Genomic DNA, 41,542 nt, shown 5'->3' on the forward strand with positions numbered 1-41,542 from the left:
CTATTTTAGTAAACATTAAAAGGGACGAGAAGTTTATCTTGAGCGGAGCCGAAAGGAGTCCCGTCTTCCACCCAAAACACAAAGCTTCTTAGAAATAAGTAGCTTTTTTTGTGTCTCTATTTTTCCGCTACAAAATTTTAAAAATATTGTAAGAATAACAAAATAAAATTAAAAGGTGTATAATTTTAGAGTTAGGAGGTTACCCCACCAAAAAAGGCGCGGTCGGGCTTTGCGTTGCAATCTTTTTATGCTGATTTTTTTTCAGAGTCTATATATTATTGAAAACACCTGTAATCATTTAAAAGAGCTATTGAAATATGTAGAAACATAAAAAGGATTTCCACTGCAATCCCTAACCCAAGCCTACTAGTATTTTTTAAATCTAGTAATGTAATTAGACCAATGCTTTTTTTAGGTTCTAGAAAAGTAGTATTAAAAAGAATTTAACACCTGTAAAACTTCGTTTCGTTTTCTTACGGACACAGGAATATTAGAGTTGTCTGTAAGCATTAAATAGCCTCCATCAGATTTAATAAATTCTTTAATGTATTTTATGTTTATTAAATGACTTTGATGTACTCTTAAAAACCCTACTTCTTTTAATAAATCTGCATAATATTTTAAGGTTTTAGAAACCAGTATTTTTTGATTATTTTCTAAGAAGAAAGTAGTATAATTATTGTCAGATTTACAACGTATAATTTCTTGAATGTTTACAACTAAAATTTTATCAGCAGTATGCAAAGATATTTTTGTTGGTTTTGTGTTTGGTGCTTTTACAGTTTGTTGCAAAACGTTTATTTGTTCTTTATCTGGCTGAATTTGATGTTGTACTTTTTCTATAGCTACTCTTAAATCTTCTTCTGAATAGGGTTTTAAAATATAATCTATGGCAGCAAACTTAAAAGCTTTTATAGCATACGCGTCACTGGCTGTAACAAATATTATTTTTGATTTTAAATCCGGAAAAATTTCTAAAACATCAAAACCAGTTCCATCTCCTAACATAATGTCTAAAAATAAAATATCTGGTTCTTTTTTGCGTAACAATTTTGCCGCTTCCACAACAGATGCTGCAGTTCCTATAATTTCAATTTCTGTATGATAATTTACAATGTCATTTTGTAGCATTTCTAAAGCAGCAGGCATATCATCTACTAAAATTGCGGAAAGTTTTTTCATATTATAATTTTTCTTCTAGTTCAAAAATGGTAATTTCTGGTCTTACATTGCATCTAACTTGGTGTAAAAACCCCAAAGCTCTATTTATATAAAGTGTTCTGCCGTTAGTTAAGTTTATTTTTCCAGAAGTATATTTATTATTTTTTACAGGAAGTATTGGCGGAGTTAAAAATGGTGGTTTTACTTGACCGCCATGTGTATGTCCAGATAAAATCCAACTATTATAATGATACCAAACATCTAAATCACACACATCCGGATTATGGCATAAAACAAGATTAGCTTTGTGGCTATCTACTTGAGACATTATTTTTTGAGGATGAAAGTTTAATCCCCAAAAATCATCCAAACCAATAATATTTAATCCTTCAATTGAGGTTTCATTATTACTTAAAATGGTAACACCAGATTTTTCTAAAATACCAGTAATTTCATCGGCCACATTTTGTTCTACCCAATTTTTTCCATAATCATGATTTCCTAAAACACCCACGGTTCCTAAATTTCCCTTCACAATATATTTACAAACTTTTTTTAGTTGTTTAAACTGTTGTTCATCTTCATAGGAAACATAATCACCTGTATATACCACAAAATCTGGTTGTAGTAATTGTGCTTTTTTAAACGAATCTATGATGTATTGGTGGTCCATTCTATTTCCTACATGAATATCGCTAATTTGCATTAATTTTTTACCAATTAAATTTTTGGGCAAATTTTTAATGGGCATTTTTATATGAGTAAATTCTAACCAATATGGTTCTATTTGCCAAGCATACATACTACCAATAAAACAGGCTCCTAAAGCGCCAATAGTAGATTTTCTTATAAATTGTCTTCTTTTCATATTTTAAAAATCAGTTTTTAGAGGGATTTTAAACCAAATTTTTGTGCCTAAAATAGTGTTTTCTTTTATAATTTCTTCCACAGAAAAAGCACTATATTTAGATAAATTTTGAATTCTTTCTTTTGTAACTTCAAAAGCTACAGAGGTATGATTTGTTGTTGTTTTTTGTTTTTTAGATTGATGAATTCCAATACCATTATCCAAAATTATACATTCAATAAATTGATGTTTTATTTCAAAATCAATTTCTATTTTACCGTCGGTAGCGTTTGGTGAAATGCCGTGTTTTATACTGTTTTCTATAAAAGGTTGTAATAACATTGGCGGAATCAAAATTTCTTCAGCATCTATATTCTTCAGCGTTGTTTTTATGGTATATGTAAATGTTTTTGCACTTAATTTTTGTTCTAAATCTAAATAGTTTTTTAGGGTTTCTATTTCATCATGTAAACTAATTTCTTCTAATCTAGAATTGTTTAAGATACTTCTTAAAAGAATAGAAAATTGTGAAATTGTGGTATTTAATTCTCTCGTTTTACCAGCATTTCCTAATGCTTTTATACCGTTTAAAACATTAAAAATAAAATGCGGATTCATTTGTAGTTGCAATGCTTTTTGTTCTAAACCTAATAAGTGATTTTTGAATTTTAATTTGTCTAATTTTTGTTGATTTCTCTTGTTTATTTTTTTTATATAAAGATCAAGTAAACCGCTTGTAATAAAGAGTATCAAGGAAAAGCACAAAATATAAAACCATGTTTTTTTATAAATTGGCATTTCAATTACAAATGAAAAATGCTTTAAATTACTAGTTACTTTTCCTTTTTTAGATTGCACTATAAACGTGTAGCTGCCAGCTTGTAAATTGGCAAATTCTATAGTGTTTTTTGAGCTCCAAGGAGAAAAATCGCCCATTAATTTGTACCTGTATTCAACTTGTTTTGGCTCTTGTAAATCTACCGTTTTATAGGTGAAAGAAATATTATTTTCAGTTGGTTTTAAAGTCAGTTTTTTAGTTGAGAAATTATTTATATTGGCATAATTTACAGCAATGTTTTCAATATAAATTGTAGGTTGCTTGTCTATGGAATTTGTAAAATTTAAGGCTTTGTACTTATACAAACCATCATTTTTAGTGCCAATCCAAATATAGTTTTGGGAGTCTTTAAAAACCGTAGTAATGTTATTAGAAATTGCCGTATTATACTTATTTATTTTTTGTTTAAAAGAAAAATCATCAACATTATAAACTTCAATACCATTGTTGTTTGTAATTAACCACAACTCATTATCTAACTTTTTTACCGTCTTAATATGTTCATTTGTAGAGATTATTGTTTTAATATTATTTCTGTGAATTGTTTTTACGTTTTTGTTATTAGCTGCACCAAGTAATAAATCATTTACTATAAGAAGTGTGCTAAAATTATCATCTAATATTTTAACAATATTTGTGGGATTATGAATTTTATCTAAAATCCATAATCCAGTATTTGTAGCAATATAAACTTCGTTTTTATAAGAAATAATGTCATTAATGATAGAGAAATCTATTTTAGAATGTAATGCTAAAGGTTGTAAGATTGTCTCTTTTAACTCAAAGATACCTTCTGTAGTTGCTAAATAAATAGCATCTTTAAGAGCAATTATTTTAGTAACTTTTTTAGTGCTCAATTTTATGGTTTTTCCATTTTTATGTAAAAAAACCTTGTTATCATAAGCACTAATTAGTGTGTTGTTTTTATGTAAAACTGCACTAACTTTTGATGTGTTTTTAATATCAGAAGTAATGAAATTTATACCATCAAACGCTACCAAACCGCTATCTGTTGCCAACCATAAGTAGCCAATTTTATCTTGTGTAATATCATTAATGGTTACATTTGGCAATCCATCTAAAATCGTAAATTTATGTAAGATGTTTTGTTGTGCAGTAACATCAACAGAAATAAGAACAAATAAGAGAAGTATGATTTTAGCAACTTTTTTCATTAAAACAAACTTACAAATTTAAACGTTGTTACGCCATTTTAAATTTTGCGTAACAACGTTTTTTTAATTACAATTTCTATTCCAAATGTTTATTTCATTGCGTATAAACGCTTGTTATTTGTGTCTGGTTCTATGTGTTTTAAATCTCCGTAAGGTTTAATTAAAGGCTTTAAAACACATAAAGCAGTAGTTTTTCCTTTAATGGTTAATTTGCTGTTTTTTACAGAGGAAGTCCATCTAAATTTTTCTGCAGGAATATGATATGAATCTAACATTAGTTTTAAATCATCTTGTAAATTTACCCATTCAATAATATCTTGATTATTGGTAAAAACTGGTATTTCATTATCAGAATTATGGAAATCAAACTCCCACAAAATAGGAACACTAAATTGAGTTGTATACGCTTCTCCAACATATCTTTCTTCGTTATTTTGTAATGTATCATACCAATTAATATCTTTTTCTGAAGGATATTTTCTTGCAATTTCTTTAGATAAATCTATTTTTCCTGGCGAGTTTGCAGTAGGATAGAACACATAAAAAGATTCTGCCAAGTAATAATTAGAGAATTTTCCGCCAAAAATTGTGGCATAAGAAGAAGCTACAACTTTAGGAGTATCTTCTGTACAAAATAACTCTTTTAAAGCTTTCATTAACGTTTCATTTTCCGAGAGACCAGTTGCATGAAAAATAATTTTTGAATCTTGATTTATTACATTTTGTAAAATAGGTAAAGTACCTTCTGTAGTATTTTTATGCAAAGCTTCTACAGAAACTTTTTCACCCAAAACAACAGTTTCTAAGTTTAAACCTTCAAAAGGGTTGCTGTTGTTTACAATATGAATTTCACCAAAAGGAAGTTGAGAAACGTTGGCATTTAACCAAAGAATAATTTCTTCTAAAGAATATTGTCCTTCTACAATTTCGTATTCTTTTTGTTGAAAATACTTTCTTGCATTTGCGTAAAAAACTTCATCACTTTGGTCTATTCCTGTTATAAATACTACGGGTTTTCTAATATATACTGCGTTGTAATTCTCTATGGAATCAAGGTTGTTTTCTGCAATTAATGAAGTTTGATTATCTTTTAGAACTTCTTTTTTATCACAATTGATAAAAGAACTTACAGCTAAAATAATACTTGCTGCGATTACTGATTTTTTTAATAAAGTGCTCATTTTTATACTTTTTAAGGATTAATAACACCGTAAAAGTAGTTGAGAAAATGAGGTAAATTTTGGCTGTTTTAGAATTCGTATGCTAAGAATTAGAATTCGTGTTTTAATAAATTTTGTTTTAGAAATAACCGGTTACAAAGTAAAGCAACAATATTAAAAAACTCAGAATTTATGAAATCCTGAGTTTTTTTAGAGCTGTTTTAGAACCTTGTTTGTTTGAATAAATATTCTTTAATAGTACAGTCTTTTTTTAATTGTAAAGCGTGGCCTTTATTTCTAAAATAAGAATTTTAGTTCTTAGTGTATTTTTTTATTAATAATCACTTAAAATATCATTAGGAAAATATTTTTAAGGCAAAATCCGTAACAGGTTATTTCTGTAAAAACTTTTTTCCCATAAAAAAAACGGGAATGACAACCAAACACCACAAATAATTTTTATTAAACTTATTTTTATTTATCATTAAGTGGTCATTAAAAATAACGGAGGCCGTATAATCATTATCTTGATTTAAGATAATCTTACTTGTTTTTTCATGTAAACGTACTGAAAAAATACTTTGATGGTGATGGTTTTCTTTAAATGCGTTTATCTTAATATTTAAGTTTTCAAATATTGTTGGCAATCCTTTTAGTACAAATTTTAAATCGGTTTGATGATTACCTAATTTTATTCCGCCTTCTTGAAGTGCTACAGCATTGCCATTAATATTTAAATGAAAGTTTTCTTTCAAATATTTTACAGCTAACTGTTTGTATTCAATTCCCGATACTTTATCAAACTCAATAGCATGATAATGCTTTTTTAAAGATTCATTTAATCCCGTTTGACTTAAACTTATATTTAAAATGCTTATATCTTCTTTGACTTCAAGATAATACATGGCAGATAATGGATTATGAGCATAGATAACTTTAAAAGAAGTTATTAGAAATAATACCAGAAAAACTAACTTTTTCATATTTATTGAAAAGAAAAATTACTATTTGCAGCAACTCCTTTTAAACATTTTGGAACGTTAGGAGCATCTGTATTACTTGCAACATAATGATAAACACCTTCAGGGAATTCTGTTGTTGCGGCTGTAATTCCTCCACAATCATCTAAACCAGATGGTTCTACTTCATAAGCATAAATAGGATATCCATCTTTTGCAAAACCAATTAATTTACTGTCAGAAACTTGTTCTACTAGTGTACAAGAAACATCTTTTATGTCATTTGCGTCTAATACTTGATTCATGGTTTCGGCAACAAAATGCCAGTGATAATATCCGGCAGGATCATGATGCCCACCACAAGGATCTAAAGAAGGTATATTTCCACCAGCTATTCCCTGCATACCTGGACCATCAACTACAGATGGTGGGTCTCCATTAATGGGCACACCATCTATAGAAACTCCAATTAATTCAACTGTATCAATAGTATTATTTGATGTTGCTAATACGGGTACTGCAGGTATTAAAAATGTTAATTGTAAGTCGTTATCCGGAGCTGCAGCTAAACAATAAGCGTAGTCTGAGTTTGTAGCTCCTGAAGCAAAATCATCAATATGAATATCTCCATTATCATCTACAATATCATAACCGTCTGCTTCCATAGCGTTAAACAAGTCTGCTTTCATTACTTGAAAACCAGGATTGGTTGCACCGTCATAAATACCTAAACCACCTATGTCATCTAAGGTTTCCGGACAATATGGACCATTATCTACAGGATTGCTAGAAAAAACTAACTTATAACAATCTCCAGAGCTTCCATTTTCTAATGTACAATCAACTTTTTCAAAAGAAATTAATGAGGATGTATTAAAGTAAGACTCTTTAATTAATTCTTCTGTACTTTCTTCATTTTCACCAGAAGTATCACTATTGTCATCACTACTACATGCAGATAGAAAAAGCACAAAAATAAAAGCCATAAAACCTATTATTTGCAGACGTTTTAAAATTATTTTAATTGTTTTCATAGTAATTTGTTATAAATTATTTTTACGTTTTTTTAATATCAAGTATAATGCACTTAAGGCAATCAATGCTACCAAAATAGATACTATAGAGGCTGAAAAAAGAGATTCATTTTTTCCTTCTAATACAAATTTATTGGTATCTGAAATTAATTTTAAAGTATGCTTGTTTTTATTATTTAAAATAAAATGTTCTTTTTTAAAACCTGATTTTAAAAGGAGTAAAGCACTTTGATTTTTGTGTATATCTTTAAATGTGCTATTTTTTACGAACACTTTTTTAATTTCTAAAGGAACTCCTATCACTTCAAAAACTACTTTAGTTTCATGTCCTAATTTTACAACTCCTTTACTTAATTCGATAGTTTGGGTATCATTAAAAATAATGGTTAAATTATTTTTAACATGCTCTAGAACCATTTGCTGAAACTCCTCTGGTGTTTTATAAGGAGTTTTAGCAAAATGTGTTTTTATTTCTTGTTGAAAAGCGGTTAAAGATGAACTGATTTGTAACACCCACGTTTTATTTTCTTTTTCAACCAACATTATGGTTGAAGCATTGGGATTATGGGCAAAACTTATTTTAGAAAACAGTAATATTATAATTATTAAATATTTTTTCATCTTTTAATCTACTGCGTAAGCTCCTTTTAAACCATCTATAAAATTATTATTCCCTGCGTCATCTACATGGTAATGATAACCTCTAGTTTCATCTGAATGTCCTCTTAAATCATCTAAATCTGTTGGAGAAACACCGTCAGCATCTTCTAATTCATAAATACCAAATCCGTCTAAAGCATAGCCTATTAATGATGAATGTCCGTCAGTTTGAGTAATAGTTTGTCTATTATCAATATTACTTGTTGCTGCATGATAATGGTAACCTTGGTGCACATTTATATGTCCTCCAGCATCATCAAAAGGAGCAATTGTGTAGGCTCCAAGAATATTATCTACAGGAGCAGGTGCTGAAAACTCAATTCCATTTAAAGCAATACCACGTGTTGATGGCGCTGTATTTCCAGGACCTCCAGGACCTGTTGAAAAATATGTAGGATTATCTTGAGATATTGGGGTAATTGGAATTAACCATGTTTGCGTTAAATCGGTTACATAAGACGGTAAACATTCTACACAAAAGTTTTCATATTCTTCTCCTACATCTGGGTTTGCTGCGTTTATACAATCATCTTCTGTTTCTGTCACATAAATATCGCCATTTGCATCATACATCATCCAAGTAGTGTCATTGTAAAAAGTTGCCAAATTTTTGATAAAAGCACCATCTACATCATATACTTCACCATCTTCTAGCCATATTCCTCCAGATTCAGCAGAATCACTAATGTTTGTAGGGCACCAAGGTCCTATTTGATGGTCTGTTGGGATACTACTTGTAACAATTTGGTAGCAGTCTGTTTCAGTTCCGTCAGATAAAGTACAAGGAACTGTTGTTATGGTTACAGAACCATCTGTTGTTGTAAAATAAGTGGCATTTACATCTACAATAGAGGTGTCATCAGTTTCATTGTTGGTGGTATCATCATCTTCACTACAAGCTACAAAACTTGAAATTAAAATTGAAAATACTAAAATAAGTGTGCTTTTAAAAAATCTGTTTTTCATGGGTATAAATTTAGTTCTAATGTATTAGATGTGGTTTTTTTAAAAAACTTGCACTTTTTATTTTTTTTTTAGAGATACATATTTCAATTCGAATTATTATAATTTATAAATACGGTATGAAAATGAATACTATTAAAGTATAAAACCTTTTATAGTTTGCTAATCGGTTTAAAATGAATGAAGAATAAAAAAAAATACTTGGTTAATATGAAAAGGAAAAGTTGGATTTTAAAGTGTTAAATGTGGACAAAAAAAAGACTCAAATAAGAAAAGGTTTTTCATGTATTTGAAATATTTAAATCTTTGACTATTACAAAGATAGGAGTCCCGATTGAAACGGCATCCTTTTTAGAGACTTTTAAATATGCGTGATTGCGAGTTTACGAAGCAATCTATTTCTAATTATAAGATTGCCACAGTTTACCAATAAGTAAACTTCGCAATGTCAACTATAAAAAGATACAATGGAAAGCGGGAAATAGCTTCTAATAAACCAATTTCTCTGCTAAATATGTTGCAGTATATGATTTTTTATTTTTAGCTAATTCTTCTGGAGTTCCTTGAAAAATAAGGTTTCCACCATTTTTTCCTCCGGCTAAACCTAGATCAATAATATAATCTGCACATTTAATGAGTTCTATATTATGCTCTATTACAATAATTGAATGCCCTTTGTTAATTAAGGCATTAAAGGAGGCTAATAATTTTTTAATATCATGAAAATGTAAACCCGTTGTAGGTTCATCAAAAATAAAAAGCGCTTTGTCTTTTGTGTTTCCTTTTACTAAAAAAGATGCTAGTTTTATTCGTTGTGCTTCTCCACCAGAAAGGGTAGAAGATGATTGTCCTAATTGCACATATCCTAAACCAACATCTTGCAAAGGTTTTAATTTACTGGAAATTTTTGGTACTAAGTTTTCAGAAAAAAAAGTAACAGCATCATCAATAGTTAGGTTAAGGATATCATCTATAGATTTACCTTCAAATTTAACCTCTAACACTTCTTTTTTAAAGCGTTTACCGTTGCAAACATCACATTCTAAATGCACATCTGCCATAAATTGCATTTCAATAGTAACTTCTCCTTCTCCTTTACAAACTTCACAACGTCCGCCTTCTACATTAAAAGAAAAGTGTTTGGGCTTGTAATTTCTGATAGTAGATAATTTCTGATTAGAAAACAAGGCTCTAATATCATCATAGGCTTTAATATAGGTTACAGGATTGGAACGAGATGAACGTCCGATAGGGTTTTGATCTATAAATTCTACATGTTTTAACGATTCGAAACTTCCTTTAATTGCTGTATGCTGACCTATTTTATCTCCATAACCTATTAATTTTTTTTGCATACTTGGGTACAAAATATTTTTTACCAAGGTACTTTTTCCAGAACCAGAAACGCCTGTGATAACAGACAAACAATTTAAAGGGAAGGTAACGTCTACGTTTTTTAAGTTGTTTTCTCGTGCTCCAATAATTTGAATGCTATTTTTAGAAGTTCTACGTTTTTTTGGAACTTCAATCTTTAATTCTTCGTTTAAATATTTTGCAGTTAAGGAATCTGATTTTAAGATTTCCTCAAAATTTCCTTCGGCAACTACATGTCCGCCATAAGTTCCTGCTTCTGGGCCAATATCAATAATATAATCGGCTTCTTTCATAATATCTTCATCATGTTCTACCACAACAACTGTGTTTCCTAAATTGCGTAAATCTTTTAAAACACCAATCAATCTTTCTGTATCTTTTGGGTGTAAACCAATACTGGGTTCATCTAAAATATACATAGAGCCAACCAAAGAACTTCCTAAAGAAGTTGCTAAATTAATACGTTGACTCTCGCCACCAGAAAGCGTGTTAGAAGTTCTGTTGATGGTTAAATATGATAATCCAACATCTGTTAAAAATTGTAAACGGTTGTTGATTTCGGTTAATAAACGTTTTCCTATTTTGGCTTCGTATTTGTCTAATTTTATGTTCTTAAAAAACACAGCCAATTCATCTAAGGGCAACGTTACTAAATCAGAAATTGTTTGTTTATTTATTTTTACAAAATTGGTTTCATGGCGTAAACGCTTACCGTTACAAGATGTACATTTTGTTTTTCCGCGATAGCGAGAAAGCATTACTCTGTTCTGAATTTTATAACTTTTTTCTTCTAAAACGGTAAAGAAATGATGGATTCCGTTAAAAGATTTGTTTCCGTTCCAAACCAGTTCTTTTTGTTTTTCTGTAAGTTGAAACCATGGCTTATGAATAGGAATATCAAATTGATACGCAACATCTATTAATTCTTCTTTATAGTGTATATAAGAAGGTGTTTTAAACGGAAAAATACAATCTTCCATAATAGACAAACCGGTGTTTGGAATCACCAAATCTTCATCAATGCCAATTACATTTCCGTAACCTTCGCAAGTAGGACAAGCACCATACGGATTGTTAAAACTAAACAAATGTGTATTGGGTTCTAGAAAAGACATTCCGTCTAAATCAAATTTATTACTAAATTCTGCTACTTTGTTGTCTGCTAAATTTTCTATAAAACAAACGCCTTTTCCTTCAAAAAAAGCAGTTTGAATAGCATCTGCCAATCGGTTGTAAAAATCTTCATCATCCTTGGTAATTATTCTATCAACTACTAAAAATAAGTCTTCATTTTTATATTCTTGCTGTGGAAAATCAGCAATTCTATATACTTTATCATTCCATTTTAAACGTGCATAGCCTTGTTGTTCTAAAACCTGTAAAACGGTTTTTAATTCGCGGTTTTCATCAATAATAATGGGTGCTAGCAGTAAAAGTTTGGTTTTATCACTAAACACTTTTATAAATTTAACAACATCAGTAACGGTATCTTTTTTTACTTCTTTGCCAGAAATAGGAGAGAATGTTTTACCAATTCTTGCGTATAATAGCTTTATATAGTCGTAAATTTCTGTGGATGTACCAACTGTAGAACGCGGATTTGTAGAATTTACTTTTTGCTCAATGGCTATTGCTGGTGCAATACCTTTTATATAATCTACTTTTGGTTTGTGTAATTTTCCTAAAAACTGACGCGCATAAGAACTCAAACTTTCTACATAGCGTCTTTGTCCTTCTGCATATAACGTATCAAACGCTAAAGAAGATTTACCTGAGCCAGAAAGCCCAGTAATTACAACTAGTTTGTTTCTAGGAATAACAACATCTATGTTTTTTAAATTATGGAGTTTTGCTCCTTTTATAATAATATTTTCTTTCGGATTTACTTTAGAAATATCAGTCTTCATTCATAAAAATATAAGGGTTAAAAATACCTATTTTTTAATGCATGTTAAAATAAATGTTAATCAAAATGTTAAAATAGTTGTCAAACTAAATTAAAATATAGATATTTGTTTTCCTTAAACATTTCAAAATTAGTCGCGTATAGATAAAAAAACTACTTTTTAAATTATTATTTTAATATAAATTAGAAGAGCACTTGTTCTTCAAAAGTAGTTATGGCGAGAAAAAACACAGTTCAGGACAGTATTTTAGTAAGTGATTATATTCTAGGAAAGGAAGCATCTTTAGAGGTTTTAATAAAAAGACATCAACAAAGATTGTTTAGTTTTATTTACAGTAAAGTTCAAGATAGAGATATTACAGAAGATATTTTTCAAGATACCTTTATTAAAGTTATTAGAACTTTAAAGAAAGGTAATTATAATGAAGAAGGTAAGTTTCTACCTTGGGTTATGAGAATTGCTCATAATTTAGTGATTGATTATTTTAGAAAATCGAACAGAATGCCATCTTTTAAAAATACAGATGAATTCGATATTTTTTCGGTTTTAAGCGATGGTAGCCTAAATGCCGAAAAACAAATTATACAAGAACAAATTTATAGGGATGTTAAAGAACTTGTAAATGAACTACCAGAAGAACAAAAAGTAGTATTAATTATGCGCATGTATAAAGATATGAGTTTTAAGGAAATTAGCGAAAATACAGGCGTAAGTATTAATACAGCTCTAGGAAGAATGAGATATGCTTTAATAAATATGAGAAAACTAATAGAGAAGCATAAAATTATTTTAGTAGATTAACAATAAAACTAAAAGGGTGTCGTTAGTTGTTTGTAACCAGTTTAATAAATTAACTATATGATGCAACTTTACTCAAAAAAGCCGTCTGATTTACAGATGCAACCAAAACAAGAAACAGTTCAATTTTTGATTAATTTTTCCAAATCGCTAACTTTTGTTAAAACCAAATCAAAAAATTTCATTGAATTGAATTTGAATTAAGAGTGGAAAAAGCTTCAACAGATGTTGAGGCTTTTTTTATGGCTAAAAACCAAAAATTCCTTCAAATATAATAAAATACAGTGTTTTTCCTTGTTGATAACCAGTATTTTACCTTACTAATTAGTTTTTATTGATACTATATTTGTACTGCAATTGTACATATAGAATTCTTATTATTTTAATTTAAAACTAATTATTATGTCTAAACAAACAGAAAAATTAACATCAATAAAAAGTGCGATAGAAATTGAAGGCGCCAGCTGGCAGGCTGGTAATTCTGATATTTTTGAATTGTCGCAAGAAGAACAAGATTTACTCTTAGGATATGTTCCGGGAGATGATGAACCTTCTTTAGAAGAAAAAGAAGAGGCTGCACAAGCAAATTTTCAAGATTATATGGCCATGTTAGCATCAAATACAGCATTTTCTGCACCTTCTAGTTATGATTTACGAAATGTAGGAGGTAAAAATTTTATTACTTCTGTAAAGAACCAAAGAAGTTGTGGTTCTTGTGTATCTTTTGGAACTATAGCAACCGTAGAAGGTACAATTAGAAAATTAAGAAATGATGCTAATTACGTAGTAGACTTCTCAGAGGCTCATTTGTTTTATTGTCATGCTAGGGCAGAAGGTAGAAGATGTAGCGGTAGTAAAGGAGGTTGGTGGGTACCACCAGCAATGGCCGCTTTTAAAGATAAAGGAGTTACAGATGAAGCACATTATCCTTATACACCAGGAGATCAAAATTGTACAGGATTAAAAACTGGATGGCAAAATAGTGTTAAGAAAATTAGCGGTTTTAAGAAATTAACGTCTATTAGTAAAATGAAAGATTGGTTGTCTACAAAAGGCCCTCTTACTGCTTGTTATTCTGTATATTCTGACTTTTATAGCTATAGAAGTGGTGTGTATAGAAAAACTGCTGGTGCTACCATAAAAGGTGGACATTGTGTTTGTATTGTTGGTTATAGTGACAGTGGTAGATATTGGATTTGTAAAAATAGTTGGGGAACAGGATTTGGAGAACAAGGATTCTTTAAAATTGGTTACGGACAATGTGGTATAGATAATGAAGTTTGGGGAGTTGAAGGCATTGTAGATTCTGGAAACTTAACAAAAAAAGTAACTGGTCTTTGGGCAAATTCTGCAACTAGAAATGCTTTTGTATATTTAAGTGGAGAAGGATGGAAAAAAATTAGCAATAAAAATGATACTAATTTTTATATCATGCTTACTTATTTAGCAACAGCCAAAGGAATGAATAGAACTGTAACTGTAAAAATGAATAACGGCGAAATTATTGAAGTTTATGCCTAATTATTAATCACTAAAAAACAAATAAAATGAAAGATGATAAAAAATGTAACTGTCCTGAAGAAAGCATGGAAGAATTAAATATTGAATCTTCTTCAGAATCTACACCGCAAGAAAGTTTGGAAAACACGGATTCTTTTAGTGAATCCTTTGGACCAGAATTATTACCACCCGATGAAGAAGAGGGGAATGAAACTGAAGGTTTTGGAGCCGGAGTCTGGCATCAAAATAAAAAAGTTACCTCTTTGTGGGCAAAAGATGAAACAAGAAATTCTTGGGCTGCAATTAGTGGAATGGGTTGGAAAAAATTAAACTCATCTAATAATTCTTCTTGTGTAGCTTTGTCTATACTTGCTGCACATGCTAAACAATATAATAGAAACACCAAAATTAATATTAATGGTGGACAAATTAAAGAAATATATGTTTGGTAGAAAAGAATATGTGATAACTTGGGCAGAAGTGCCCAAGTTTTTTTAACTTTAACTGAAAAATAAGAAATTATGGACGAATTTATTTTAATGAAAGAAGATCATGATAGTTTTATTCATGTGAATATTGGTGATTCTATAAAAATTTTACTCACAGAAAATGCAAACACAGGGTATACCTGGGATATGGAAGGAGAAGTACCTAAAGAGTTAAAGATGATATTTAACGATTATAAATTAACTCATAAAAAAACGTTAGGCGGTAGTGGAAAAAGAGTTGTTGAATTTATTGCCAAAGAACTTGGAGAGGTTAGCATTAAACTAAAATATTGGCAAGAATGGAATGGAGATGACTCTATTGATGATCGTTTTGCGGTAACTATATTAGTGGAAGATGAAGATGAGGATTAATATTGTTGTTTTTAATTAATTTAGTAAAATTACCAATTAACCCTTGCCATTATAGGAAAATGATCTGAATATTTTTCTGAATATGAATTATATTGATTAATGATTGCAGATTCATCTGTTAAAATGAAATCTATTCTCATGGGAAAAGGATAATTAAATGATTTACCAAAACCTTTTCCAGCTTCAATAAAAGCATCTTTTTTATCTTTAGATATTTGATTGTAAACCCAAGAATATGCGGTGTTATTAAAATCTCCTGCTACAATTTTTTTACTTTTCCATTGTTTTTCATGTTTTAAAAACAAAGTAGCTTGTTCTGCCTGTTGCTTAAACCTATCTTTTAAATTTTTTATGAGTTTCTCAGAGTCTCCTTGACCAAAGTTTTCTTTATTTGGCACAAGATGCAACGATTGTAAATGTACGTTATACACTCTTATGGTGTCTTTTTTTCTTAAAACATCAACAAAAATGATATTGTTAAAAGTTTTTTTTAAATCCAAAGATCCTTTGTTTACAATAGGGAATTTTGAATAAATAGCCATACCAAATGGATCACTTTTACTTTTAGTTTTTATAAAAGAATATGGATACGACAATAGATGTTTTTTTATATTATAATTTTCTTGAAGTAATAGAATATCGGGATTGTTCTTTTTAATAAGCGATTTTATTTTTTCTGGAATTTCTTTGGTCTCCGACCATTTAAAATGATTAAATAACCGAACATTATAACTCATTACTTTAACATCATCATTAAAAGAAGAATGCTTACCTGAAATTTTAAAAAGTGGCGATAAAAAAATCCAACCAATAATTAATATGATAGCCGATAAAAAGAAATGCTTCTCTAATTTAAAAGCCCAATAAATGGCAAAAATGATGTTTACAACAATTAAAATAGGAACTAAAAGACTTAAAACAGCAAAAACAGGAATGGATTTTGGTGAAACAAGCGGTAAAAAATAGGAGAATAATAATAATGTAACAATTATTATATTTAGGAAGTAAATTATTTTATTAATAAGAGACAAACTTTTCACAAACTTAGGGTTTTGTATTATTTTTTCCTTGTTTAAACAAAAAGTCTTTTTCTTCTTTTGTTAGTGTATCATAACCAGATTTACTTATCTTATCTAATATAGCATCAATTTTTTGTTGATTAAACCCTGTAGTTGGTTGTTTTTTAGTAGATCTATTTTCCGATTTATATACTGTATGTAAAGGTTTTCTTTTCTTTTTAAACAAATTAAAAAACGAATCTAAGAAATTTGTTTTATTATTACTAGCATAATTTACATATAAAAAACCAAACAAACTTCCGCCTAAATGAGCAAAATGACCACCACCATTGTTACCAATTAATCCCAAAAGATCTAAGCCCACCCAAATTGCAGCTAGGTACCACAATTTTACAAAACCAATAAAACGAATGTTTAATTGATAATTAGGAATATAGGTAGCAATACCAATAAAAATAGCAGATATACCAGCTGAAGCTCCCACCAAACTTGAAGAGCTTCCACTAAAAACTGGAAAGTAGTTTTGGCTTAATAAGTACAAGATTCCTCCAAAAAATGTTCCTAATAAATAAAAAGTTAAAAGCTCTTTCTTTTTGAAATATTCTAGAAATAAATTACCTAAAAAATAAAATGCGATAAGATTAAACAGAATGTGTAAAAAGCCATCATGCATAAAACCGTAGGTAATTATGGTCCATGGTTTGGTTATTAAAGAAGTATAATTATCATCTAAAGAAAACCATTGAACTATAAAATTAGTCTGTTCATTGTACAGTCCGTTTATAACGCCTAAAAGCAAGGTAATCACAAAGACAGCCAAATTTATGTAGATGAGTTGTTCTACAATTGTCCCTTTTTGAAAACGGTTTTTTAAATCTGTTATAAAATTCATTAGTGTATTTTAAATTGATTTTGTTTCCAATAGTACGCTAATAAAAATCCAATAAGTGCTCCACCAATATGTGCAAAATGAGCAATGTTACCCACAGAATACTTTGTCATACCAAAAAATAAGTCTCCTAAAATCATTACAGGAATAAAATATTTAGCAGCAATAGGAACAGGGAAAAATATTAATGCCAATTTTGCTTCTTTAAAATACAAACCAAAAGCAACTAAAACGCCATAAACTGCCCCAGATGCACCCACAGCTGGTGTGTTAAATAATGAGGTAATTTTATTAAATTGTTCTTGAGTAATATTTTCTACAACTCTACTATCATTTGTTTCACCTGATTCTAAAATTGATATAATTTCAGAATTATTTAAACCAGCGTTTATAAAATGTTCATAGATTCCATTAAACTGATAATAATTAACCATTGTGTAAATTAATCCAGCACCTATTCCTGCGGAAAAAAAGAAAAACAAGAATTTTTTTCTTCCCCACATTTTTTCTAATGGTGTACCAAATGCCCATAAACCGTACATATTAAATAAAATATGAGCAAAACTACCATGCATAAAAATATGGGTAAGATATTGCCAAAATCCGAAATGCTCATTTTTAGGAAAATGTAGCGCTAATACATTGGTTAAATCTAATTTTAAAAGTTGCGGAACAAAAAATAAAATTACATTTATTATAATTAGATGTTTTATAGCGTCTGTTATTCTATTCATTTTTTATTGATTAAAGATATAATCTATTTCGTTTAACGTTAGTGTTTTAAATGTTGGTTTTCCAAATGGAGAAATTGTAGATTCTTTACATGAAAATAAATTGTTCACTAAACTTTCTTGTTCTTTTTCTGATAATAAAGTACCTGTTTTTATACACAATGTTTTAGCAAAGGATTTTGCCATCACATCAAAATGACTAAAACTAGTGTCTGGTACTTCTAAAGTCATGTCATTTAACAATTCTTCTAAAATATTGGTTATTTTACTTTCGGTAACGGAAACTGGTATTCCTTTTATAGTAACACTATCTTTTGTGAAAAGATCAAAGGAAAATCCTGCATTTTCCAACTCTGTTTTTATGGTATAAATCATCTCTATCTCAGCCGATGTAAATGAAATTTTAACTGGAAATAGTAATTGCTGACTATTTGCTTCTTTAACGGTAATACTTTCTAAAAATTGCTCATATAAAATCCGTTGATGTGCTAAGGATTGATGAATTAATACGGCACCTGATTTTATGGAACTTAACACATATTTTCGTTGAATTTGAAAAGTTTTTTGAGTTTTGGTTTCCTGTTGATTTTCAAATAACTCTTGTTGTTTTTCTTCATCGGTTACAGCAACAGAAGTGTATAAAGATTCCCAACTCTGTGTGTTTTTCTCTCTTTTAAAAGGAAAATTGATTTCTTTTTGTTCGGTTTCCTTAAATGGATTAAAATCTGGATCAACAGAAATTTTAGGAGTTGTAGTAGATTTTGAGCTAAAATGATATGGTGTATCTAGGTTTGCATCTCTATTAAAATCTAAAACTGGCGCAACATTATATTGCCCTAAGCTATGTTTTACTGTTGCACGCAACATTGCATACAACGCTTTTTCATTATCAAATTTAATTTCTGTTTTTGTTGGATGTATGTTAATATCAATACTATCTGTTGGTACTGTTAAATATAAGAAATAGGAGGGATGAGAACCTTGTTCTAATAAACCATCAAAAGCATTTGTAACGGCGTGGTTTAAGTAACTACTTTTTATAAATCTATTGTTGACAAAAAAAAATTGTTCTCCTCTTTTTCTTTTAGAAAATGAAGGTTTAGAAACAAAGCCTTCAATAGTTAAAATATCTGTCTGCTCTTGAATTGGTACAAGTTTTTCATTCATTTTAGCACCAAAAACAGCCACTATACGTTTTCTAAGATTACTGCTTTTTAGATGATATACTTCATTATTATTATGATGTAATAAAAAAGAAATTGCTGGGTGTGCTAAAACAACTCGTTGAAATTCACCTATAATATGACGTGTTTCTACCGTATCAGATTTTAAAAAATTTCTTCTGGCAGGAATGTTATAAAACAGATTTTTTACAGCAATACTGGTTCCTTTTCCTGTTGATACAAATTCTTGAGAAGTAATTTTACTCCCTTCAATTTTTATACAAGTTCCTAATTCTTCAGAAGAGGGTTTTGTTTTTAATTCTACATGCGCAATAGCAGCAATAGAGGCTAAAGCTTCTCCTCTAAATCCTTTTGTGCTTAAGAGAAATAAATCTTCTGCTTTTTGTATTTTGGATGTTGCATGGCGTTCAAAAGACATTCTGGCATCTGTTGTACTCATGCCTTGGCCATCATCTATAACTTGTATTAAGGTTTTACCTGCGTCTTTTACTAATAATTTTATAGTACTAGCTCCTGCATCAATGGCATTTTCTAACAATTCTTTTACCACGGAAGCTGGGCGTTGCACTACTTCTCCTGCAGCAATTTGATTGGCTACATGATCTGGCAATAATTGAATAATATCGGGCATTAATTTCTTTTAAAGATAGACAAGTCAAAATCTATTATATACAAAAAGATGAAGACTAAAATAGCAATGATTATGAGCAATGTTTTATTCACTTTTTTATCAGGATTTTTAAGGTCTTCCATAGCTTCTCCTAGCTTTGCCTTTATACCTTTATTTTTTCCTGTAGTGGATCTAAATTGGTCTAATTTATGCTCAATTTTAAAGGGGTTTCCTTCTCCTTTATAATAACGAGGTTGATAGTCAAATTTTTTATTTGTGCGTTTTAAAAATCCCATAGTTTAGAAAATAATTGATGAATATTGATTTATAGAAATCAAAGATTATACCAATTTAAAGCTAACCAAAATTACAGAATTAAATGGGATATTTCAAATAAAAAATGTTAATAGTAGTCTTAACTTCTTACACGTTTTTATAAATTAACGCTAGTTGTTTATGTATTTAAATTTTTAAGAGAAGCCATTTTAATAGCTGCAATGGCACATTCAATCCCTTTATTTCCTAGTTTTCCGCCAGACCTGTCTAAAGATTGTTGTTTTGTATTATCTGTTAATACACAAAAAATTACCGGAATATCATATTTAATATTCAAATCTACAATACCTTGTGTAACGCCTTCACAAACAAAATCGAAATGTTTTGTTTCTCCTTGAATAACATTTCCAATAGCAATAATAGCATCAACTTGTTGTGTTTCAATCATTTTTTTACAACCATAAACAAGTTCAAAACTTCCGGGAACTTCCCAAGAAATAATGTTTTCTTTTGTTGCACCACAATCAATAAAACTTTCTATTGCACCTTTTTGAAGGTTTTTTGTGATTTCAGGATTCCATTCAGAAACAACAATCCCAAATCGAAAAGGTTTCGCATTTGGGATGGTTGCTTTATCGTAATATGATAAGTCGGTTGTAGCCATTTTTTAGTTTTCAGTTCATTTTTTACAAATAGACTTTACGAACTATTTATTCAGCGTATTTTGCAGCTGCAATAAATTTTTCGATATCTCTACCTTGTTCAGATTTTGAATACTTTTCTTTAATTTGAGTAAATAACTTTTCAGCTTTATCAAATTTCTTTAGATTCATTGCTGTTTGTCCTGCTTTGTATAAATATAAAGGAGTTGTAAATTCGTTCTCTTTTTTAGCTGCTGCTTTTTCATAATAATCTAACGCTTCTTCTGGTTGATTAATATCTGCAAAAGCATCGCCAATTGCACCTAAAGAAACAGGGCCTAACATTTCATCATCAGAATTAAATTTACTTAAAAACTCAATAGCTTTATCATATTGTTTCATTTTTAAGTAAGAAGTACCTGCATAATAGTTTGCTAAATTTCCAGCATCTGTTCCGCTAAAAGATTCTGCAATGTCTAAAAATCCGTATTTTCCATCAGCACCTTCTAATGCTAAATTTAATAAAGAGTCAATACCTGTACTAGCGGTAGCCGCTTCATCAAAATATTTTCTAGGAAAAGCCAATTCATTAGAAGCTTCTAATTCATTAGGTTCTGTAACAAATTTGTTATAAGCTAAAAAAGCCAAGAATAAACCAACAATAACAATTAATGTTGTAAATAACAATTTGCTATTTTTTTCTATCCATTTTTCTGAACTAGATGCAGTTTCGTCTAAAGTATTAAATACTTCTGCCGTTGTGCTCTGCAATTCATCAGCTTGTTGTTGTTCTTTTTTATCTTTAGGTTTATATCCTCTTCTCTTGTAAGTTGCCATATTATAGGTAAAAATTAGTGGCGACAAAAATAGTTTATTTAATTGGATTTTAAAAGCGGATTTTTCGCAAAATTTTCAATAATTTGCAATTCCTATTTAAGACCCTTTTTAATTCATGTATTTACAGAAAATTTCTTTAATCAATTTTAAGAATATTGCGTCTCAATCATTTGATTTTCAGCAAAAAATAAATTGTTTTGTTGGAAACAACGGTGTGGGTAAAACCAATGTTTTGGATGCTATTTATTATCTATCTTTTGCAAAAAGTTACTTTAATTCGGTTGCTGTGCAAAATATTAAACACGGCGAAGGTTTTTTTATGGTGGAAGGAGATTACCTTTTAGACAATAGAAAAGAAAAAATTGTATGTAGTTTAAAGCGTGGTCAAAAAAAAATATTAAAAAGAAACGGTAAGAATTATGAGAAATTTTCTGAACATATTGGCGAATTGCCCTTGGTGATAATTTCTCCGGCTGATAGAGATTTAGTAACTGATGGTAGTGATACAAGAAGAAAATTTATAGATGGTGTTATTTCTCAGCAAAACAAATCTTATTTGCAAGATTTAATAGCGTATAATAAAGTCTTAAGTCAGCGCAATGCATTGTTAAAGTATTTTGCAGCAAATAGAACTTTTGATGCATTAAATTTGAGTGTATATGATGATCAACTTTCTGATTTTGGATCTCGTATTTACGAGGTTAGAAAAGCATTTTTAGCAACATTTATTCCTATCTTTAATGAAAAATATCAAATAATTTCTAGTGATAAAGAACAGGTTAATTTACTATATAAGAGTCAGTTAAATGATTTTTCTATTAAGGAGTTATTAAGAAAATCATTAGAAAAAGATAAAATATTACAATATACGAGTGCTGGTATTCATAAAGATGATTTAAGTTTTGAGATTGGTGATTTTCCTATTAAAAAATTTGGTTCTCAAGGCCAGCAAAAATCGTATTTAATTGCTTTAAAATTGGCGCAGTTTCAGTTTATTAAGCAACAATCTAAAGTAATTCCTATTTTGTTATTAGATGATATTTTTGATAAGCTAGATGAACAACGAGTTTTACAGATTATCAATTTGGTAAATAATGATGAATTTGGACAAATATTTATCACAGACACACATTCTGAAAGAACAGAAAACATTGTAAAACAAAGCAATAAACCGTACCAAATTTTTAAACTTTAATAATTTAGTGCTTACAAAGTAATTTGTTAAATTAATGATGAGTTTGCATCATTAACCAATACATTTGATGCGCAATAACAAATACAATAACCATGGCTAAAAGAGAAAACGATTCTTTTTCGATTCAAGATTTGATGAAAAGTTTTATCAAAGAAAATAATTTAACCAAAGGAATGCAAAAAATAAAGGTTGAAGAAACTTGGAATAACATGATGGGGCCTGGGGTTGCAACACATACAACTTCTGTAAAACTGCAAAATAAGTCTTTAATTATTCAATTAAATTCTTCTGTTTTACGAGAAGAGTTGTCTTATGGAAAGGATAAAATAATTAAAATGATGAATGAAGAAATAGGAGAGGAAGCAATAACTAAATTAATATTGGTTTAGAATTTAAGGTATATAAAGATTTAAGAAGTTTATTGTAAATCACTAAGAATATGTGATTTGTTTTTCTGGCTGTAATTATAAAAAAGCGCAACATTTAAGTTACGCTAAAAGAAGATTTTTTCTGTATAGTTGTTTTTATGATTATGAATAGATTTAATTACGTGTTACTATGTTCTTTTAATTTTGTTTTCTACATTTAAGTTGTTAGAGAAATCTAACGTTCTAATAGGAAACGGAATATTAATATTTTCTTTGTCAAAAGCTCTTTTTATTTCTATAATAGCATCACTTTTAGCTTTTAATTTTTCTAAGGCACTTTTAGAATCAACCCAAAACCTACAAATAAAATTTATAGAACTATCACCAAATTCAGTGTAATAAAATTCTACTTTTTTACCAAGGTTATTTTGATTAAAATGAGCGTTCACAACATCTTTTGTTAACCGTTCTACTTGTTTTAAATTTGAACTATAGCCAACGCCACAAGTAATTGTTATTCTCATTTTAGTTGTTAAAGAGTAATTTTTAAAAGGATTTTCTAAAATTGTTTTATTAGGTATTACAACGGTATTATTGTCTGCTTCTCTAATAACAAAGTAATTAAGATTAATATCAATTACTTCACCAGAATAACCGTTAGTTTCTATCCAATTTCCAATATTTAAATTTTGTCTAAAAGATAAAACAACTCCAGAAATGGTATTCGATAAAGTACCTTGTAAGGCCAAACCAATTACAATACCAGAAATACCGGCAGCAGAAATTATTGCTTTTAAAGTGTCATCAAATTTTAAGACAGTCATTGCAATATATAAACCTGTTAAGAATATAAATGCAGATGCCACTCTAGAAACTAAGTTTCTTACAGATTGCTGCTTAATTTTTTTGCCTAAATTTTTAGAAATAAAATTATTTATTGCCCTTGAAGCAAAATAAGCAATAAATATTACAATTAAGGCAATGGCAATATTTGGTATATTTTTTATAAAGATATCTTTCCAAGCTTCTAACTTGTTTATTATTTTATTCATGTAATTTATTTAAAGGATTATAATTTTTATCTACAAACAGAAGTATTATTTTACAAAACTACTATTTAGTTCTTCTTTAGTGTCTTTAGACCAGGTGTTTAACATCCAGCTAGATTTTTCTAATTCTCTAATATAAGCTCCCATCATGTCTAAAGTACCTTCATCTTTTGCTTTTTTAGCTTTTTCTAGTATTAAACCAAACTGTTCTAGTAAAATTTTATGATCATTTAAGAGTTCTGTAACCATTTCTTGATCTGATAATAAAGGAGAAGATTCTTTAATTTTAGAAATCTCTATATAATCTGATAATTTACTAATTGGGTGATATTTTAGCGTTACTATTCTTTCGGCTACTTCATCTATTTTAGTTTTTGTCTCGTTGTACATTTCTTCAAATCTATTGTGTAGTTCAAAGAAGTTTTTACCTAAGATGTTCCAGTGAAAATTTCTTAATTTTTGATAATAAACGTGGTAGTCTGCTAAAAGCACATTAAGTTCAGAAACTACGGGTAATATTTTTTGTTTGTCTATGTTTAAATAATCCATTTTTATATTGTTTTTTATTGTTCACTACAAAGATATGAGCAAAGTAAAGTTTGCCTTTGCTCAAACAATTTAGATATTAACTCATTTAAACTAATGGTGTTTATTTGGCTCTAGGTTGTTTATAATGTGTAAATGCTTTTAAAAGATATTGCTTTTCCATGCAGTTTGTCACTCCGTAGGAGTCTAGCATTCTATTAACTCAATCTTACAAGAGACTCCTACGTGGTTACAAACAAGGTGGTGATGAATACTAGAAATTCAAGAAAAAGGTGTCTACTTTATAAACATACTTTTTTTAAAAAATAACCTTGTCACTATAAACAACATAGCCCAATTAATTTAGATTATTTTAAAATGGTTATGGAGTAATTATTTTGAAACTTTTATATTTCTATTGCTAAATTATGTAACAAAATAAGTAATTCTGCGTCAAATAAGTACACAACCAAATTAAAAACACATCATGAAAGAAGATAAACAATTATTAGTTCTCACTCATTTAAGTCAATTATTAGATTTTGTAACTGGAATTGGCGGTTTTATAGTACCATTAGTTTTATGGCTAACAAAAAAGGACGAAATCTTTAATATGGATTCTCATGGAAAGGCAATTTTAAACTTTAGAATTTCTATGTTTATTTACATTTTAATTTGCATTCCGTTAATTTTTCTTTTAGGTTTAGGCATTTTAGGGCTAATAGCAATCGGATTTTTCTACCTTATTTTTCCTGTTATTAATGCAATAAAGGCAAGTAATAATGAAGAACCAAATTATCCTTTTAGTATTTCTTTTATAAAATAGAAAAAGAAGTAAGTTAATTTAAGAATCGCTCATTTGGGCGATTTTTTTTTACGATATAATGGTAATAATTGGTTGCTTGTTACAAGCTTCTTTGTTCGTGAAAAGTGGGTGCAAGCTAAAAAGGCTTTCTGTAATTAGATATTCTTTATAACATCTTCATACTCATAAAAGAAAAGTTCAAACTTAGGCATTGTTTCAACAAAAAACTCAAAACAATCTCGCCAAGAGTTTTTATTATAAATACTAAATTTACTATGAAAAGGAACATAAATTCTATGAATTTTTTTTCCACTTTCAAGTTCGTATTCATGATTAAAAATAACTTCAGGTAGTTCTGTTTCTAACAGTTTTTTTAAAGATAGCAGTTGGTCATAATAAAGTAAGTTTACTAATTCATCTGGGTTTTCAATATCCAAACAAACCATTGCTGTTTTTCTTTCTGCTACAAATTTAAAAGAGAATCCTTTAATTTTTGTGTTGTATAATAACCATTTTCTTGGAAAGGATTTTCCAAAACTTGTCCAAAATTCTTTGCGTAATTGTGCCGCTTCTTCTTTAGAGAACATATAAATTTAGTTTAATAATATTCCTAAAGAAATTAACAAACCTCCAAGCCAATAAAAATATTGAGCATATTTAATAATGTTCAATTCATGATCTACAAAAAATTTTATGGGTTGTTTATCAATGTTATTGGAATTGTATTTTTTATGATACCCAATTACTTTTTGAATTATTTTTTTTATAATAAACGTATTCCAAAGATAAATTACTACCAGAATAAGTGCTATTTGCCCAATTTTTATTAGAAAATCCATATTAAAATTTCATAAAAATATTTATTTTTCTTCTTACGTTTTTATTCACCTTAAAAAGGAATTCTATCCGTGAATTTTAGCCGAGTTGCCGCGTTCTTTCATCAATTCTGCTTCAAAAGCAACCAATGCGTTCCATTTTTTGTCAACAATTTCTCTATCTTGATATTGACGAGCAAACTGTAAAAAAGTGGTATAATGATTTGCTTCAGAAATCATTAAATTTTGGTAAAATTTAGAGAGTTCTTCATCTTGCATGTTTTCAGAAAACACTTTAAAACGTTCGCAACTTCTAGCTTCAATTAAAGCTGCAACTAACAAACGTTGAATTAGAGCATCTGTTCTGTCTTTTGTTTTATGAAAGAATTTTTGCAATCTAATGGCATAATCATTCTTTTGCTCTCTTCCTAAAACCATTCCGCGTTTTACCATTAATAAATGTACCATTTTAAAATGTTGCATTTCTTCAATAGCAATGTTACTCATTTCTTTTACCAACTCGGTTTCTTCAGAATAATTAATAATGATAGAAACGGCATTAGAAGCTGCTTTTTGCTCTAAAAAAGCATGATCTGTTAATATTTGTTGTAAATTATCTTTGGCAATATCTGCCCAAGAAGTAGCTGTTTCAAATTGTAATCCTAACATGATTATTTTATAGTTTTTTGTAAACCCATACCAAAATAGGCAAGTGCTTTAATTTCTTTTACACTGGCTAACCTTTCATTACCAATTATTAATATTCCGTTTTCAGAAGCCGAAATATGATATTGTTTGTTACTTTCAAAAAACAAAATTAGTTCATCTGTAAAAAAGGTTCTAATTTTTTCTTCATTTTTTCCAGCTAAATAAAAACGTTTGCTAAAATCTTTATGTGCTGCAATATCAATGTCTTTATAACCTGCAAAATCTAAAATATATTCAAAAATTCCTTCTTTGTCTAAAGTAAAATTTGGAACAGGTTCTAAGGTATGAATATGCAGCATGGTTGCTTTAATTACTTGTTTCGCAAACATAGCTCCTTCAGAAAATTGCACATCAAAAATGGTACAATCTTCGTTAGAAAGTACATTAGAAACTTTGTCTATGTTACGAGTTTTAAAATATCCAAAAGTGGGTAATTCTTCCATTTCTAGGGCAGAAAAAGCATAATATTTCCAATGCATTTCTTCACTAATATGTTGAATAGATTTTTGTCTTTTTGTTAAAACACCATTATTAGGAATTATTTGTTTGGGTAATATTTTACGCAAAGCAAATGGGTGTTCGCTTCCAGATTTAGAATCGTCTAAACCAATTACTTCAAAATGACCGCCTTTTCTGTGGAAAGAAGCGGCGTAATTACTCATGTTTTCCATTACAGAATGGTCTACAAAATCGCATAAAGAAAAGTCTACAATAGCTTCTTCTGATTCTGGAATTTGATCTAATTTTGTTTTTAGTTTGGTATAGTTTAAAAAACTTGAGAAATTCTTAACACTTACATAATACTTTCCATCCTCTTTAAACATTAAAACATTGGGTTTTAAAACGTTTTTTATAAATAAAAAGATGTTTTTATTAATGATAATATGAATGATAAATGTTATAAAAATACCTACAATTATCCCTGTAATTAAGCTAGTGTAAATAGTTACAAATAAGGTTGTTAGAAAAATTATTAATTGTTCTGAACCAATATTTAATACTTTTTTAATATTTTCTGGAGAAGCTAATTTATAACCTGTATACACTAAAATTGCCGCCAACGCAGATAAGGGTATTTTACGCAACTCTGTGGCAAATAACAATATAAATGCAACCAAAAATGCAGCGTGAAAAAAGTTTGCAGACCTATTTGTTCCTTTATTATTTACGTTAACAGAACTTCTGGCAATTACGGCAACTACATTTAAACCACCTAATAAACCACTAATTACGGTTGCTAAGCCCAAAGCACGAATGTCTTTATTTACGTTAGATCTTCTTTTAAGTGGATCTAATTTATCAACAGCTTTAATACTTAATAGGCTTTCTATACTTGCAATTAAAGTAATGGCCACCACTGCATTTATAAAATTTAAGTGAAATATTTTACTAAAATCGGGAAAGGCAAAATTGGCTAAAATATCATCTGGTAAGGCAATTAGTAAACTTTTTTCTATTGGGTAAGGAATTTCAGAAAAATAATCAAAGTAGTAATATAAACCAACACTTAACATTACAATCCACATAGGAGCAGGAATTAATTGAAAGTATCTATTTCTAATTTTGCCATAAAAAAACATAATTAGAAAACTAATAACACCAACAACTCCCGCAAAAAAGACACTAAAATTATCTGTGGTTAAGAAGAAATGAATTCCTTTTGGGATGTTTAAAATTAATTCGATAATACTACCTTTAGCACCTAGGTTTCCTAGCATAACATGAATCTGTTTTGCGAAAATACCAATACCTATTGCGGCTAACATACCTTGTATTGCAGATGCTGGAAAGAAATCACCCAGAGAGCCCATTCTTAAAAAACCAAGAATAATCATGATAATTCCAGAAATAACAATTGCTGCTAACGTATACAAAAAACCTTGATGCATATCTCCTTCCCCCAATGTTGTAATTGCACCTAAAACAACTACTACCAGACCATTTCCAGGACCTGTTATTGTTACATTAGAACCGCCAATTATAGCAACTAAAATACCGCCAACAATGGCTGCAATAATACCAGAAATAGGTGGTGCTCCAGAAGCTAATGCCAATCCTAAACCTAAAGGAAGTGCAATTAAAGAAACAACAAAACCAGAAAATAGATTTTGAGGAACATCATTTAGAAAAATTTTAAAGGTATTTTTTTTCGGCATCTACTTTACAATTAAAACATCAGTGGGTAATTGCGATAAAATATATTCAAGATCATGAGGGAAAATTCTATCTAAAAATCCAAGTTTGTTTGGGGCATTCATTACTAATAAATCTGCTCTTTTTACATTTGCATAATGTCCTATAGAATACCCTCTTTTACCAAAAATACTTTGTGTTTTAACAGTAATATTTTTATGATCAATCTCTTCTAAAATATGTTTTACACGCTGATCTTCTCTTGTTCTAAGTCTTTCTTTAGCAATATTTGCTTTACGCAAAGTCTTATCATCACTTACTTTAACGTGTAATTCTGCTTGGCTAACTTCTTCTACAATTGTAATTTTATTACAGTGTAAGTGTTCAGAAAACATAAAAGCAGTTTTAATGGTTTCTTTTGTTCTTTCGTCTAACAAACCATTTACAACAATATGGTTACAAGGTTGTCTTATTACAGAAGGTTTAATGAGTAATAGCACAGAACAAGGTGCTTTTCTGGTTATTTTTCTAGCAATAGAACCTACGTAGTATTTTAATAGGTTTTCTTTTTGAATTGCACCTAAAATAAGTAAATTTATGTGTTCTGTAACGCAAGTGTTTATAATAATATCTACAGGATTTCCTTCTTTCCAGATAGCTTTAAAGGAATTTTTTAAAGGGTCTGCAGATGATAAAAGAGCTGTTAAATCTATTTTTTTTTGGTCAGATTTTGGTCCTACATGTACGCCAACTAATTCAGCATCAAACATATTTGCAAGTCTAACTGCTTCAAATATATTTGCCTTTAAATTTGGAGAAAATGCAATACCTATTAGAATTTTATGGATTTTTTGCAAAAAAAAGCTTTAAAGTTTCATTTATATTGCACAATATAGGGAACTTTAAAAGAATGAAAAAAACTAATTTTTTATTTTTATGATACTCAAACATTCTTAAATTTACTTTTTAATCTCAGATTTAAAAAATATGATAGAATTAGCTGGAATTATTATTTTAGGCATACTAGCACAATGGGTTGCATGGAAATTTAAAATTCCTGCAATTTTACCTTTAATTTTAATTGGTTTATTAGTGGGACCAATTGCAGCCGAGTTTTTTAGTGAAGATGGTTCTAAATGGATAGAACCCATTTGGAATGGTGAAAAGGGGCTATTTCCTGGAGATGGTTTGTATTATTTTGTTTCTTTAGCAATTAGTATTGTGCTTTTTGAAGGTGGATTAACATTAAAGAGAAGTGAGATTAAAAATGTTGGTCCGGTAATTACAAAACTAATTACCTTGGGTTCTGCCATTACTTTTTTTGGTGCAGGTATTGTAGCTCATTATATTTTTGAACTAGGATGGGAACTTTCTTTTTTGTTTTCTGGATTAATCATTGTAACAGGTCCAACAGTAATTACGCCAATCCTTAGAAATATCCCTTTAAAAAAAGATATTTCAACAGTTTTAAAATGGGAAGGAATTTTAATAGATCCAATAGGGGCGTTGGTTTCGGTATTGGTTTTTGAATTTATTAGTGTTGATGGTGGAAGTGGTTTTACTAAAACGGCTTTAATGGAATTTAGTAAAATATTACTTTTTGGTACCACATTTGGGTTTACGTTTGCGCACGCTTTGGCCTATGCAATAAACAAAAAATTAATACCTCATTATTTGTTAAATGTAGTATCCTTATCAACCGTTTTGTTAGTTTTTGTTGAATCGGAAGTTTTTGCACATGAATCTGGTTTATTGGCCGTTGTTGTTATGGGAATGGTGTTAGGAAATAGTAAATTAAGCAACTTAAAAGAATTATTGTATTTTAAAGAATCTTTAAGTGTTTTGTTAATTTCAATCTTATTTATTTTATTATCAGCAAATATAAATATTGAAGATTTACTTTTATTAAATACTTGGAAAACAGCAGCACTTTTTGCCATTGTAGTTTTTATAATTAGACCAATAGCAGTATTTGCAAGTACAAGAAATTCTAAATTAAAATTCAATGAAAAATTATTTATAAGTTGGGTGGGACCGCGTGGAATTGTAGCTGCCGGTATTGCTTCTTTATTTGGAAGTAAATTATTAAAACAAGGTGTAGAAGGGTCAGAATATATTACGCCATTGGTTTTTATGATTGTTTTAGGAACCGTTTTATTTAACGCCACTACGGCAAGAATGTTTGCCAAAATGGTGGGTGTATTTCTTAAAACTTCTGATGCTATTTTAATTGTAGGCGCTTCTAACCCGGCAAGATTAATAGCAAAATATTTAAAAGAGAATGGCAGAAGGGTTATTTTAATAGATGCGAATAAAAATTTTATTGATAAATCTTTAAAGGCAGGTTTAGAAGCTTTTAGAATGGATATTTACAGTCAGGATTTAACAGATAATATAGAACTAAATGATGTTGGATATTTATTAGCAATGACAGGGAGCGAAGCTGTAAACAAGTATGCTGTAAATAGCTTTTCTAAAGACTTTGGAGAACAAGGTTCTTATAGATTGGCAACATCAGAAGAGATTGTAGATGCTAATTTAAGCATAGAAGAGCAAGGTAAATTTTTTACTCCAAAAGACGATTATATCAATTTAAGTGAAGCTTTTAGAAATAATCCTAAAATTTATGAAGTAGAAATAAAGTCTGAAGAAGAATACACAACAATGGTTTCTAAATTGTTTAATGAATTTAAATCTGTACTGTTATTTGTGAAAAAGGAAAATAAATTATATTTAATACCAGAGTTTGAAAAATCGAATGAAACCAAAGAGAATTGTACTTTAATTTATTTAGGAAAAACATTAAAGCTTCAAGAAAAATAATCAGATTCTACTTTTTTTGCACTTTTAATTATTTCAGAAGGGTAGTTGTATAATTCTAAAATTTTAATAGCATTTCTAGTTTGTAATTTCCCTGTTTTAATTTTATGATCAAAAAAGAGGGTATTGTCTTTAATTTGTTCACTAAAGTGATAAAAATCGTAGTTTTCTTTTACCAATAATTCGGTTAATTCAATATCATGTGTTGAAACTAAAACGGTATTGTTATCCGTATTTAAAAAAGATAAAATAGCTTTTCCTCCAGAAATTCTTTCGATGGTATTTGTGCCTTTAAAAATTTCATCCAACACAAATAAGCAAGGATAAGAATCTTTTGCAACATCTATTAACTCTTTAACGGTAAGCACTTCTTGTAAGTAATAACTTGTATCTTCTAATAAATCATCTGTAATTCTAATGGATGAATACACTTTGTAAAAAGGTGCAGAATACGTATCAGCAAAACATATATTTAACGTTTGAGCCAATATACTATTCACGGCAACGGTTCTAATAAAAGTAGTTTTACCAGACATATTAGAGCCCGTTAACAACATGCTTTTTTGTAATAAATTTACATTATTTGTGATACAATTTTCTATTAAAGGATGATAAATTTCGTTAACTTTTAGTTCGTTATGGATAGTAAAAGTAGGAGTACAGATTTTTAAATTACCAGCTTTTAAAGAAGCTGTAGAAATTGCAACATCAATTTCTCCAATAAAAATAAATAGCTGTTCTATACTTTTTCGCTCTTTGTTAATAGAATTTAAAAAGCTATAAAACATTAAGTATTCTACGTTAAAAAGTATTTTAATCATTTCAGCAAAAAACCAAAAGAAAAACAAATATTCATTGGTAACATTTTTTTCAAAAGCAATAAATTCTGTTTTTAGTTGAATAGTTTTTATCCTTTCTATAAAACAAATGTTGTTAAAATTTGAAACAATTTCTGGTATTTTAGCCAGATTTTTACTCACTTTTAATGCTCTTGATAGTTGATTAACACCATTTAGATAATAAACAACACTGTGTTTGTTCTTATAGTGAAAAAATAGATTGGCAGAAAAAACAGGAACTAGTAAAAGGCTAAATATTGGATAAAAAAACAACAAAATAATGGAAGAAATGGCGGTGATAGTTAATGTTTTTACCAACCATAAATACTTCGGTTTTTCTAATTGTTTGTCATTTACCAATTCTTCTAAATAATACGCATTATTGTTGTTTAATTTTGATAATTCTAACTGACAAGTAATACTTAACTCTTTATTGTTTTCAAACAAAGCTGTTAATTTCTCAAACTTTTGTACCTCTTTAATTGAGCCAATTGTTCTTAGTTTAAAATATAAATATTGCTCACCAATTTTAGAAGAAGTTCTATTAATAAACTTAAAAATTGCATCAATATCAAAGTCAGATTTGATTTTATCAGATAAAATATGATAGGCTTTTTCCTTGTGAGAATTATTGTTAAAGTATTTACTTATAACAAAAAAATTATAATATGTTTTCTTTTGGGGAGTGCCCCAATTTTTATAGAGTGAAGTTCTTAGTTTTGTTAAACGTTTTTTTTTATTGAAATTGCTAATTAAAAACCATATAACAAGAATAATTGCAATTGCTAAAAAGTAATTCATGATTTAAAATTATCAGATGAAAAATAATAGAAAAGTTTATTACATATCTAATTCAAAAGTTTGACGTAACTTTTCTATAAGAGGATTCATTTCTTTCATTTTATTAAATTTTTCTATGGGAGTATAGGCAAATTTTTTCTCTATTTGTTCATTCAATTTAACTTGAATGCTGATTCCAAAATTATTTAATTTTTCTCTTAGAAAGTTTAATAATTTGGGTCTTCCTTTTTTAAATTGATCTTCCATTAATTTGCTAGGAACAGTAAATGAAATTTTAAATTTTTCACCTAATTTTGGCGTGTCTGTTCCAATAATAGAAGCCATGCTTCGTTCTCCTTTTTTATTTAAGATGTCTACATAATCTTTCCAAAGTTTTTGAAGTATTTCTTCTGTAAATACATCTTTCGGATGCTTGTCAAAGTTTTCTTCAACATCCGTTTTTATCACTACTTTTTTCTGGTGTATACTTTTTAATGATAATGAAGAAGCACGTCTTTCTGTATTTCTTAATAAAGGTTTTTTTATTACAGGTTTTGGTTCTTCAACAATAGTTTTACTTTTTATAGTTTCAACTTTTGTCTGAATAGGTTTTGCAATTTCTTTGGCTGCAGGAGAAAGTGCTTGAAAAAAAGTAGCAGGAATTATGTAGTTAGCTAATTTTTTTTTTTCTCCATCAAAAGTGATAGAGGCAATTTGCATTAAAGTTAGTTCCACCAGCAATCGCTGATTTTTACTAGCTCTATAATTTAAATCGCAATCATTTGCTTTCTTAATAGATTGCATTAAAAAAGGGATGCTTGCTTTTGTTGCTTGCCCTAAATATTTCTTTTTGGCGGTGTCACCAACTTCTAACAAAGCCAATGTTGCTTTGTCTTTGGCTACTAACAAATCTCTAAAATGACTTGCCAATCCGTTTATAAAATGATGACCTTCAAACCCTTTTCCTAAAACAGTATTAAACGCATTTAATACTTGCGGAATCTTGTTTTCTAGCAACAAATCTGTCATATTAAAATACGTTTCGTAGTCTAATACATTTAGGTTTTCGGTAACAGCTTCTCTTGTTAAAATGTTTCCAGAAAAACTAACAACTCTATCAAAAATAGACAAAGCATCTCGCATGGCACCGTCTGCTTTTTGTGCAATAATGTGCAAAGCATCGTCTTCTGCAGTAATACTTTCTTTTTCGCAAATTACTTTTAGGTAATTTTTAGCATCTAAAACACCAATTCTTTTGAAATCGAAAATTTGACAACGAGATAAAATAGTTGGAATAATTTTATGCTTTTCTGTAGTTGCTAAAATAAAAATGGCATGCGCTGGTGGTTCTTCTAAAGTCTTTAAAAAAGCATTAAAAGCTGCCTGAGATAACATGTGTACCTCATCTATAATATACACTTTATATTTGCCAGTTTGCGGCGGAATACGAACCTGGTCTGTTAAACTTCTAATATCATCAACAGAATTGTTAGACGCAGCATCCAATTCAAAAATATTAAAAGCAAAATCTTCATCGGCAGAAATTTCTGCATTTTGCTGATTTATTTTTTTCGCTAAAATTCTAGCACAAGAAGTCTTACCAACACCACGCGGACCCGTAAATAACAAGGCTTGCGCTAAGTGATTATTCTTTATAGCATTTTCTAACGTATTGGTAATGGCTTGTTGTCCAATAACATCCTCAAAATTTTGAGGACGATACTTACGCGCAGAAACTATAAAATGCTCCATGTAAAATAATTTGAATATTATGAATGTCTCTTGAAATATTATTAAGAATTAAAAACATACCTTTTGGTAATTTTATTCTTTAACAATGATCTAGTAAACAAGATTTTTTTATTAAAAATGTTCAACAAAAATAGGTATCTAGTTCTTTTTTTACAAGTAGGTTTCTTAACAAAATGCTAAAGTTGTAAACAAGTTGTAAATTGTTGTAAATTAACCCGACTATAAATACAATCGAAAAGACGTTTTTTCTTAAAGTTATCACAGTAAAAGTAGTTTAAACGTAAACCTTGAAATACAACTTCTTGGTTTTTTTTCAATTAGAAGTTCTGAAAATTGTACAGAGAGTTGGGTTCGTTACTCTTTGTACAATTTTCTTTTGTTAATTAAATTCACTATAAATGAGTATTTTAAAATCTATTACAGTCATAAGTTTTTCATTATTATTAATTTCTTGTTTTGGGTTTTCTGAAAAAAAAGAAACCGAAATAACAAAAAAAAATATGTCTAATGAGCATACAAAAGTGGCTTATTTTGCTAGTGGTTGTTTTTGGTGTGTAGAAGCAATTTTTGAAAGTGTAAGTGGAGTAGAAGAGGCTGTTTCTGGTTATGCAGGCGGAAATACTTTAGATCCTACGTATGAAAAAATTGGTACAGGGAAAACTGGTCATGCAGAAACTGTAGCGGTGTATTACAATCCTAAGAAGGTAAGTTTTGAAACTTTAGTAACTGTGTTTTTTGGTTCACATAACCCAACAACTGTAAATGGGCAACAACCAGATTATGGCACTCAATACCGTTCTATTGCTTTTTATTCTAATGATTTAGAACGAGATATTATCAAGAATAAAATTGATAACTTAAATAAAGAAGTGTATCACGGAAAAATAGCAACAGAAGTTACCAAGCTTACAACTTTTTATAAGGCAGAAGAATATCACCAAGATTTTGAACGTAGAAATCCGAACCAAGGTTATGTAAAAGCAGTTTCAATTCCTAGATTAAATAGGTTTAAAAAGAAATTTCCACATTTGTTAAAGGCTGATAAGCAATAATATGGGTGATAAAAGTTAACTTGAAAGTCTTAATTATTTCTAAATAAATTTCAGTATAAACTAGGTGCTTCACAGGTTTGCTTGATGCTGTTTTTTTTTATCAACATAAAACAAGTTAAATAAAAAAGCCTCACAATTTGTAAGGCTTTTAAGTATATATTATGCTCGGTAAATTTTATCAAATAAATCTGAATAGATTTCTTTAATAACGTTACGTTTCATTTTCATGGTTGGTGTTAATTGACCACCTTCTATAGACCAAACATCTGGTGTAAGTTCAAAACGTTTTATTTGTTCCCATTTTCCAAAAGAGCTATTGCATTTATCTACTTCTATTTGTATACGTTTTACAACAATTTCTGAAGCTGAAATTTCTTTGTTTGATAGTCCTATTTTAAAACCTTTATGTTGAATCCATTCTCTTATAAACTCAAAATTTGGTTGAATAAACGCGGCTGGCATTTTTTCTCCTTCACCAATTACCATTACTTGTTCTATAAATAAAGATTGTTTTAATTCTCCTTCTAATAATGGCGGAACCACATATTTACCTCCAGAAGTTTTAAACATTTCTTTAGTTCTACCCGTAATTTTTAAGAAATTATCTTTATCAAATTCTCCTTTATCTCCCGTATAAAAATATCCATCTTTTAAAACACTTGCGGTTTTTTCGGGGTCTTTATAATAGCCAAGCATCACATTTGGGCCTTTTACCAAAATCTCACCAGTTTCTGCTATTTTTACTTCAACTCCATCAATTATTTTACCAACTGTTCCTACTCTAAAACCTTTGTTTCTTTGATCATTTACAGAAATAACAGGCGAGGTTTCAGTTAATCCATAACCTTCCATAATTGGCATTCCTGCGGCAGCAAAAACTCTGGTTAATCTTGGTTGCAAAGCTGCACTTCCAGAAACCATTAATTTTAATTCGCCACCCAAAGCGGCTTGCCATTTAGAGAAAATTAATTTTCTTGCAAGTTTTAGTTGTGTTTCATACCACCAACCATTTATGCCATCTGGTTCGTATTTTAAACCTAAATTCAAGGCCCAAAAGAACATTCCTTTTTTTAGCCCTGTTAAAGCTTCTCCTTTTAATACTATTTTATCATAAATTTTCTCGTACAAACGAGGAACAGCCGTCATTACTTGTGGTTTTATTTCTTGTGCGTTTTCTGCTAGTTTTTCAATAGATTCAGCAAAATAGATAGAAACTCCACAATATTGATAGAGGTATAAAATCATGCGTTCAAAAATGTGGCAAATAGGTAAGAAGCTTAATCCTTTAGATTTTCCATAATCTAACGGAACTCTTTGAATAGAACTTAAAACATTGCTTACAATATTTTTGTGAGACAACATAACACCTTTTGGTTTACCTGTTGTTCCTGAGGTATAAATTAAGGTGGCTAAATCATCTGGTTTTACTGCTTTTTTTCTAGTTTCAACTTCTTCTTGGTTGCTTTTGTCTTTACCAAGTTCTAAAACTTCTTTCCAACTTTTTTCTCCAACAATATCATCAAAAGTAAAAACCTCTATTAATTTGGTCTTACTTTTAATCTGATTTACTTTTTCTAATACACCTGCATCAGAAACAAAACAGTAAATAGCTTCTGAATGATTTAGAATAAATTCATAATCTTCTTTACTAATAGTTGGATAAATGGGTACATTTTGAGCGCCTGTTTGTAAAATACCAATATCGCAAATGTTCCACTCCGTTCTGTTGGTAGTAGAAATTACGGCAATTTTATCATTTGCTTTTATCCCTAAACGCAACAAACCTCTGCTAATTTCGTTGGCTTGATCTACATATTCTTGCGTAGTAATTGTCTCCCATTTACCACTAGTTTTAGAGGTAAATGCATTTTTTAAGTTATAAGTTTCTAACTGATAATATGGAAAATCAAATAATCGTTTAATTTCTATGGGCATAAGGTGTATTTTCTGAATATGCAAATTAGGTAAATTCCCTTAATTTAGCAAATACATATTTTAATCTATTTTAAATTACGAATAATATATTTTTATATCACCTTTATTATTCTTTTCATTAGAAGATTTCTATTTCTAATCGATTTAAAATAAAGATGAGAATTAGATGTGAAATAGGTGTAACTTATTAACTTATAGAAGTAAATGATTGTTTTTTGCATTAAAAAAGACTTGTTTTAAAACAAGCCTTTTTTAAGAATGTATGTTGTTGTATTTAATTATTTTCAGAAATTAAATTTTTGTTAAAACTTTTACCATTAATAGAAGTGTACTTGGCGTCTATTTCATAAGCTACTTTTATATTGGTAATATCAAAACTACCTGATACTTTCATGTATTTAATATTCAAATCTTCTTCAAAACTACTGTTTTTAAAGGAAACGCCATTATTAAAATTGGTGTATTTAAATATTGCAGAATCTTTAAAAAGTGAATTTGAAAAACGACCAAGGCTAGAAAATTTAGCATATTTAAAAGTAGCAACTTCATAAAAAATAGTGTTAGTGAAATTAATGTTCTTATTAAATTTAGCATATTTAAATGTAGAATCACCTTTAAATGTAGAACCAGAAAAATCTGCATCACTATTAAAGTCAGAATATTTAAACATGGCTTTCTGCTCAAAAATACAGTCTTTAAAAACACTACTATTTTTAAAGCTAGCTGTAAAAGTGTAGCCAGAAGTATCATCTGGTATGTAGGCTAATACATCGTCTTTAAAAGTACAATTTACAAATGAGATGTTTGCCGTTATCAGTTTTTCTACAGTATTGTCATAATTTGAATTATTTCCCCACCAACTTTTTTTCTTTTTACTGGGTAGTTTTTTCATTGCTTCTTCCATAAAAGTAAAATCTAAAGTACCAACAACAGTCACGTTTTGGTAAGAAATAGGTTTTCCGTTTTTAATAGCCTTTAAAATAGTTGAAGCATCAATATTTTTCTGAGAAAATGTAATTGTTGATACTATAAAGAAGCTAAGTGTTATAAGTGTATTTTTCATGGATAAACGTTTTTAAATTTGTTTTCATAATAATGACAAGGCAATTATTACAATGTGACACTTGTTGAATAAAAAAAGTATTAAACGCAAAAAAGACCAAATAATTAAATTTGATCTTTTTAAACTCCATAGCTAATGAATTTTTAATAACTTTAATTAAACATTTCCCCCAAAACATTTTAATATCGCTATCATTTCACAAATATAGTAAGCAATATGCTTACATTGTTGTAAAAAATCGTAATTATAAATTTTTTGAATATGCTTTTACAAACGGATACTCTTTTTTGAAGTACGCTTTTGGAGATTCTGACATAAACATCTTAAAATCTTTTATAAAGTGAGAATAATCATAATAATTATAGCTGAAAATAAGGTCTTTTATATTTATTGAATTATTTTCATATTTGCGCATCAACCTGGTAAAACGAGTCATTCTAAGAAACTTACCTGGCGTTACACCAATAATTTTTTTAAATTTTATTTCTAAAGATTTTTGCGAAAAAGGAATTATTTTTAATAAATCGGTTACATGTAGCATGCCTTCATTTTCATAGATATAATCTATAGCTTTGTCAATATAAATAACATCCATATCATCTATTACGTCTAAATTTTCTATAAAATCTATAATAGAGCTCGTAAATTTAGTTTTGTCTTCTTTATTATTTACAAATAAAGGATTCATTTTTTTAAATAGTTCTTTATGCACATCCTTTAAATGAATATGTTTATTTGTGAGTAAAGAAATATCTGTATTTAGTATTTTATACAAGGTTGTTGGGTGCAAATTGATACCTAGGTTACAACTTACATCATTCACATAAAAAGAATAAGAGCCATCAAACAACCCAGTTATTGTTAATTCTTTTAATGGTATTATTTCTTTCTTAAAAATTGTTTTTTGTTTTTCACTAAAGATATATACAAGTGAGGGAAATCCGGTAGGAATGACAACCGATTTAAACGGTAAATCTTCTTTTTCAAAAGTCAAACAAAAAAAATTATTTATAAGCCCTCTAGAATCTTGTGTATCTAGAAATTCAAAATTCATAGTTTTTTTTATTAAAAATACAACTTTATTTAGTATAATCTATGCTATTTTAACTTTTAAGAAAGCTTTAACGGAAGCTTTTCTTTCATTTAGCTAAATTTTAAAATTATAAAGTGTATTCATAGTTTACCCAATTTGGTTTTAAATTATCCACCATAAAAGTTGGTAAAATCATTTAAAAATAGCTGAAAGCATACTAATTTTTAGAAAATCATAAAAAACAGTCACAAATTGAATATCAAGTAGTCTATTAGTTAGTATTCACTTTATGAATAAAAACTAATAATTAAAATAAAAATTATGAAATTAAAAATCATTATTTTCTTACTAACATCACTTTTTACTTACGTCAATTTACATGCACAAAAAACCATAAAATTAAACGATCGTTTTAATAAAATTATTGTTAGCCCACATATAGAAGCCGTCTTAAAAAAAGGAAATGAAGCCAGTATTGTTATCGAAGATATTATTGTTCCTATAGAAAAGTTTAAATATGAACTATTAAAAGGAACCTTACAAGTATATTTAGAAGGAGCAAAAACATACACTAAAAACAAAAAAATAGTTTCTAAAAATTATGAATCAAAAGTTCCATTATATAACAATAGAGTAGTAAAAGTAGTCATTACCTATGTAGATGTAGACACATTTTCATTAAGAGGAGAAGAAAAAATCACATTTCAAACCCCTTTAAATCAACAAGAATGTAACTTGCTAATTTATGGAAAATCTGAAGTGACTATTCCTACCATAAACGTAGATAATTTAAAGGTTTCAATCTTTGGAGAAAGTTTTTTATCTATAGAAAAAGGTACTATTAAAAAGCAAAAAATTACAGCTTATGGCGCAAGTAAAGTAATGGCTTCAGATGTTATTTCACAAGAATCCAAAATTACAGCATACGGCGATGGAGTTTTTCAATTTAATGTATCCGAAAAAATGAAAGTAACTTCTTATGGAGAAGCAACCATACTTTATAAAGGAAATGCAACCTTAAAAAAAGGCATTGTAATGGGAGAATCTACTATCAGAAAAGTATTGTAGTTTAATGTTTTGGGTGTTTCTAAAGGTAGGGCTTAGAGTTTTCTTTTTCTATTCTGTCATTCCGAAGTATTTAGGAATTACATCCTCAAGTTCACCTTTATACTCTTTATGAGATTCCTCCTTTGTCGGAATGACAAGTTGAGTGTAAAACGCAAAGTTGTTATTCCGAAGTATTAAGG

Annotated in this window: 38 protein-coding genes; 10 read left to right on the forward strand and 28 right to left on the reverse strand. The window is 28.9% G+C overall.

The window, feature by feature from the left end:
- Positions 1-432: 432 nt before the first annotated feature.
- The 9 genes from ACSHW5_RS14050 to uvrA form a co-directional block, all read right to left on the reverse strand.
- Positions 433-1,182 (reverse strand): LytR/AlgR family response regulator transcription factor, encoded by a 750-nt coding sequence (locus ACSHW5_RS14050; RefSeq protein WP_435676778.1) that lies wholly within the window; start codon positions 1,180-1,182, stop codon positions 433-435.
- A 1-nt stretch (position 1,183) separates the two neighbouring features.
- Positions 1,184-2,029 carry a metallophosphoesterase gene (locus ACSHW5_RS14055; RefSeq protein WP_435676779.1) on the reverse strand — a complete coding sequence of 282 codons (846 nt, stop codon included), beginning with the start codon at positions 2,027-2,029 and terminating at the stop codon, positions 1,184-1,186.
- Positions 2,030-2,032: 3 nt separating this feature from the next.
- Positions 2,033-4,021 (reverse strand): histidine kinase, encoded by a 1,989-nt coding sequence (locus tag ACSHW5_RS14060; protein ID WP_435676780.1) that lies wholly within the window; start codon positions 4,019-4,021, stop codon positions 2,033-2,035.
- An 89-nt stretch (positions 4,022-4,110) separates the two neighbouring features.
- Complete coding sequence (locus ACSHW5_RS14065) at positions 4,111-5,202, reverse strand: hypothetical protein (protein ID WP_435676781.1); 1,092 nt, start codon at positions 5,200-5,202, stop codon at positions 4,111-4,113.
- Positions 5,203-5,573: 371 nt separating this feature from the next.
- Positions 5,574-6,164 carry a hypothetical protein gene (locus ACSHW5_RS14070; protein WP_435676782.1) on the reverse strand — a complete coding sequence of 197 codons (591 nt, stop codon included), beginning with the start codon at positions 6,162-6,164 and terminating at the stop codon, positions 5,574-5,576.
- Positions 6,165-6,166: 2 nt separating this feature from the next.
- Complete coding sequence (locus tag ACSHW5_RS14075; protein WP_435676783.1) at positions 6,167-7,174, reverse strand: YHYH protein; 1,008 nt, start codon at positions 7,172-7,174, stop codon at positions 6,167-6,169.
- A gap of 9 nt (positions 7,175-7,183) precedes the next feature.
- Positions 7,184-7,795 (reverse strand): hypothetical protein, encoded by a 612-nt coding sequence (locus ACSHW5_RS14080; protein ID WP_435676784.1) that lies wholly within the window; start codon positions 7,793-7,795, stop codon positions 7,184-7,186.
- A 3-nt stretch (positions 7,796-7,798) separates the two neighbouring features.
- On the reverse strand, positions 7,799-8,800 hold the full coding sequence (locus ACSHW5_RS14085) for a YHYH protein (protein ID WP_435676785.1): 1,002 nt from the start codon (positions 8,798-8,800) through the stop codon (positions 7,799-7,801).
- A gap of 485 nt (positions 8,801-9,285) precedes the next feature.
- Positions 9,286-12,078 carry an excinuclease ABC subunit UvrA gene (uvrA, locus tag ACSHW5_RS14090; protein ID WP_435676786.1) on the reverse strand — a complete coding sequence of 931 codons (2,793 nt, stop codon included), beginning with the start codon at positions 12,076-12,078 and terminating at the stop codon, positions 9,286-9,288.
- Positions 12,079-12,291: 213 nt separating this feature from the next.
- Between uvrA and ACSHW5_RS14095 the strand changes: the two genes are divergently transcribed.
- From ACSHW5_RS14095 to ACSHW5_RS14110, 4 genes are all read left to right on the forward strand, one after another.
- Entirely contained in the window at positions 12,292-12,879 is a 588-nt protein-coding gene (locus ACSHW5_RS14095) for an RNA polymerase sigma factor (protein WP_435676787.1), read from the forward strand.
- Positions 12,880-13,278: 399 nt separating this feature from the next.
- Positions 13,279-14,397 carry a C1 family peptidase gene (locus ACSHW5_RS14100; RefSeq protein ID WP_435676788.1) on the forward strand — a complete coding sequence of 373 codons (1,119 nt, stop codon included), beginning with the start codon at positions 13,279-13,281 and terminating at the stop codon, positions 14,395-14,397.
- A 26-nt stretch (positions 14,398-14,423) separates the two neighbouring features.
- Entirely contained in the window at positions 14,424-14,828 is a 405-nt protein-coding gene (locus ACSHW5_RS14105; RefSeq protein WP_435676789.1) for a hypothetical protein, read from the forward strand.
- 69 nt (positions 14,829-14,897) lie between these two features.
- On the forward strand, positions 14,898-15,236 hold the full coding sequence (locus ACSHW5_RS14110) for a protease inhibitor I42 family protein (RefSeq protein WP_435676790.1): 339 nt from the start codon (positions 14,898-14,900) through the stop codon (positions 15,234-15,236).
- A 29-nt stretch (positions 15,237-15,265) separates the two neighbouring features.
- On the opposite strand, the gene ACSHW5_RS14115 is transcribed toward ACSHW5_RS14110, so the two are convergent.
- The 7 genes from ACSHW5_RS14115 to ACSHW5_RS14145 all read right to left on the reverse strand — a co-directional run bounded on the left by ACSHW5_RS14115 (position 15,266) and on the right by ACSHW5_RS14145 (position 21,423).
- Positions 15,266-16,276 carry an endonuclease/exonuclease/phosphatase family protein gene (locus tag ACSHW5_RS14115; protein ID WP_435676791.1) on the reverse strand — a complete coding sequence of 337 codons (1,011 nt, stop codon included), beginning with the start codon at positions 16,274-16,276 and terminating at the stop codon, positions 15,266-15,268.
- A 4-nt stretch (positions 16,277-16,280) separates the two neighbouring features.
- Positions 16,281-17,147 (reverse strand): rhomboid family intramembrane serine protease, encoded by an 867-nt coding sequence (locus ACSHW5_RS14120; RefSeq protein ID WP_435676792.1) that lies wholly within the window; start codon positions 17,145-17,147, stop codon positions 16,281-16,283.
- Positions 17,147-17,878, reverse strand: coding sequence for a rhomboid family intramembrane serine protease (locus tag ACSHW5_RS14125; RefSeq protein WP_435676793.1), 732 nt, complete (start codon positions 17,876-17,878; stop codon positions 17,147-17,149). Before ACSHW5_RS14125 ends, ACSHW5_RS14120 begins: the two co-directional genes overlap by 1 nt.
- Before the next feature lie 3 nt (positions 17,879-17,881).
- Positions 17,882-19,690, reverse strand: coding sequence for a DNA mismatch repair endonuclease MutL (gene mutL / locus ACSHW5_RS14130; protein WP_435676794.1), 1,809 nt, complete (start codon positions 19,688-19,690; stop codon positions 17,882-17,884).
- The gene (locus ACSHW5_RS14135) at positions 19,690-19,965 is read right to left on the reverse strand and encodes a riboflavin synthase subunit beta (protein WP_435676795.1); all 276 of its coding nucleotides are present in this window, start codon (positions 19,963-19,965) and stop codon (positions 19,690-19,692) included. The genes mutL and ACSHW5_RS14135 overlap by 1 nt, the downstream gene beginning before the upstream one ends.
- Positions 19,966-20,123: 158 nt before the next feature.
- Complete coding sequence (ribH, locus tag ACSHW5_RS14140; protein WP_435676796.1) at positions 20,124-20,609, reverse strand: 6,7-dimethyl-8-ribityllumazine synthase; 486 nt, start codon at positions 20,607-20,609, stop codon at positions 20,124-20,126.
- A 46-nt stretch (positions 20,610-20,655) separates the two neighbouring features.
- Entirely contained in the window at positions 20,656-21,423 is a 768-nt protein-coding gene (locus ACSHW5_RS14145) for a tetratricopeptide repeat protein (protein ID WP_435676797.1), read from the reverse strand.
- Between the two features lie 115 nt (positions 21,424-21,538).
- On the opposite strand from ACSHW5_RS14145, the gene recF reads away from it, so the two are divergent.
- Both recF and ACSHW5_RS14155 read left to right on the forward strand, forming a co-directional pair.
- On the forward strand, positions 21,539-22,618 hold the full coding sequence (gene recF, locus ACSHW5_RS14150) for a DNA replication/repair protein RecF (protein WP_435676798.1): 1,080 nt from the start codon (positions 21,539-21,541) through the stop codon (positions 22,616-22,618).
- Between the two features lie 92 nt (positions 22,619-22,710).
- A complete protein-coding gene (locus ACSHW5_RS14155; protein ID WP_435676799.1) occupies positions 22,711-23,007 on the forward strand; it encodes a DUF721 domain-containing protein in 297 nt (98 codons plus the stop codon).
- Positions 23,008-23,174: 167 nt separating this feature from the next.
- Here ACSHW5_RS14155 and ACSHW5_RS14160 read toward each other — a convergent pair whose 3' ends face one another.
- Together ACSHW5_RS14160 and ACSHW5_RS14165 are read right to left on the reverse strand one after the other, a co-directional pair.
- A complete protein-coding gene (locus ACSHW5_RS14160; RefSeq protein WP_435676800.1) occupies positions 23,175-24,038 on the reverse strand; it encodes a mechanosensitive ion channel family protein in 864 nt (287 codons plus the stop codon).
- Positions 24,039-24,083: 45 nt separating this feature from the next.
- Positions 24,084-24,584, reverse strand: coding sequence for a Dps family protein (locus ACSHW5_RS14165; RefSeq protein ID WP_435676801.1), 501 nt, complete (start codon positions 24,582-24,584; stop codon positions 24,084-24,086).
- Between the two features lie 463 nt (positions 24,585-25,047).
- Between ACSHW5_RS14165 and ACSHW5_RS14170 the strand changes: the two genes are divergently transcribed.
- Positions 25,048-25,386 (forward strand): DUF4870 domain-containing protein, encoded by a 339-nt coding sequence (locus ACSHW5_RS14170; RefSeq protein WP_435676802.1) that lies wholly within the window; start codon positions 25,048-25,050, stop codon positions 25,384-25,386.
- 134 nt (positions 25,387-25,520) lie between these two features.
- Here the strand turns inward: ACSHW5_RS14170 and ACSHW5_RS14175 are convergent, their stop codons facing one another.
- The 5 genes from ACSHW5_RS14175 to ACSHW5_RS14195 form a co-directional block, all read right to left on the reverse strand.
- Positions 25,521-25,952 (reverse strand): DUF4268 domain-containing protein, encoded by a 432-nt coding sequence (locus tag ACSHW5_RS14175; RefSeq protein WP_435676803.1) that lies wholly within the window; start codon positions 25,950-25,952, stop codon positions 25,521-25,523.
- Between the two features lie 6 nt (positions 25,953-25,958).
- Positions 25,959-26,204, reverse strand: a complete 246-nt coding sequence (locus tag ACSHW5_RS14180) for a hypothetical protein (RefSeq protein ID WP_435676804.1) — start codon at positions 26,202-26,204, stop codon at positions 25,959-25,961.
- A 63-nt stretch (positions 26,205-26,267) separates the two neighbouring features.
- Complete coding sequence (locus tag ACSHW5_RS14185; protein WP_435676805.1) at positions 26,268-26,849, reverse strand: tRNA-(ms[2]io[6]A)-hydroxylase; 582 nt, start codon at positions 26,847-26,849, stop codon at positions 26,268-26,270.
- A gap of 2 nt (positions 26,850-26,851) precedes the next feature.
- Positions 26,852-29,044, reverse strand: a complete 2,193-nt coding sequence (locus ACSHW5_RS14190; RefSeq protein ID WP_435676806.1) for a SulP family inorganic anion transporter — start codon at positions 29,042-29,044, stop codon at positions 26,852-26,854.
- The gene (locus ACSHW5_RS14195) at positions 29,045-29,878 is read right to left on the reverse strand and encodes a universal stress protein (RefSeq protein WP_435676807.1); all 834 of its coding nucleotides are present in this window, start codon (positions 29,876-29,878) and stop codon (positions 29,045-29,047) included.
- Positions 29,879-30,008: 130 nt separating this feature from the next.
- Here ACSHW5_RS14195 and ACSHW5_RS14200 point away from each other — a divergent pair, with 130 nt between their 5' ends.
- Positions 30,009-31,844 carry a cation:proton antiporter gene (locus tag ACSHW5_RS14200; RefSeq protein WP_435676808.1) on the forward strand — a complete coding sequence of 612 codons (1,836 nt, stop codon included), beginning with the start codon at positions 30,009-30,011 and terminating at the stop codon, positions 31,842-31,844.
- On the opposite strand, the gene ACSHW5_RS14205 is transcribed toward ACSHW5_RS14200, so the two are convergent.
- Together ACSHW5_RS14205 and dnaX are read right to left on the reverse strand one after the other, a co-directional pair.
- Positions 31,832-33,481, reverse strand: a complete 1,650-nt coding sequence (locus ACSHW5_RS14205; RefSeq protein WP_435676809.1) for a MutS-related protein — start codon at positions 33,479-33,481, stop codon at positions 31,832-31,834. The two genes, ACSHW5_RS14200 and ACSHW5_RS14205, sit on opposite strands and share 13 nt — an antisense overlap.
- A gap of 39 nt (positions 33,482-33,520) precedes the next feature.
- Positions 33,521-35,212, reverse strand: coding sequence for a DNA polymerase III subunit gamma/tau (gene dnaX / locus ACSHW5_RS14210; RefSeq protein WP_435676810.1), 1,692 nt, complete (start codon positions 35,210-35,212; stop codon positions 33,521-33,523).
- Positions 35,213-35,610: 398 nt separating this feature from the next.
- On the opposite strand from dnaX, the gene msrA reads away from it, so the two are divergent.
- A complete protein-coding gene (gene msrA, locus ACSHW5_RS14215) occupies positions 35,611-36,264 on the forward strand; it encodes a peptide-methionine (S)-S-oxide reductase MsrA (RefSeq protein WP_435676811.1) in 654 nt (217 codons plus the stop codon).
- A 159-nt stretch (positions 36,265-36,423) separates the two neighbouring features.
- Here the strand turns inward: msrA and ACSHW5_RS14220 are convergent, their stop codons facing one another.
- The 3 genes from ACSHW5_RS14220 to ACSHW5_RS14230 all read right to left on the reverse strand — a co-directional run bounded on the left by ACSHW5_RS14220 (position 36,424) and on the right by ACSHW5_RS14230 (position 40,316).
- Positions 36,424-38,199 (reverse strand): AMP-dependent synthetase/ligase, encoded by a 1,776-nt coding sequence (locus tag ACSHW5_RS14220; protein WP_435676812.1) that lies wholly within the window; start codon positions 38,197-38,199, stop codon positions 36,424-36,426.
- A gap of 274 nt (positions 38,200-38,473) precedes the next feature.
- Positions 38,474-39,262 carry a pentapeptide repeat-containing protein gene (locus tag ACSHW5_RS14225; protein WP_435676813.1) on the reverse strand — a complete coding sequence of 263 codons (789 nt, stop codon included), beginning with the start codon at positions 39,260-39,262 and terminating at the stop codon, positions 38,474-38,476.
- A gap of 244 nt (positions 39,263-39,506) precedes the next feature.
- The gene (locus ACSHW5_RS14230) at positions 39,507-40,316 is read right to left on the reverse strand and encodes a helix-turn-helix domain-containing protein (RefSeq protein ID WP_435676814.1); all 810 of its coding nucleotides are present in this window, start codon (positions 40,314-40,316) and stop codon (positions 39,507-39,509) included.
- A gap of 300 nt (positions 40,317-40,616) precedes the next feature.
- Here ACSHW5_RS14230 and ACSHW5_RS14235 point away from each other — a divergent pair, with 300 nt between their 5' ends.
- The gene (locus ACSHW5_RS14235) at positions 40,617-41,363 is read left to right on the forward strand and encodes a GIN domain-containing protein (RefSeq protein ID WP_435676815.1); all 747 of its coding nucleotides are present in this window, start codon (positions 40,617-40,619) and stop codon (positions 41,361-41,363) included.
- Positions 41,364-41,542: the final 179 nt, after the last annotated feature.

This window comes from Polaribacter sp. (assembly GCF_051251875.1).
In the GTDB taxonomy this organism is placed as follows: domain Bacteria; phylum Bacteroidota; class Bacteroidia; order Flavobacteriales; family Flavobacteriaceae; genus Polaribacter.

Coding starts and splice junctions, on each gene's coding strand:
- ACSHW5_RS14050 (WP_435676778.1), bottom strand. CDS start 1,182: ATGAAAAAACTTTCCGCAATTTTAGTAGATGATATGCCTGCTGCTTTA.
- ACSHW5_RS14055 (WP_435676779.1), bottom strand. CDS start 2,029: ATGAAAAGAAGACAATTTATAAGAAAATCTACTATTGGCGCTTTAGGA.
- ACSHW5_RS14060 (WP_435676780.1), bottom strand. CDS start 4,021: ATGAAAAAAGTTGCTAAAATCATACTTCTCTTATTTGTTCTTATTTCT.
- ACSHW5_RS14065 (WP_435676781.1), bottom strand. CDS start 5,202: ATGAGCACTTTATTAAAAAAATCAGTAATCGCAGCAAGTATTATTTTA.
- ACSHW5_RS14070 (WP_435676782.1), bottom strand. CDS start 6,164: ATGAAAAAGTTAGTTTTTCTGGTATTATTTCTAATAACTTCTTTTAAA.
- ACSHW5_RS14075 (WP_435676783.1), bottom strand. CDS start 7,174: ATGAAAACAATTAAAATAATTTTAAAACGTCTGCAAATAATAGGTTTT.
- ACSHW5_RS14080 (WP_435676784.1), bottom strand. CDS start 7,795: ATGAAAAAATATTTAATAATTATAATATTACTGTTTTCTAAAATAAGT.
- ACSHW5_RS14085 (WP_435676785.1), bottom strand. CDS start 8,800: ATGAAAAACAGATTTTTTAAAAGCACACTTATTTTAGTATTTTCAATT.
- uvrA (WP_435676786.1), bottom strand. CDS start 12,078: ATGAAGACTGATATTTCTAAAGTAAATCCGAAAGAAAATATTATTATA.
- ACSHW5_RS14095 (WP_435676787.1), top strand. CDS start 12,292: ATGGCGAGAAAAAACACAGTTCAGGACAGTATTTTAGTAAGTGATTAT.
- ACSHW5_RS14100 (WP_435676788.1), top strand. CDS start 13,279: ATGTCTAAACAAACAGAAAAATTAACATCAATAAAAAGTGCGATAGAA.
- ACSHW5_RS14105 (WP_435676789.1), top strand. CDS start 14,424: ATGAAAGATGATAAAAAATGTAACTGTCCTGAAGAAAGCATGGAAGAA.
- ACSHW5_RS14110 (WP_435676790.1), top strand. CDS start 14,898: ATGGACGAATTTATTTTAATGAAAGAAGATCATGATAGTTTTATTCAT.
- ACSHW5_RS14120 (WP_435676792.1), bottom strand. CDS start 17,147: ATGAATTTTATAACAGATTTAAAAAACCGTTTTCAAAAAGGGACAATT.
- ACSHW5_RS14125 (WP_435676793.1), bottom strand. CDS start 17,878: ATGAATAGAATAACAGACGCTATAAAACATCTAATTATAATAAATGTA.
- mutL (WP_435676794.1), bottom strand. CDS start 19,690: ATGCCCGATATTATTCAATTATTGCCAGATCATGTAGCCAATCAAATT.
- ACSHW5_RS14135 (WP_435676795.1), bottom strand. CDS start 19,965: ATGGGATTTTTAAAACGCACAAATAAAAAATTTGACTATCAACCTCGT.
- ribH (WP_435676796.1), bottom strand. CDS start 20,609: ATGGCTACAACCGACTTATCATATTACGATAAAGCAACCATCCCAAAT.
- ACSHW5_RS14145 (WP_435676797.1), bottom strand. CDS start 21,423: ATGGCAACTTACAAGAGAAGAGGATATAAACCTAAAGATAAAAAAGAA.
- recF (WP_435676798.1), top strand. CDS start 21,539: ATGTATTTACAGAAAATTTCTTTAATCAATTTTAAGAATATTGCGTCT.
- ACSHW5_RS14155 (WP_435676799.1), top strand. CDS start 22,711: ATGGCTAAAAGAGAAAACGATTCTTTTTCGATTCAAGATTTGATGAAA.
- ACSHW5_RS14160 (WP_435676800.1), bottom strand. CDS start 24,038: ATGAATAAAATAATAAACAAGTTAGAAGCTTGGAAAGATATCTTTATA.
- ACSHW5_RS14165 (WP_435676801.1), bottom strand. CDS start 24,584: ATGGATTATTTAAACATAGACAAACAAAAAATATTACCCGTAGTTTCT.
- ACSHW5_RS14170 (WP_435676802.1), top strand. CDS start 25,048: ATGAAAGAAGATAAACAATTATTAGTTCTCACTCATTTAAGTCAATTA.
- ACSHW5_RS14175 (WP_435676803.1), bottom strand. CDS start 25,952: ATGTTCTCTAAAGAAGAAGCGGCACAATTACGCAAAGAATTTTGGACA.
- ACSHW5_RS14180 (WP_435676804.1), bottom strand. CDS start 26,204: ATGGATTTTCTAATAAAAATTGGGCAAATAGCACTTATTCTGGTAGTA.
- ACSHW5_RS14185 (WP_435676805.1), bottom strand. CDS start 26,849: ATGTTAGGATTACAATTTGAAACAGCTACTTCTTGGGCAGATATTGCC.
- ACSHW5_RS14190 (WP_435676806.1), bottom strand. CDS start 29,044: ATGCCGAAAAAAAATACCTTTAAAATTTTTCTAAATGATGTTCCTCAA.
- ACSHW5_RS14200 (WP_435676808.1), top strand. CDS start 30,009: ATGATAGAATTAGCTGGAATTATTATTTTAGGCATACTAGCACAATGG.
- ACSHW5_RS14205 (WP_435676809.1), bottom strand. CDS start 33,481: ATGAATTACTTTTTAGCAATTGCAATTATTCTTGTTATATGGTTTTTA.
- dnaX (WP_435676810.1), bottom strand. CDS start 35,212: ATGGAGCATTTTATAGTTTCTGCGCGTAAGTATCGTCCTCAAAATTTT.
- msrA (WP_435676811.1), top strand. CDS start 35,611: ATGAGTATTTTAAAATCTATTACAGTCATAAGTTTTTCATTATTATTA.
- ACSHW5_RS14220 (WP_435676812.1), bottom strand. CDS start 38,199: ATGCCCATAGAAATTAAACGATTATTTGATTTTCCATATTATCAGTTA.
- ACSHW5_RS14225 (WP_435676813.1), bottom strand. CDS start 39,262: ATGAAAAATACACTTATAACACTTAGCTTCTTTATAGTATCAACAATT.
- ACSHW5_RS14230 (WP_435676814.1), bottom strand. CDS start 40,316: ATGAATTTTGAATTTCTAGATACACAAGATTCTAGAGGGCTTATAAAT.
- ACSHW5_RS14235 (WP_435676815.1), top strand. CDS start 40,617: ATGAAATTAAAAATCATTATTTTCTTACTAACATCACTTTTTACTTAC.